The following is a 47,636-nucleotide window of genomic DNA, read 5'->3' on the forward strand; positions in this document are numbered from 1 at the left end:
CACAGCTTCGGGCGGCGGCGCCCGCGGGTTATCACGGGTCGGGCACCGGGGACGCGCCCGAGGGCGCCGCGGCCGGCTCCCCGCAGGCGCCGGCCTCGCAGTGCACGACCAGCGCGGCGATGTCGTCGTCGAGGGCGCCGCCGCTGAACCGCACGAGCTGCCGGTGCAGCAGTTCCAGCAGGCGGGGCGCGGGTACCGCGGTCTGCCGCGCGACCCACTCCTGCAACGGGAAGAAGCCGCCGGCCACGTCGCGGGTCTCGGTGACGCCGTCGGTGTAGAACAGCAGCCGGTCGCCGGGGCCGAGCCGCAGGGTGTCCACGGTGTACTCGCCGCCGATCAGCGCGGCCATGTTCAGCGGCGGGGACGGCGCCGACGGGTCCAGCACCCGGCTGCCGGGGCGCGTCGCCGCGCCGGCTCCCGTGCCGGTTGCGCCGGTTGCGCCGTCGGGGCCGCCGCTGAGCAGGATCGGCGGCGGGTGCCCGCAGTTGACCAGCGAGACCTCCCGCCGGCCGGGCCGCACCTCGGCGAGCACCGCCGTGGCGAAGCCCTCGCCGGCGTCCGGCGCGGTGACGGTGTCGCTGTAGCGCCGGATGCTCGTGTCCAGGCGGCGGGCGAGCCGGGCGAGGTCCGGCACGTCGTACGCGGCCTCGCGGAAGCCGTTGGTGATGGCGCTGGCCACCCCGACCGCCGACAGGCCCTTGCCGCGTACGTCGCCGAGCAGCACCCGCACGCCGTACGGGGTGTCGACCGCCTCGAAGAAGTCGCCGCCGATCCGCGCCTCCTCCGCGGCTGCCAGGTACAGCGTCTCGATCCCGACCCCGCCGAGCCGGTGCGGCACCGGCCGCAGCACCACCGCCTGCGCCGCGTCGGCCACCGACCGCACCTGCGACAGGGTGCGCTCGCGCTGCAACCGCACATGCGCGGCGTACGCGGCGGCGGCGGTGACGGCGGCCAGCGCGAACGCGGTGAAGGCCGTCGCGGGTTCGGCGAAGGCGATCTGGATGGCGAACATCGCGGCCAGCGTCAGGACGCCGAGCAGCAGCGTGGCGGACACCGACCACATGGACGCCGCCAGCGCGGGCGCCGCGGGCAGCAGCCGGCTGACCGCGAAGTCCTGGGGCGTGAGCACCGCGAGCACGCCGATGAGGAGCGTCAGCAGCGCCGGAGACCACCACGCCAGCCGGCTCTGCCGGGTGCCGGACGCCCGGGGGCGCCCCCGTCGGTGAGGGATCGTCACGTACAGGAGCGTATCGTCACGTTCGTCCCTTCTTACGGTAATACGGCCCCGGTCGGCGGGGCTGGGTGCGGGCCGGCGGGGCCGCGGCTGGGATGCTGTCGGGCGGACCGCCGCCCGGCGGGCGCGAGCGGAAGGCGGTGGGGCCCGTGCGGGCCGTGGTGTTCGAGGAGTTCGGGCGGCCCGGCGCCGTCCGCGAGGTCGCCGACCCCGAACCGCCGCCCGGCGGCGCGCTGGTGCGGGTCGCCGCGACGGGGCTGTGCCGCAGCGACTGGCACGCCTGGCAGGGCCACGACGACTCGGTGACGCTGCCGCACGTGCCGGGCCACGAGTTCGCCGGCGAGGTCGTCGCGGTCGGCGCCGGGGTGCACGGGCTGCGGCCGGGTGCGCGCGTGACGGCGCCGTTCGTCCACGCCTGCGGCCGCTGCGCGGTGTGCGCGCGCGGCGACCAGCAGGTGTGCGCGCGGCAGGAGCAGCCCGGTTTCACCTACTGGGGTTCGTACGCGGAGTTGGTGGTGGTGCGCCGCGCCGACGTCAACCTGGTGGAGTTGCCCGCGCGGTTGCCGTACACCACGGCCGCGGCGCTGGGGTGCCGGTTCGCGACGGCGTACCGGGCGGTGGTCGCGCAGGGGCGCCTGCGGCCGGGCGAGTGGCTGGCCGTGCACGGCTGCGGCGGGCTCGGCCTGTCGGCGGTGATGGTCGCGGTGGCCGGCGGGGCGCGGGTGGTGGCGGTCGACCCGTCGCCGCAGGCGCTGCGGCTGGCCGGGGAGTTCGGCGCGGCGGTGTGCCTGGCGCCGGAGCCGTCGGCGGCGGCCACCGCGGAGGCGGTGCGCGAGGCGACCGGCGGCGGCGCGCACCTGTCGCTGGACGCGCTGGGCTCCGCGGCCACTTGCGCGGCGTCGGTCGCCGGGCTGCGGGCGCGCGGGCGCCATGTGCAGGTGGGGCTGCTGGCCGGCGGCAGCGTCGAGGTGCCGATGGGCCGGGTGCTCGCCCTGGAACTGGAGTTGCTCGGCAGCCACGGGATGGCCGCGCACGCCTACCCGGAGATGCTGCGCCAGGTGTCGGCGGGCACCCTGCGCCCTGACCTGCTGGTCCGCTCGGTGATCGGGCTCGACCAGGCGCCTGCCGCGCTGGCCGCGATGAGCGAGGGGTCGCCGTCGGGCATCACCGTCATCACCCCCGGACCGTGATCGCCCCCGGCCGCACCGGCTGACCCGGCCGCTCCCGGTACCGTACGATCCCCCGCATGGGTGACGTGATCAGGGGCGTGCGGCTGCTCGCCGACGGTCAGCGGTGGGTGCTGCGGCACCGGCGCGACTGGCGGTTCGGCATGGTCCCGGCGCTGATCGCGCTGGTCGGCTACGTCGTCGCGCTGGTGGTGCTCGCCCTGTGGGCCGGGGACCTGGTCGACTGGGCGACGCCCTTCGCCGACCACTGGGCCTCGCCCTGGCCCGGCCTGTTCCGCGGTCTGCTCACCGCCCTGCTGTTCGGCGCCGGGCTGCTGCTGTCGGTGATCTCCTTCACCGCGGTGACGCTGCTGGTCGGCGACCCCTTCTACGAGGCGCTCTCGGCCCGGGTGGAGCGCGGCGAGGGCGACTGCCCGCAGGCTCCGGAGCGGCCGCTGTGGCGGGAGGTGTGGACCGCCGTCCGCGACAGCGCCCGGGTGCTGCTGTGGGCGGCCGTCTTCGGGGTCCTGCTGTTCGCGGCCGGTTTCGTCCCGGTCGCCGGGCAGACCGTCGTGCCCGTGGCCGGCTTCTGCGTCTCCGGCTTCTTCCTCGCCCTGGAGCTGACCACGGTCGCCTTCGAGCGGCGCGCGGTGGACCTGACCGCCCGCACCCGCCTGCTGCGCCACCGCCTGCCGCTGGTGCTGGGCTTCGGCGTCCCCCTGGCGGCGGCCTTCCTGGTGCCCTTCGTGGCGGTGGTCCTCATGCCCGGCGCGGTGGCGGGCGCCACGCTGCTGGTCCGCGAACTCCTTCCGCCGCCACCGCCCCCCGCCCAGCCCGACGCCCCCGCCGCCGCGTCGCCGCAGGAACCCGGCACCCCGGGCGCCGCCCCCTCCTAAGGCTCGCGCCCGGCGCTGTCAGCAGCCGCAGGCCGCCGCTCCGGCCGGGGCGGTGAGCGGGTCGGCCGGGCGCAGTTCGGTGCCGTCGGCGGTGCGCACCGGGAACCCCTCGCGGGTCCAGTACTCGATACCGCCGATCATCTCCCTGACCTCGTAGCCGAGCCGCGCCAGCGCCAGCGCCGCGCGGGTAGCGCCGTTGCAGCCCGGGCCCCAGCAGTAGGTGACGACCGGGACGGCCGGGTCGAGGAGGTCCGCGGCGCGCGCGGGGATCTCGGCGGTGGGCAGGTGCACCGCACCGGGCACGTGGCCCTGCGCCCAACCCGCGGCGGCGCGCGAGTCGACCAGGACGAACCCGGCTTCTCCGCCCGACAGCGACGCCCGGACGTCGGACACGTCGGTCTGGAACGCGAGGCGGTCGGCGAAGAAGGCGGCGGCCCTCTCAGGTGTGTATGTCATGCCCGAAAGGCTACGAAGCGCGCGCCGGCGCCGGAACCGACGATCCACGGTCCTCGGCGCCACGCACCGGGGAAAGCGTGGTACTACTCGGCCATGACCGCTGATCCCCCGCTCCTGGACCGGACCGACCTGCGCATCCTGGAGGCCCTGCAGCACGACGGCCGCGCCAGCTACGCGGAGTTGGCGCGCAGTGTCGCCATGTCCGCCAGTGCCGTCACCGAGCGGGTGCGGCGCCTGGAGGAGAGCGGGGTGATCCGCGGGTACTCCGCCGTGGTCGACCCGGAGCGCCTCGGGCTCGGCATCCTGGCCTTCGTCCGCCTGCGCTACCCGACCGGCAACTACAAGCCCTTCCACGACGTCCTGGCGACCACCCCCGAGATCACCGAGGCCCACCACGTCACGGGCGAGGACTGCTTCGTCCTCAAGGTCCTCGCCCGCTCGATGCGCCATCTGGAGACGACCACCGGCCGCATAGCCGCCCTCGGCCCGGTCACCACCACCGTCGTCTACTCCAGCCCCCTCCCCGACCGCCCCGTCACCTCGGCCCTCGCCTGAGCTGCCGGAGCCCCGCGGCTCAGACCTCGCCGTCCAGCACCTGCCGCTGCGCCGCCGTCAACTCCCCGGCCTCGGCGCGCCGCAGCACCGACACGTGCCGCCCCGCCTTGCACCACCCGATCCGCCGCGGGCCCAGCCGGACCGTCGTCAAGGACACCCCTGCGATCCAAGTGCCGCGGAACACATGGCCCTTGGCGCACATCACCACGGTGTCGCCCATCTCTCCCCCTTCGGAAACGCGTCACACACCTGTCCCCTACCCCTTTGCGGACGCCTTCGCCCCTCCGGTCCGGCGCCGGCTGTCAGCCGCGACCCGGCGCGGCCAGGTGGGACAGGACCGCCCGGGCGGCCGTGGTGACGGCGTGCCGGGCCTCGTCGGTCGCCTCGCCGGTGTCGAACCCGTGCTCCGCCGAGGGCGCGTCGACCACCTGGACGCCCACCCCCGCCTCGCGCGCCGCCAGGAGGAACTCCTCGACGGTCGCGGCGAACTCGGGCCGCTCGCGGCCCACCCGGGACAGCACCACCGGCAGGCCGCCCGCGCCGCGCACCGCCCGCGCGGGCCGGAAGCGCGGCTCCACCCCCCACCCCGGCAGCGGCGCCAGCACCGGATACGACAGTGCGACGCACCGCAGCCAGTCCGCCGGCTCGGCCAGCCAGTCCGCCGCGAGCAGCCCGCCGACCGACAGGAACCACAGCGCGACCCGCCCGCCGTCCACCCGCGGATGCGAGCGCGCGCGGGCGACCGCGTCACGTACGTCCTGCGCCGCCGTCCGGAAACCGGCCAGGTCGTGCAGCCGGTGGTCCACCACGACGCCGACCGCGCCGAGTCGCGCCACCAGCCGGGCGTGGCCGGCCAGCCCCGGCCAGTCGCGCGGGGTGGGACGCGCGCCCGCCGGCACGGGCCCGCCGTGCACGAACACCACGGCGGGGCAGGGCCCGTCGCCGTCGGGCAGATGGAAGTCCACCCGGCCGGTCCGCTCGCGCGGCCGCGCCGGCACATCGACCACGAACGGCCGCAGGTACCCCGGCCGCCGCTCAGCCGACGGCCCGCGGGCGGCGGTCCCCTCGCCCGCCGCGGCGCGCAGCAGCACCTCGGCCGTCGCGCCCGGGGCGGACAGCATCGGCCAGTGCCCGGTCGCCATCTCCAGATACGTCAGGTGCGGGGCGCCGAGATAGCGCAGGCTCGGGTCGCCCAGCGCGAGCGCCTGCTCGACCATCGCCAGACTCGCCCCGTTCGCCGTGCACAGCACCCCCGTGGTGGGCACGGTGCCGGCCACGCCCGCCGCACCGGTCAGCCGCAGCGGCTGCGCCAGCGCCGCCCACGGCTGCGGCACCGCCCGCCCCGCCAGCCGCTCGGCCCCGGCCTCGCCGAGCCCGTGGAGGCTGCCGTACTCCCGCCACCCCTCCCGCGACGGCGGCGCCACGTCCCCGTGCGTGCGCACGCCCTCCGCTTCGTCGGCGCACCTGCGCAGCAGTTCCGTACGCAGGGCGTGCGGCGGTACGAGCGCGGCCGGCGGGTCCCCGTCCCGCGGCATCGGCGTGTCGACCAGCACCACGCGCGCCACCCGGTCCGGCCGCCGGTCCGCCGCGCCGACCACCGGGTGGACGCCGTAGCAGTGGCCGACCAGCACCACCCGGCGGGCGTCCGCGCGCTCCACCGCGCGCAGCACGTCCGCGATGTGCGCCTCCAGGCCGGCGCCCTCCGGCCCGGCCTCCTCGCCCACGCCGCTCAGCGTCAGCGCGACGGCTTCGGCTCCCGCGGCCCGCAGCCGCTCCGCCACGTCCTGCCAGATCCATCCGCCGGTGTGCAGCCCCGGCACCAGGACGAACGCCGTGTTCTGGGCCATCGCCCGCCTCCTCACCTGTCCTGTGCGCGCGGGTGCGCGCCGGCCGGGACGGCGGCCTGCCGCCCGGTCCGCCGGTACCGTAGGAACTCCCCCTGAGGGAGGTTCAAGCCATGCCACCGGGCGAGTTGTGGACCATCGGCGAGCTGGCCGGTCGCGCCGGCGTCACCGTCAAGACCGTGCGGTTCTACTCCGACCGGGGCCTGCTGCCCGCCGCGCACCGCAGCGCCGGCGGCCACCGCCGCTACGGGCCCGGCGCGCTGGACCGGCTGCACACGATCCGCTCGCTGCGGGCGTTCGGGCTGGGCGTCGCGGAGATCGCGCGCGTGCTGCGCGAGGACGGCGGCGGGCCGGACACGCTGCCGGCCGGCGGTGCGCTGGAGGCGGCGGTCGCGGGCCGTCTGCGCGAGGTCGGCTCGCGGCTGGCCGCGCTGCGCTGGCAGCAGACGGCGCTGCGGCTGCTGCACGACTGCGACCCCGCCGAGCGGGCCGAGCGGCTGCGGCTGCTCGGCGCGGTGTGCGCGACGCAGGCGCCGCCCGGCACGGCCGCGATGGCCCGCTTCTGGCGGCGCTGGCTGCCGCCGCGGATGCCGGCGCCGGTGGCCGCGCGCGTCGTCGACATCGCCGTCCCGCAGCCCCCGGACGACCCGACGCCCGAGCAGGCGCTCGCCTTCGCCCGGCTGCACGCCTTCGTCTCGGCCGAGTGCACCGGCGGCGGCAGCGGCCAGCCGGCCGCGCACCGGGCCGGGTCCGGACACCGGCCCGCGGTGCTCTACCAGGGCCTGGAGGAGGCGTACGACCTGGCGGCGCCGCACCTGCGGGCCGGGCGCGCACCGCACGCGGGCGAGGCACTGGACTGCTTCGTCGCCGCCTACGCCGCCTCCCTGCGAGTCGCGGACACCGGGGCCTTCCGCCGCGGGCTGCACGGCGTGCTCGCCGCCGACCCCCGCATCGACCGCTACTGGGACCTGGTGGCCCTCGTCGCCGGCCCGGACCGGCCCACGCCGGGGGCGGCGCACGCCTGGCTCACCGCCGCACTCGCCTGACCCGCCGCCGCCGGTCCTACACGACGCGTTGGAGGGCGACCATGGCGATGTCGTCGGCCAGGCCTGCGGCGGAGTGGCGCAGGAGGTCGGCGCGGATGTCGGTGAGGAGGGCGCCGGGGGCGTCGCGGGTCCAGCGGGTGAGGCGGTCGGCCAGCGGGTAGAAGGCGCCGGCCGCGTCGCGGGTCTCGATGACGCCGTCGGTGTAGAGCAGCAGGATGTCGCCGACGGTCAGGTCGTGGCGGTCGACGTGCTGGTCGGAGCGGGTGAGGTCGCCCAGGCCGAGCGGCAGGTCGGGGACGGCGGGGAAGAGCTGGTGGACGGTGTCGCCGCGGATGAGCAGCGGCGGCGGGTGGCCGCGGTTCGCGATCCGCACGGCGCTGCCGTCGGCGTCGATGTCCACGACGACGGCGGTGACGAACCGCTCCAGGAAGTCGTCGCCGACCGCGTCGCCGGGTTCGCAGGGGTCGCCGCCGCGCTCCAGGTCCACCAGTTCCGCGTGCAGCGCGCGGTCGAGGTAGCCGGGCAGCGCCCCGAGCGGGACCCTGGACCGTACCGCCCGGCGGAAGGCGCTCATCAGCAGGCCCGCGACCTCGACCGCGGCCAGGCCCTTGCCCTGCACGTCGCCGACGAGGACGCGGGGGCCGCCGCGGTCGTTCGTGCCCGCCGCGTACAGGTCGCCGCCGATCGCCGCCTCCTCGTCGGCCGCGAGGTACATCGAAGAGATCGTGACCGGGCCGAGCCGGTCCGGCAGCGGGCGCAGCAGCGCCTGCTGGGTGACCTCCGCGACCTTCCTGGCCTGGGCGAGCTGCCGTTCCCGGCGGCGCCGGACCCGGGCGGCCAGCACCGAGCCGGCGCCGACCAGGACCGCGGTGGTCATGATGACGGGGAAGTTCGCGGCGGTGAGGCTGGACCCGTTGTCGTCCGCCGCCCAGCCGACGGCGCCGAGCGTCAGGAGCGCGATCACCAGGACCTCGACCGGCCCGAGGAACACCGCCGAGAGCGCCGGTACGGCCACGAACACGCCGCTGATCCGGATCTCCTGGCCGCCCAGGATGTCGACGGCGAGCAGGGCCGCGAGCGTGGCGAGCGCGACGGCGAAGAGGATCGGTGGCGGCCTCAGCGCCCGCCGACCGACCGGCTGCCCGTCGGCGCCGCTCGACTCCATGCCTCCAACCTACTGCCGGGCGCGCCGTACTTCCCGTCCAGGCACGGCCCCGCCGTCATCGGGCGGTGAGCACCAGCAGCGCCTGGTCGTCGTCGGTGGGCACCCCCGCGGTGTGCCGGGCGACGGCGCTGGTCACGGTGGAGACCACGTCGGGCGCGGTGACCGGCTGGACGCGCGCCAGCGCCCGGGTGATGCCGGCTTCGCCGAACTCCCGCCCGCCGCGGTCGCGGGACTCGGTGATGCCGTCGGTGGCCAGCACCAGCGACTCGCCGGCGCGCAGCCGCAGCGCGGCCGGCTCGGGCACGGCGTCGGGGAACGCCCCGAGCAGCATCCCCTCGCTGCGGACCGGCTCGGGCGGGCGGCCGGGCCGGTGGTGCACCGGCATCAGGTGCCCGGCCCGGACCAGGTCGATGTCGAGCCGGTCCGGGCGGGGCAGCAGATGCCCGTAGACGAGGGTGACGAAGTCGCCGCCGCTGTCGGGGGCGCGTTCCAGCAGCGCGGTGTTGATCGCGCCGGCCACGGCGACGGGGTCGCCGAGCAGCGGGGCGACGGCGCGGGCGGTGTGCCGGACGAGCGCGGTGATGGTGGCGGCGGGGGCGCCGCGCCCGCACACGTCGCCGATCATGAACGCCCACCGGTCGCCGGGCAGCGCGAACACGTCGTAGAAGTCGCCGCCGATGTCCAGGCCCTCGCCGGCGGGCCGGTAGTACGCGGCCAGTTCGCCGCCGGGCAGTTCGGGCATGTCGGCCAGCAGCAGTCCGGCCTGGAGGTCGTGGGCGAGCCGGGCCCGGTCGCGGTACTGGCGGGCGTGGCGTGCCACGGTGGAGGCGCGGTGGGCCAGTTCCTCGGCCAGGGCGACCCGGCGCCAGTCGAGCGGGTCGTCGCCGGTGGTGAGCAGGGTGAGCGTGCCGTAGCCGCGGCCGCGCTCGCGCAGCGGGATACGGACGTGGCCGGTGACGTCGAGGGCCGCCCAGGGGCCGGGCAGGTCGGGCGCGCCGCGGGCGATGCGGGTGCTGCCGGGCGGTTCGGGCGCGGGTGCGGCCCCGTCGGCGTGGACGTCGAGCAGGTGCTGCGCGCGCGGCTCGGCGGCCAGTGCGGCGATCCGGCGCATCCGCCCGTCGGCGACCGCGTCGACCACGCAGACCGGCGCGAGGTCGGGCACGCACAGCTCGGCGAGGTGCCGGAGGGTCTGCTCGTAGTCCAGGTCGCGGCCGAGCGCGGTGCCGGCCTGGAGCAGGAACGCCAGGTCCTCCCGGGCGGCCTTCTCCTTGGCCTCGGCGATGGCGCGGGCCTCCTCGGCGCGGTGCCGTTCCACGGCGAGCGCGGCGATCCGGGCGAACGCGGAGCTCAGCGCGAGGTCGGAGGGCTGCGGGGCGCGCGGGGTGCGGTGGTACATCGCGAAGGTGCCGAGCAGGCGGCCGGTGGAGGAGATGATCGGGGTGGACCAGCAGGCGGCGAGCCCGGCGCGGTGGGCGAGGTCGCGGTAGTCGACCCAGGAGGGGTCGGTGGCGATGTCGGTGGCGACGACGGGCCGGCGCCGGTGCGCGGCCGTGCCGCACGAGCCCATGCCCTCGCCGGTGGGCAGGCCGTCGATGGCCTCGTTGTAGAAGTCGGGCAGGCCGGGCGCGGCACCGTGCCGCAGGTGCAGGCCGTCGGGGTCGGCGAGCAGCACGGAGGCGATCACCCCGGGTGACAGCTCCTCGATGGTGCGGGTCATGCCGGCCAGGACCTCGTGCACGGGGGCGTCGCGGGCGATCTGCTCCAGCAGGGCGCGCTGTTCGGCGGCGAGCGCCTGGGCGTGCCGGACGGGCGTGATGTCCACGCCGAGCAGCCGTACGCCGCACACCTGCCGGCTGCCGTGGCGGTGGCGGGGTTCGACAGTGAGGTCGAAGTACGCCTCGTGGCTGTGGCCGCCCGCGTCGAGGCGGACCAGGATGTCCTGGCCGGAGTAGGGGCGGCCGGTGCGGTAGACGTCGTCCAGGAGCGCGGTCAGGCCCTGCTCGGCGAGTTCGGGCACGCTGTGGGCGAGCGGGCGGCCGAGGGCGGCGGCGTCGGTGCCCAGGATGTCGTGGAAGGCGGGGTTAGCGCTGCGCAGGAGGTGCGCGGGGCCGTCGAACTGCGCGAAGACGGCGGTGGAGCGGCCGAACGGGTGGTCCGGTTCGGCGGTGTGGTCGTCGGCCGCTGCGGCGGCGCGGGCGCCGGGGGCTTTCATCGGCGTCGGCTCCCCTCGCTGAGGCGCACGCGCGGGAGGGCCGCGCGCTGGTTCTTACTGTCGCATGAATGTCGTATTGCCGTAAATGTCTGGTTCATGGCGGCCGGGTGCGCCGCGGCGCGGCTGCGCGCGGGAAACCGGCGACCCCGCGCGGAAAACGGGCGGCGCCGGGCGGACCGGCGCTGTTACCGTCGGGGCATGAAGGTCACGCCGCTCACCACCACCGCGACCGCGCGAGCGACCAGCTCGCCGGTTGCCGCCGCCTGACCTCACCCCTCTCCCCCGGCGACCGGAAAACGGTCCGCCGGTGCGCGCGGCGCGCGCTCCTTTCCCGCTTCGGCACTCCTGCCCAGGGCCTCCGGCGGCCGTTCGACCGGCCACCCGAGCCCGAAAGGCGCACCGCCATGGACAGCGAGCAGACCGTCCGCACCTTCCTCGACTTCTTCCGCGACCGCGGCCACCACATCCTGCCCGGCGCCGGCCTGGTGCGGCCGCCCGGCGACCCGGTGCTCTTCACCACCTCCGGCATGCACCCGCTCACCGACTACCTCACCGGCCGCCCGCACCCGGCCGGCCGCCGGCTGGCCGACGTGCAGCGCTGCCTGCGCACCACCGACCTCGACGAGGTCGGCGACCCCACCCACCTCACCGCCTTCCAGATGCTCGGCTCCTGGTCGCTGGGCGACTACGACAGCACCCGCAGCGTCACCTGGGCCTACGAACTGCTGGTCGACGGCTACGGCATCCCACCCGCCCGCCTGCACGCCACCGTCTTCGGCGGCGACACCGGCCGCCCCGGCGACGCCCTCGGGCCCGACACCGCCACCGAGCGCGCCTGGGGCGGGCTGGGGGTGCCGGTGGAGCGCCTGGGCCCGGACAACTGGTGGACCAACGGCCCCACCGGGCCCTGCGGCCCGGACTCGGAGATCTTCGTGTGGACCGGCGGCGGCGATCCGGCCGGCACCCCCGGCACCGACCCGCGCTGGGTGGAGGTGTGGAACCACGTCTCCATGTGCTGGCAGCGCCGCGCCGACGGCTCCCTCCACCGGCTGCCGCGCGGCAGCGTGGACACCGGCATGGGCCTGGAGCGGCTGGTGACCATCCTCCAGGGCAAGCCCTCGGTCTACGACTCGGACGTCTTCGACGCCTGGCGCGAGGTGCTGCCCGGGCTGTGGGAGGGCGACCCGGCCACCCACCGAGTCACCGCCGACCACCTGCGCTCGGCCGCCGTCCTGGTCGCCGACGGGGTACGGCCGGCCGCCACCGGGCACGGCTACGTCCTGCGGCGGCTGGTCCGCCGGGTGCTGGCCGTGCTGTGGCGCGAGGACCCGGACCGTACGCTCGCCGACCTCCCGCCGGAGCCGGTCGAGGTCTCGCTGCGCCACTTCGGGCTGCGCTCGGACCGGGTGCGCGAGGTGCTCCTCGACGAGGAGCGGCGGTTCGCCGCGCAGCTGGTGCGGGGCCGGCGGGTGCTGTCGCAGGGCCGCTTCACCGGCCGGCTCGGCGAGGACGACTACGCCTACCTGCACGACACGCACGGCCTGCCGCGGGACCTGGTCGACGCACTGCGCGCCGAGCGCTGAGCGGGCTCGCCGGAGCCCGGGGCCGCCGGGTCGCGGCAGCACGGCGCCCCCGCCGCGGAGGTCTCCGCTGCGGGGGCGCCGTATGCCTGGAGGTCAGGCGGAGGTCGGTGCCACAGGGTGCGCCGGTGTCACGCGGCGGCCGGGACGGTGCCCGACTCGGTGATGACGACCTTCGCGCTGGGGGCGCCGCTGCCCGAGCCCTTGCTCTCGATCTTCTTGACCAGGTCCTGGCCCTCGACGACCTCGCCGAACACGACGTGCTTGCCGTCCAGCCACGAGGTCACCACGGTGGTCACGAAGAACTGCGACCCGTTGGTGTTCGGGCCGGCGTTCGCCATGGAGAGCAGGAACGGGCGGTCGTGGCGGAGCTGGAAGCTCTCGTCCTCGAACTTGTTGCCGTAGATGCTCTTGCCACCGCGGCCGTCACCGCTGGTGAAGTCACCGCCCTGGAGCATGAAGTCGGGGATGACGCGGTGGAAGGCGGAGCCCGCGTAGCCGAAGCCGTGCTCGCCGGTGGCCAGCTCACGGAAGTTGCGGGCGGTCTTCGGCACCACGTCGTCGAACAGGCGGAAGACGATGCGCCCGGCGGGCGCGCCGTCGATGGAGATGTCGAAGTAGACGTTGTCCTTGTTGTCCATGGGCTCCATCCTGACATCCCTGACCGGCGCCCGAGCACAGGGGGCGGTCGAACGCCGGGGCGTTTCCGTCACCTTCCGGACGATCCCGGCCGGTCCCCCGCCGGCGGTGCGCCTCACGCCAGCGCGGTCGACTCCCGCGGCACGAGGTGGCAGTCGATGCGGTGGATTCCCGGCGGCACGTCCTCCTCGATGGAGGCCAGCAGCAGTTGGGCCGCGGTCCGGCCGACCTCCGTGAGGCTCATGTCCACCGACGACAGCTGCGGGCGGCTCGCCTCGACCATGACGTCCCAGTTGTCGAAGCCCACCACCCCGACGTCCTGCGGGACGCGCACCTCGTTCTCCCGCAGGACGTCGAGCACGCCGCGGGCGATCTGGTCGCTGCCGCACGCGATGCCGTCGAACTCCTCACCCGCGCGCAGCAGCTGGATCGCGGCCTGCCGGCCCCAGCCCTCGGTCCAGTGCCCGAGCAGCGGTTCGTGCACCAGCCGCCCGCCCGCGCCGGCCAGCACCTCCTGGGTACCGGCCAGCCGGACCTTCGTGGCGACGTCCCGGCCCGGACCCGAGATGAACGCGATCCGCCGGCGGCCGGTGGCGACGAGGTGCCGGGCCGCGCTCCGCGCGCCCTCCGCGTCGTCGGGGACGACCGAGACGTCCTTGCCGCGGGTCGACCACTCCAACGCGTAGACCACCGGGACCGGCAGGTCCGCGCCGATCGGCTCGCGCGGCGAGGCGCCGCTGCCGACGACCAGGATGCCGTCCACCCGGCGGCGCAGCAGCGACTCGGCGAAGAACTGCTCCCGGATCGGGTCCCCGCGCCCGTCGCACAGCAGCAGGGCGACCTCCCGCTCGGCCAGCGCCTCGATCACGCCCAGCAGCACCGGCACCGCCAGCCGCCCGAAGGTGTCGCCGGCGATCACCCCGACCATGTCGGTCCTGCCGGTGTACAGGCTCGTCGCCAACTGGCTGCTCTGGTACTTCAGCGCCTCGGCGGCCTGGAGCACCCGCTGACGGGTCTCATGGCGCACGGCCCCCTTGCCGGAGAGGGCCTTGGAGACGGTGCTGATCGACACGCCGGCCCGCTCGGCGACGTCCCTGACCGTCGCCTTGCGCGGCCGCGCGCTCTCCTTGTTTTCCTCGCTCACGGATACACGGTACCTGACGGAGGAAAAGTTTTCCGCTCTCCCCGCGCCCGCCGACCGACGCCCTCCGGTGACACGATCTGGCACGAATACGGCTGATTTCAGGGGTGCTTGACGGCGTAGCGGCTGGTCACAGCAGCCGTTGGTGGACCTTCTCCTTCGAGTCTGCTTGCTGCCGACCAAGTCATTGCCAGCAAGTTTCGGGTGGGTTATGTTCAGAAACGGAAACCGGTTGCCGTCACGTGGCCGGCGCCACTTCTCCGCCTGCGGCCGCGCACTGGCTCCCCCAGCGCCTCCGCGCCTCCCCCCGCCCTTCCCATCTCCTGACCCCCGCCCCCGGCGCGGCGCCGGGCGCGCACCGCCGCGCCGGGGGGCTACTCACGACGAGGTTGGCCATGAACGGACACACAAGAACGGCAATGAGACTGGCGGCCGTCGCCGTCGCCGCGGTGCTCACCGCGACCGGGTGCGGCGCGAGTTCGGGCGGCGGCTCCCCGTCGCCGTCGTCGGTGAAGGCGAAGGACACCGGGGCGAAGCTCAAGCTCTGGGTCCGCCCGGGCAACGAGGCCGTGACCGACGCCGTGGTCAAGGCGTACAACGCCACCCACAAGAACCAGGTCGAGATCACCCATGTCCCGGCCGACCAGTACATGACGAAGTTCGCCGCGGCGGCGCAGTCCGGCGCACTGCCGGACATCCTGGCCACCGACGTGGTCTACATGCCGCAGGTGGTCAGCACCGGCGCCGTGCTCGACCTGTCCGGCCTGCTCAAGGCGGACGGCGCCGCCGGCCACCTCGCACCGGCGCACACCGAGGCGGCCACCAAGGACGGCAAGGTCTACGGCGTCCCCTATGTCGCCGACACCTCGCTCTACCTCTACAACAAGACCCTCTTCAAGCAGGCCGGGCTCGACCCGGACAAGCCGCCGACCACCTGGGCCGGCATCACCGCCGCCGCCGACGCGATCACCCGGCTCGGCCACGGCGACAAGGGCTTCTACCTCTCGGGCAACGCCCCGAGCACGCTCGCCTACGACGTCTCACCGCTCATCTGGGCCCAGCAGGGCGAAGTCGTGGGTTCTAATGAATCGTTTCAGTTCAACAACGCCCCCACCCGGAACGCGCTGAAGTTCCTCCAGACGCTCTACCAGCACGGCGACATCCCCCAGACCGCCAAGACCGACACCGGCGACGGCTTCTTCTCGGTCTTCGCCTCCGGCAAGATCGGCATCGACTTCGCGGGCGGCAACGGCGTCAACACCACCGCCATCGACGCGAAGTCCAAGGGCTTCACCTTCGGCCTCGCGCCGATACCCGGCCCGACCGCAGGCCAGCTCGGCACGTTCTCCGGCGGCGACGCCGCGTCCATCTCCGCGTCGTCCAAGCACGTCGACGAGGCATGGGACTTCATCGACTGGCTGGTGTCGAAGAAGACCCAGCAGGACGTCTACCTCAAGCTGCCCGCCCTGCCGGTCCGCACCGACGTGCAGGTGCCCGGCTCACTCGGGGAGCAGTTCGCCGTGCCCGCGTCACTGGTCCCGCACGGCCGGGTGGTCGCGTCGCCGTACTACAACGACGTCGTCGCCGACCCGCAGGGGCCCTGGCTGACGATGATCCGCTCGGTGGTCTTCGACGGGGCCGATCCCGCGGCCGCCGCCAGGACCGCGCAGTCCGCCGCCGACGCGCTGACCCACCAGTAGCGGGAGGCAGTCGCCATGGCCACCACCGCCACCCTCCCGCGCCCCGCGCGCCTTGCACGCCTTTCGCGAAAGCCCGGCGCACAGCCGCCCGGACGCCGGCGCGGGGAGAACCTGCAGGGCTGGGCGCTCGCCGCACCGAGCGCCGTGATCATCGGCCTATTCTTCGTGCTGCCGTTCGGCCTGATGATCTGGATGTCGTTCTTCCACTGGCCCGCGTTCGGGGCGCACACCCCGGCGGGCACGTCCAACTACAGCCAGGCGCTGTCCTCCGGGCAGTTCTGGCACGCGGTCCGGTTCACCGCCGAGTACACCGCCGTCACCTCGGTGATCGGCATCGCGGTGTCGCTGGCGCTGGCGCTGCTGGTCCGGCCGAGGTTCCCCGGGCGCACCGCGGTGCGGGCCCTGCTGTTCGCGCCGGTCACCATCGGCTTCGCGCCGGCCGGCCTGCTGTGGCTGTCGATGAGCAACGCGCGCACCGGCGTGCTGCCGTACCTCGCGCAGCACCTCGGGCTGTCCGCCGGCGGTTCCGACTGGTACGCACACCCGTCCACGACGCTCGCCGTGGTGGTCGTCATGACGGTGTGGAAGACGGTCGGCCTGGCCATGCTGGTGCTGCTGATGGGCATGGACTCGATCCCCGACGAGATCTACGAGGCGGCCCGGCTGGACGGCGCGGGCCCGGTCCGCGTGCTGAAGGACATCACGCTGCCGCTGATCAGGAAGCCGCTGTCGCTGGTCGTGCTGCTCACCGTCACCACGACGTTCCTCGGCTTCGACCAGTTCTACACGATGACCAAGGGCGGCCCCGACGGCTCGACCCTGACGGTCGTCTACTACCTCTACAAGTCCGCCTTCCTGAGCTTCCAGCGCGGCTACGCCGCCGCGGTGGCCGTGGTGGTGGTCGCGGTGATGGCCGGGATCTCCGTGCTCCAGGTCCGGCTGCAACGCGGAAAGGGCTGACCGCCATGGTGATGTCCGAGGCGGCGCGAGCGCGCCGCTCCCCCGTCGCGGTGCGCGAGCGCAGCCGCAACCCGGTACGGATCGTGCTCGCGGCGGTGCTGGCGCTGCTCTTCGCGTTCCCGATCGTGTGGACCACGGTGGGCGGGTTCAAGTCCGCCGCGGAGGCGAACGCCTGGCCGCCGAAGTGGTGGCCGGCACACTGGACGGTGGCGAACTTCGCCAAGCTGGACAGCTCCGGCACGTCGCTGGGCACGTACGTGCTCAACTCGCTCACGGTGACGCTGATGACGGTGCTGATCACCACGGCTGTCGCGGTGCCGGCCGGCTACGCCTTCGCCCGCTACCGCTTCCGGGGCAAGAAGGCGCTGTTCGGGCTCACCGTCGGCATGCTGCTGGTGCCCTACCCGGCGCTGCTGGTCTCGCTGTTCACCGTGATGATCTGGCTGGGGCTGACCAACTCGCTGCTGGGCCTGGCGCTGGTGTACGCCACCTTCCAGATGCCGTTCGCCGTCTACATGATGCGCAACTCCTTCGAGAGCGTGCCGGAGGAGATCGGCGACGCGGCCGAGATCGACGGCTGCTCGAAGCTGAGCGCGCTGCCCCGGGTGATGCTGCCGCTGGTCAGGCCGGGCGTGGTGACGGTCGCGCTGTTCGCCTTCCTGGCCGGCTGGAACGAGTTCCTGGCCGCGCTGGTGCTGCTGAACGACAACTCCAGCTTCACGCTGCCGGTGGCCCTGGTGAACGCGCAGAACGGCCCGCTCAACACCATCGACTGGGGGGCGCTGCAAGCCGGGATCACGGTGACCATGCTGCCCTGCGTCGTGTTGTTCATGCTGCTCCAGCGCTACTACGTCTCCGGCCTGATGGCCGGGACCGGGAAGTGAGCCCGGCCGCCGGTCCGGGCGCGGAACCGCCCGCCGGCGCGCCGTATGAACGCTCACATCGATGCCCGGGCAGGCGCCCGCCCCAGGCGGCGCCCGGCCCGGTGCGCCCGCAGAGAGAATCGGGAACCCCCATGTCCACGCAGTCCGCCGAATATCCCATCGACCGCATCGCCACCCCGTGCCGCGACGAACGCCTGGTCGTCGCCCCCTCGTTCACCGAGGGCACCTTCGACAGCCACGCCGTGGACTGCCCGTTCGTGTTCTCCCGGGACGGGCGGCAGGGCATGACCTACGTCGGCTGGGACGGTGTCGGCTACCAGACCGCGCTGGCCTGGAACGACGCCGAGCACGGCTGGGGCCCCGGCCGGGTGGTGCTGGCCCGCGACGCGTCGGACCCGCTGCGCCGCTACAACGCGGCCCTGACGTCGATCGCCCGCGACAACGACCTGTGGTCGGCCGGAGAACTGCGCGACTTCGACGGGTGGCACTACGGCACCTTCCACGCCTACCCGGCGGCCGGCTACGAGGCCGGCCCCGCCTCGATCGGCTTCGTCCGCAGCCGCGACCTGCTGCACTGGGAGCAGACCGGCGCCGTACTGGACCCCCGCGACGGCGGCGCCTGGGAGCGCGGCGGGCTGTACAAGTCCTGGCTGCTGGAGCACGAGGGGCTCTTCTACACCTTCTACAACGCCAAGGACCGCGACCAGTGGCCGTGGACCGAGCAGACCGGCCTGGCGGTCTCGAGCGACCTGGCGCACTGGACCCGCCATGACGCGAACCCCGTGCTGAGCGTGGGCGGTCCGGGATCGTTCGACGAGCTCTTCGCCTCGGACCCTTGCGTGCTGCGCGACGGGGACTTCTGGATCATGTTCTACTTCGGCCTGGCCGAGGACGGGCACGCCCGCGAGGGCTTCGCCACCTCGCGCGACCTGCGGACCTGGGTGAAGTCCAAGGAGATCCTGCTCGACGTCGGCCCGGCCGGCTCCATCGACTCCCTGCACACCCACAAGCCCGCCGTCATGAGCTGGAACGGACGGCTGGAGCACTACTACTGCGCCGTCACCCACCGCGACCCGGTCCGGCTGGGCGGCTACGCGCAGCGCGAGATGCGCGGCATCACCCGCGCCACCGGCGCCGGCACCCCGCCGCCGAACACCGACAGGAGCCCCGCATGAGAAGGACCGCACGCACCCCACGCACCGAACGGGCCCCACGCGCCCCACGAGGCGCGGCCACCGCGGAGGACCGGAGAACCGGAAGAGCGGGGCCCCGGGCCGAAGGGGCCTGGCGCACCGCGGCCGGCCGAGTGGTGCTGACCTTCGGGCTGCTCGTCGGCTCCCTGCTGAGCGGCCTGCTGGCCGCACCGCAGCACGCCGCCGCGGCCCAGGCGTCCGTCGTCGTCGACAAGGCGGCCCGGACCGTCACCATGACCGACGGCGGTTTCCGCATGGTGTACTCCTACGGCGGCAGGTCGGTCGTCACCTCCTTCACCATGGGCGGCACGCAGTTGCTGGACGCCGGCATCTACAGCTCGGTCCGGCTCGGCGCCGACGGCTCCGAACTGACCAGCACGGCGCTGGCCGCCGACCCGTCGGTCACGGTGCACGGCCGCAGCGTCACCGCGTCCTTCACCATGGCGAACGCGCGGGTCGCGCTGGAGGAGACCTGGCGGTTCGACCTGACCGGGGCCGGGATCGAGCTCAGCTCCAGCCGCGGCTACGACTGGCTGGACACCTCCGACCGGTCCGTGCGCCACAACGGCCAGCTCACCTTCGGCTGGGCCCGGGTGTGGGACAACATCCGGCGGCCCCAGGATGGCGGCGACCTGCCCCTCGGCAACGCCTACACCGGGCAGAACTCGTTCTTCCTCTCCCAGAACCTGGACCGCTACGGCGTCGAGGAGTCCGACTTCACGATGCTGCGCGGCTCCACCCGGCAGGCGCTGAGCGTGACGGCGACCGGCAACCGCAACATCGCCACCGAGTTCTCCTACACCGGCGACGGCAACACCTACCAGGAGACGGAGCTGTCCACCTCACCCACCTGGAACTACACCGCGGGCAGCGCGGCCAGCGGCCTGGTCTACGGCGGCCACAGCTCCAACGGCACCGACGCGTACGTCTTCGCGCCCGTCACCACCTCCCCGTCGCAGCGCGACACCGTCAGCTACACCTTCGCCGCGGACGACTACGCCCGCTACTACTCGCTGGGCGGCACCATCAAGGGCGTCGCCGACACCGCCGCCCTGACCTCGCTGCTCAACGACTTCGGCCGCTCCGGCGTGATCGACAAGAACTTCGGCATGTCCACCGTCGGGCTGCGCAATCCCGGTGTGGGGCCGTACGACATGGTGTACGCCGACCGGACCGTGCAGGGCTACTACGACCCGGCCATGACCGCCTCGCAGCAGCGCCTGCTGACGTACTTCCGCGACACCGCGCAGTCCTCCTCCGGCCACATGGCCGGCCGCACCTACCACCTGGACCACCCGTGGGGCGACGGCAGCCTGTACGACGCGGACCCGTCGTACGCCTCGGCCGTCGCGGACATGTACCAGTACTCGCCGGACCGGACGTGGCTCACCTCGATGCGCTCGTCGGTGGAGCGGTCCCTGGCCTTCATGGTCGACCAGCAGTACGACCCGGTAGACGGCCTCTTCCACAACGACCTGACCAGCAGCGCGTCGAAGAAGGGCATCCGCGAGTGGAACGACGCGCAGTACGTGTCGTACGAGAGCGGCTACGTCAACGAGTTGATGTACCAGGCCCTGGTGCAGTGGTCCGGGCTGGAGAAGGACGTCTTCCACGACACCGCGCAGGCGGATGAGTACGCCTCGATCGCCGCGAAGCTGAAGTCCCGGTTCAACCGGGACGACACCGACGGCGGCCTGTGGGACCCCGGGACGGGCATGTTCGCGTACTGGCGCAACGCCGACGGCACCGTGCAGGGCAAGGTGCAGCAGACCCAGATCAACCTCCAGGCGGTCTACTTCGGGCTGGTCGACCTCCAGCGCGGCCGGCAGATCCTCGACGGCATCGACACCCAGATGCGCCGCTACGGCCTGACCATGCTGCCGGAGAACTTCATCGCGCTGAACCGCGACACCGAGAGCTCGCACGGCAACGGGTTCGAGACCGGGCTGGAGAACGGCGCGATCTACCCGATGATGACCGAGGAGTACATGCGCGCCGCCGCCGTGCTCGGCGAGCGCTCGCGGTCGCTGACGTACCTCGACAACACGCTGGAGCGCTACACGCAGGACGGCTTCGACGGATGGAGCCGGCTGACGTGGTTCCTCACCGCGCGGGCCGGCGGGCAGGAGGCGTGGTTCCCGGCGAACGCCAACGGCGCCACCGGCCTGTACAGCGACGTGCTCGGCATCCAGCCGACCGCCGCGGGCGTCACCGTGGCACCGAACATCCCGTCCGCGATGAACGGCACCACGGTCTCCCGGACCATCCACAGCGCCGACCGGCTCTCGGTCACCTACCACGACGAGTTGAGCGAGACCGTCGACTACAGCGCCGCCCGGCAGCCGGTCACCCTCCAGTGGTCCGGGCAGACCCCGCACGCCACCTACACGGTCACCGACAACCACGGCAGCCACCGCGCGACCGCCGACGACCTCGGCACGGTGCGCTACACCTACACCGGCGCCGGCGCGCACACCGTGACCCTGACCCGCGGCAGCGCCGCCGGCTACGTGCTGACCACCCCGCCGACCCCTGACGACCTGGCAGCCCACCAGCCCGTCACCGCCACCAGCAGCATCGAGGACGGCAACTACGGCGCGGCGACCGCGGTGGACGCGCAGCCGTTCAGCGTCGCCGGCTCCTTCGGCTGGGCGAGCGACTCCGACCAGGCGGAGAACCACACCGAGTCGCTGACCGTGGACCTGGGCAGGACGACGTCCGTCGGCAGCGTCACCCTGTGGCCGAAGAACTTCGACCAGACACTGGTGGGCAGCGACTTCCCGATCGACTTCACGATCGACGTCTCGACGGACGGCACGCACTGGACCACGGCGGTGGCGAAGACCGGTTACCCGAAGCCGGTCGACGGCTCCCCGCAGGCGTTCGCCTTCGGCCCGCAGAGCGCGCGCTACGTCCGCGTGCAGGGCACCGACCTGCGGGCGGACGAGAGCGGCGCGTACCAGATGCAGCTGGCAGAGGTCCAGGTCTACGCACCCTGACCCCTTCGCACCCTGACGCCGGACCGGCCCGCGTCCTCCCCCGAGGTGCCCCGCACACCGGGTGAGGACGCGGGGCCGCGCCCGTCGCGTCACCCGCACGGACATCCCCGCGGCACGCCCCACCGGGCTCCGCGCGCGGCGTAAATGAAACGATTCACACCAGAAGGAGAACGCCATGCCCGGACCCGAGTCCGACCCGCGGCGCCACACGCCAGGAGAGGTCCGCGACGACACCCGGCAGGACGCCGGGGCCGCCGGTACCAGCCGCCGGCAGTTCCTGCTGCTGGGCGGCGGGACGATCGGCGCCCTCGGCCTGAGCGCGGCGGGCGTGTCGAGCGCCGCCGCGGACGCCGCCAAGGGGGCGCCCGCGGCCGCCGCCCGAGGCGTCACCCCCCTCGGCCTGCGGGCCGCGGCGATGACCGATCCGCTCGGCATCGACGTCGAACGCCCCACCCTCAGCTGGCGGTTGGGCCTGCCGGCCGGCGCCGCGCCCACCGCGGCCGCGGTGCGGCAGAAGGCGTACCAGGTACAGGTCGCCACCAGCGCCGCCGCGCTCGGCCGGGGGCGCCCGGACCTGTGGGACAGCGGCCGGGTGAGCGGCGCGCGCACCTTCTCGGTCCCCTACGGCGGCAAGCCGGTCCCGGCCCGTACCCAGGCGTTCTGGCGGGTGCGGGTGTGGGACGAGCAGGGCGGCGCGACGGCGTGGAGCGCGCCCGCGGTGTGGGAGACCGGCCTGCTCGACGCCGGCGACTGGGCGGCGCGGTGGATCGGCAACACCGAGTGGGAGCAGCCCTACGGCGTCACCGCGCAGCTGGCGGCACCCCGGACCGCGCGCTATGTCCGGGTGACCGTCACCGACCTGGGCCGTCCCGCGTCGGCGCTCGACGACACCGCCCACTGGAAGCCGCAGTTGCAGATATCCGAGATCGCCGTGCGGGACTCCGCCCGCCCCGGCGTGGACCTGGCGCACGGCGCGCCCGTCACCGCGTCCGACACCCTGACCGTGCCCGGGCAGTGGGCTCCGGAGTACCTCACCGACGGCAAGCTCACCTCGACGCAGGCGCCGTACGGCTACCAGAGCAGTGTCCGGTCCGACACCGATATCTCCGACGACCCGGTGGTGCTCACGCTCGACCTGGGCTCGGCCGTCACGTTCGACTCGGTGGTGGTCTACCAGCGCTGGGACGCGCCCAGCCAGTGGGGCATGACCCCGGACTACCCCAGGACGTTCAGCGTCTCGGCCGCCGACGACCCGGCCGGGCCCTTCACCGGCGTCGCCGACGTGAAGAAGGACGACAAGCCCTACCCGCCCTCCAGCATGCACGACGCGCCGGCCGCACTGCCGCTGTTCGCCAAGGACTTCACCGTCTCCGGCGAGGTGGCAAGGGCCCGGCTGTACATCTCCGCGGCCGGCATCCACGCCGCCACCGTCAACGGCCGCGCCGCGGGCACCGCGGTCCTCGAACCGCCGAACACCAACGTCCTGGCCGAGGTGCCGTACGCCACGTACGACGTCACGAAGCTGCTGGCGAGCGGCCGCAACACCGTGGGCGTGGAGATCGGCAACGGCATGTGGGACGTCTTCAACACCCTCGACAACCCCAGCCGCTACATCAAGGCCACCGCCGGTTTCGGGCCGCCGCGGCTGATCGCCCAGCTGGAGATCCGCTACACCGACGGCCGCAGCCACACCGTGGCCACCGACGGCAGCTGGCTGACCGCGCTCGGCCCGACCACGTTCAGCAACTGGTACGGCGGCGAGGACTTCGACGCCCGCCGCGTGCAGCCCCGCTGGGACCACCCCGAAGGCGACCGCCGCGCCTGGCAGCAGGCGGCCGTCACCGCCCCGCCCGCGCCGGGCACCGCCCTGGTGGGACGGCTCGCCCCGCCCGTCGAGATCGTCGACGTGCACCCCGCCGTCGCGATCACCTCGCCCTCCGAGGGCGTGTACGTCATCGACTTCGCGACCAACAGCGCGGGCTGGCAGCAACTGCGGATGAGCGGCCCGGCCGGGACCACGGTGACGATGCTGCCCGGCGAGAAGCTGACCGCGGCCGGCACGGTCGACCAGTCGACCACCGGCAAACCGATCTACGACACCTACGTGACGGCCGGCGCGGGCGAGGAGATCTGGCAGCCGCGCTTCGTCTACCACGGTTTCCGCTACCTGGAGGTGCGGGGCCTGCCCCGGGCCCCCTCGCTCGGTGACGCCAAGACCCTCGTCCTGCGCACCGCCAACCCCGAGGCGGGCTCCTTCACCTGCTCCGACGACCTGCTCAACAGCATCCACACCATCATCGACCGGTCCGTGCAGAGCAACATGTACTCGGTGTTCACCGACTGCCCGCACCGCGAGAAGCTCGGCTGGCTGGACCAGACCGGCCTGGCCCTCGGCGCCGCCACCCGCAACTACGACATCGAGGCGTACGGCCGCAAGCTCGTGCGCGACATGATCGAGGCGCAGGCCCCCGACGGGATGGTGCCCACCACCGCACCGGAGATCGCCCTGTTCGCCGGCGCCTACCGCTACGACGCCAACTGGGGCGGCTCCATCGTCCTGGTGCCGTGGCAGCTGTACCGCGCCTACGGCGACACCTCGACCCTGCGCTCCACCTACCCGGCGATGAAGCGCTACCTGGACTACCTCGGCGGACTCGCCTCGGGAGACCTGCTCGACGGCGGCCTCGGCGACTGGGAGTCGGTGGAGACCACCACCCCGACCAAGGTGGTGCAGACCTACGCCTACAAGCGGCTGGCCACGACGCTGGCCCACATCGCCGGCGTCCTGGGCGAGAGAAGCGACGCGAAGCGGTACGACGCGCTGGCCGCCCGGATCACCGCCGCCTTCAACGCCGCCTACCTCGACGCGGCCGGCGCCACCTACGCGTCGGGCAGCCAGGCCTGCAACGCGCTGGCGCTCGACGCCGGCTTCGTGCCGGCGGCGCGGTCGGCGGCGGTGCTGGCCACGCTGATCGCCGCCATCCGCGCCGCGGGCAACCACCTGGAGGTCGGCGAGGTCGGCCTGCCCGCGGCCCTGCGGGTGCTGGCCGGCGCCGGCCGGCACGACGTCATCTGGGACATCGCCACCCAGACCACCTACCCCAGCTACGGGCACATGGTGGCCACCGGCTCGACGTCACTGGCCGAGTCGTGGGGCGGCATGGGCACCAGCGCCTCGCAGAACCACTGGATGCTCGGCGCGCTGGAGGAGTGGTTCACCGCGGGGCTCGGCGGCATCACCCAGACCGCCGACTCGGTGGCCTTCTCCGAACTCGCACTGGCCCCGGCGGTCGTCGGCAACCTCACCACGGTCGACGCCACCTACGACACTCCGCACGGCCGCGTCGCCAGCTCCTGGCGGCGCTCGGGCACGTCCCTGTCGCTGGCGGTGTCCGTGCCGCCCAACACCAGCGCCACCGTGGCGGTGCCGCTCGCCCCGGCCGGCGGGGCGAAGGCCGTCGTGACGCCGTCGCGCGGCGCGGTGCTGGTGCGCCGCGACGCCGACACGGCGGTGTACCGCGTCGGCACGGGCGCGTGGTCCTTCCGGGCCGCACGGCCGTGAACTGACGCCCCCGCCCGGCGCCCCCGCGGCCCGCGAAAGGCGCCGGTGACGCGGCCGGGGGGGCGGCGGTGGGCAGCGCGGCGGGTCCGGGGCCTGTCGCGCACACGGGAACACTCCTGCGGCGGACGGGTCGGCAGGCGCTCCGGCCCCGCGGTGACGACCGGCGCCAGGGGCGGCGGCCGTGCTCAGCGGTTGACGGCGTCGACCTCTGCCCGCGCGGCCGCCACGATCTCCGGGTCGGTGACGAAGTGGGTGTCGGTGCCGGCCGAGCCGCTCGCCGGACCCATCGGCACCCACGTCCCACCCCGCCGGGCGGGCGCGGCCCGCTTCGCCGACAGGTGGACCGCCGCCGCACCGGTGGCCGCCAGCGCTGCCACGTCACCGGGTCCGACGCCCGCGCCGGCCATCACCTCGGTGGCGGGGACGGCCGCGGCGATCGCGGCGATCGTCCCGGCCCCGGCCGGCGCGGTCACCGCCCCGCCCGAGGTCAGGATGCGGGTGGCGCCCAGCGAGGCCGCCAGGACGGCCGTGGCCACCGGGTCGGCCGCCTGGTCGATCGCCCGGTGCACGGTCACCCCGACCGGGCGGCCGGCCGCGCTCCCCGCTTCGGCTGCCGCGTCCAGCAGCCTTCGCATCGCCCCGGTGTCCAGGGCACCGGCCGAGGTCAGCGCGCCGACCACCACGCCCGCCGCACCCGCGGCCACCGCCTCGCGCACCTCGGCGGCCATGAGCGCCACCTCCTCCGCGTCGTACACGAAGTCGCCCGGGCGGCAGCGGACCAGGACGTGCACCGGGGGGCCGACCGCGCACGCCGCCGCGACCAGCGCGCCCGACGGAGTCACTCCGCCCAGTTCCAGGGCCGAGCACAGCTCCACCCGATCGGCCCCCGCCTGCCTCGCGACCCGGGCGCCGGCGGGGCTCGCCACGGCGATCTCCAGTTGCAGACGCCGCGCCGAGCTCACTCGTCGCCCCCGGTCAGCGGCTCGTCCGAGGGCGCGATCAGGCGGGCGGTGAGGTCCGGCGCGGCCATGTCCGGGTCGAAGGGGAACATCGGACGGCGGATGCGGTGGTGGCCCAACCGCACCAGGTCCTGGTCGACACCGCCGGGGGTGAGCGCCATCTTCCAGTCCGCGGCCATCGCGAACAGCTCGGGTTCGAGGTAGCCGATCTTGACGATGACGATGTCCGCGCCGCGCGGGTCGAGCGCCAGGTCGGTGAAGTCGTGCTCGTGGTGGTAGGGCTTGCGCAGTTCCGTGAGGATCACGAAGACGCTGCCGACCCGCAGCACCACCTCGGTCCGCGCGTCCCGGTCGCCGTCCCGCACGGCGTGCACGACGCCCGTCATCGTCAGCGGTCCCTCGTGCCGGTCGTCGACCTCGGCGCCCGCCGTCACCGTCACGGTCGCGCCGACTCCTGCCTGCCGGGCCCGCGCCACCGCCGCCGGGCCGGGCACGGAGGCGTACAGGACCGTCGGGCCGCCGGCGTCGCGGAACTCCGGCCGGGCCAGCACCCGGGCCAGTCCCCAGGTCACGTCGCCCGCCCCGCCGGCCGTGGGGTTGTCGCCGGTGTCGCTGACGAAGTACGGCCGCCGTGCCGAGAACAGCGCCTGGTCCAGGCACTCGTCCAGCGTTCCGGTCGGCGCGACGAACCCGAACTCCCTGCGGCGGTCCCAGAACCCCCGGGCCAGGCGCTCCGCGCCCGCGGCGACGGCGTCCCGCGAGGGACCGGTGACGACCACCGCCGCGCGGTTGCGGGGCTCGTCGGCCCACGCGTAGCCGACCCAGATCGCCGCGTCGGTGACGCCGTCGAGCGCCTCCACCTCGGCGACCGCGGCGTAGACGCTTCTGGCCGGCTCGATCCGGGTCGAGGTCTGCTCGCCGGCCAGCAGCACCGGCACCGGCACCCACGCCTTGAACGGCCTGGGCGCGCCCGTCACCAGCAGGTCCACCAGGTTGCGGACCGCGCGCTCCTTGGTCTCCATGTGGTCCTCGTGCGGTGCCATCCGGTAGCACGTGATCAGGTCGCTGCGGTGGGCCAGCTCGCGGGAGACGTTGCCGTGCAGGTCCATCGAGGTGGACACGATGACGTCCGGACCGACAGTGGCCCGGATTCGGTCCAGCAGCACCGCCTCGGCGTCGTCGACACCCTCGACGGTCATCGCGCCGTGGATGTCGTACCAGAGGCCGTCCAGCGGCGGCAGGTCCGCGAGGCGGGCGATGAGTTCGTCCGACAGTTCGGCGAAGGCCGCCGCGGTGACGGTGCCGCCCGGCAGCGACTTGCCGACGAGCGCGCCGTGCCATGCGGCCGCCTCCCGCAGCGGCTCGCCCGGTGCGAGGAACGGGTAGCGCTCCAGCACCTGCTCGCCGCGCGACGGGTGGAAGGCGGGGGCCTGGGTGCGGGCGGGCGAGAACGTCGAGGACTCGATGCCGATCCCGGCGATGGCGATGACCGGGCGGGCTACGGGAGTTCGGGAACGCGGCATGGGCTGCTCCTGCGGTGGTCGGGGTCGGGGGTTACGTCGGCGTGGCGGCAGTGGCGGCCGCGCGGCACGCGCGGCCGCCGGTCAGCCGTCGAGGCGCGCCGGGCCGCGCGGGTGGGTCCTGGGCAGAGCACCTGCGCCGGCGGGGACGGCCTCGGTCGCGTCGTGCAGCGCCCGGGCCATGGCGCGTTGCAGGGCGAACAGGCCGGCGCCGAACAGCCCGGCGTCCGCGCCGAGGCTGGCCCGGGCGATGGTCAGGTGCTCGGTGACGAGCGGGTGGCAGCCCTCGTAGAGGCGGCTGCGGACCGCGGCGACGAACGGCTCGAGGGTGGACAGGATGCCGCCGAGGTACACGGCGTCGGGGTTGAAGAAGTTCACGTTCGCGGCGAGGACGGTGCCCAGGTAGCTGCCGGCCTGGCGCACGGCGCCGGTGGCCAGCGGGTCAGAGTCGGACGCCAGCCGCACCACGTCCGCCAGGGACGCGACCGCCGCGCCGCGCTCGCGCAGGATGCGGACCAGGGCCGCTCCGGAGGCGACCGTCTCCAGGCAGCCGGTGTTGCCGCAGGAGCACGGGGTGTCGCCGGCCGCGTCGATCCGGACGTGGGTGATGTCGCCGGCCGCGCCGGTGGCGCCCCGGTAGAGCTTGCCGTCGACGATGATGCCGGTGCCGATCGCGGAGCCGATCTTCACCATGATCGACTGGCGCCGCTCCACGGGCTGGACGGCGTGCTCGCCGACCGCCATGCAGTTGGCGTCGTTCTCCACGGCGGCCGGCACGCCGAACCGGTCCTGCAGCCAGTCGGCGACCGGGAACCTGTTCCAGCCCGGCATCCGTGAGGGCAGCGTGGCGGCCCCGGACTGCACGTCCACCGGCCCGGGCAGCGAGACACCGACACCCCGCAGCCTCCTGCGCCCGTGCCCCTCGGCCAGTGCTTCCAGGGTCTCTGCCAGTTCCGGCAGGGCGACCTCGGGCCCGTCGGCGATGGCGAACGGCACCGTGGAGACGTCCGTCAGCTCCCCGCCGGGCAGCACCACGCCGATGCGTGCGTGCCGTCCGCCGAGGTCGGCGGCGACCGCGAACTCGTCGGTGGCGCCGATCCGCAGGATCTTGCGGGGACGGCCGCCGGTGGACGCGCTGGTGCCGTGCTCGGCGACCAGTCCGCGGCTGACCAACTGGCCGACGGTCAGCGAGATCGTGGACGCCGACGCGCCCAGCCGCTCGGCGAGTTCGGCGCGCGAGGTGCCCTGCCCGGAGGCGATGAGTTCCAGGACGCGCTCGGCGAGCGACGGTGTGCCGGAGGCGCTGTTCCTGTGCGGCGGACTTACGTCGGGCATGGAGAAACTTACTTCCGATTTGACGGTGGACGGCGCCGACAGTACGCCCGGAAGGCTTCCGGAGGAAGGGGCGTCCGCCCTCCGGAGAATCCCGGCCACCGGACCGGAAACCCCGCCACTGCCGGGAAATCGGGCCTCTTCGGTCGATGCGGCGGACCTTTTTTCGAAACAGCAGAAACATACTTGTTATCAACAGGGGTTTGTTTTTTCGACCGGAGACGTCGTTGACTGTTCCGCACCCGCCGGTCCCAGAAGTTTCCGGTATATCCGGTTCCAGCGGTCGTCCACCTGAGGAGAATCATGTTTCCTGTCCGCACGACGGAACGCCGCCGCTGGGCCCTGGTGGCGGGCGCCGCGCTCGCCGCCGGCTCGCTGCTCGCAGGCTGCAACGGAGCGAACGGCTCGTCGTCGTCCGCGTCGTCCGGTTCCATCAACTACGCGCTGCCCGCGAACTTCACGCCGAACTGGATACTGCCGATCGGCACTCCGGCCCACCTCAACACCAACAACGTCTCGATAGCCGCCTCGTTGTGGGAGCCGCTGGTCGCCTACGACGGCTCCACGGGCACCATCAACTGGAACAAGAAGGCGTCGATAGCTTCCGCGGCGGACTTCGCTGCGGACGGCAGGAGCGTCACCGTGACACTCGGGGACCGGCACTGGAGCGACGGCAAACCGATCACCTCCCGGGACGTCCAGTTCTGGTTCAACGTCATCAAGGCGAACAAAGCGCAGTGGGCCGGCTACAGCACCGGAAAGGCGCCCGACAACTGGACCGGCCTGAAGGTCCTGGACGACCACCGCTTCACCCTGACGTTCGACCGGTCCTACAACGACCAGTGGATGCTGGCGAACGAGCTGAGCCAGATCACGCCGCTGCCGCAGCACCTGTGGGACCGCACCTCCGCCTCCGCCGCCGTCAGTGACGCCGACACGACCACGGCCGGTGCCAAGCAGGTGTGGACGTTCCTGAACTCGGCGGCGAAGAACATCTCCAAGTACGCCTCGGACCCGCTGTGGAAGACCGTCAGCGGGCCGTACACGGTCCGCTCGTTCTCCACCGCGGGCAAGGTCGTGCTCACGGCGAACAAGAAGTACGACGGCGGCGAGAAGGCGCACATCCCGACGGTGAACCTGCTGCCGTTCACCACGACCGCCGCCGAGGAGAACGCGCTGCGATCCGGGCAGGTCGACTACGGCTACATCAACGCCACCGACCTGGACCAGAAGGCGTCCTTCACCGGTCAGGGCTACACCGTCAAGCCGTGGACCGGCTGGGCGGTCACGTACATGCCCTACAACTTCGACAACCCCGCGATGGGGGCGGTGTTCAAGCAGCTGTACGCGCGGCAGGCCGTGCAGGAGTCCATCGACCAGGACAGCCTGGCCAAGGTCATCTTCAACGGCACCGCCGTCCCCGGCTACGGGCCGGTCCCGCAGGCGCAGAGCTCCGACTTCGTCTCGGCGGCGCAGAAGGACAACCCGTACCCGTTCTCCACCGCCAAGGCCAGGGCGCTGCTGACCGCGCACGGCTGGGCCGACCAGGGCGGCACGATGACCTGCGTGCGGCCCGGCTCCGCCGCGAGCCAGTGCGGCACGGGTGTCGCCAAGGGCACCGAGTTCCGCATGCAGGTGCTCTCCCAGTCCGGATCGACCGTCACCGACAACATGATGAGCGCCATCCAGTCGTCGCTCGCCAAGACCGGCATCGGCTTCTCGATCAAGACCGCGCCGGTCAACTCGGTGCTCGCCCAGACCCCGCAGTGCACCTCCGACCAGGCGTCCTGCAAGTGGCAGCTGTCCTTCTTCGGCACCGCCGGCAGCTGGTACTTCCCCGCCTTCCCCACCGGCGACTCGCTCTTCCAGACCAAGGGCGGCTCGAACTTCGGCAGTTACTCCAACCCGCAGGTCGACAAGCTGATCGCGCAGTCGACCACGTCGACGTCCGACACCGCGGTCCAGCAGTACAGCGCGGCCCTGGCCAAGGACCTGCCGGTGGTCTGGCTGCCCGAGCCCGACTACCAGATCTCGGTCATCAGGAACGGCCTCGGCGGCTTCGCCCAGGACTCGCTGGCCGACTTCCACCCCGCCCAGTGGCAGTGGACCGGCAAGTGAGCCCGGTCCGGGTCCCACGACGGCACTGATCGAACCGTTCGGAAGTCGATGAACACTTACCTGTACCTGGCCAGACGCGTCCTGCAGGCCATCGCGGTGATCCTCATCGTGACGGTGGCGACGTTCTGCCTGCTGCACGCCCTGCCCGGGGGCCCCGCGCGCGGAATCCTCGGCCCGCAGGCCACCCCCCAGCAGATCGCGCAGTTCGACCACGCCCAGCACCTCGACCAGCCGCTGCCCGTGCAGTACGGCGCCTACCTCGGCCGCCTGCTGCACGGGGACCTCGGCACCTCCTACACGCTCAACGAGCCGGTCTCCCAGCTCATCGTGCAGCGCCTGCCCAAGACGCTGGTCCTCACGGTGCTGTCCGCGCTCGTCGGGCTGCTGCTGGCGGTGCCGCTGGGCATGTGGCAGGCCGTCCGGCGCAACAAGCCGGTCGACTACGTCATCACCACGCTGAGTTTCGTCGCCTACTCCACGCCGGTGTACTTCCTCGGCCTGATCCTGGTGCTGGTCTTCAGCCACGTTCTGCCCTGGTTCCCCGCGCAGGCCCCGCAGGGCGACTCCCTCGCGCAGGTCTTCGCCGATCCGGCCGGGCTGGTCCTGCCCGTGGTCGCCGGCGCCGCCTCCGTCGTGGCGGTCTTCAGCCGGTACATGCGAGCGGCCACGCTGGAAAACCTCTCCGAGGACTACGTCAGGACCGCCCGGGCCGGCGGCTCGCGGCGCGGCGCGATCCTGCGGCGCCACGTGTTCCGCAACTCGCTCACCCCGGTCGTGGCGATGCTCGGCTACTACGTACCGGTGCTCTTCGGCGGCGCCCTCGTCGTCGAGCAGCTGTTCAACTACCCCGGCATGGGGCTGCTGTTCTGGACCGCCGCGCAGTCGTCGGACTACCCGGTGCTGCTCGGCTGCGTGCTGGTGATCGCCGTCGCCACCGTCGTGGGCACCCTCCTCGCCGACATCGTCCAGCGGATCATCGATCCCCGAGTGAAGGAGGACCGCGCATGAGTGCCGTACTCCAGCCGGGCCGGCTGCCCGGCGACGGGCCGGCGGCCGAGCCGGCCGACCCGGTCGCCGCCGCGGGACTGCGCCTGGCGTTGCGCAGGTTCGCCCGCAACCGGCTGGCCGTGGTCGGTCTCGCCGTGGTCGTGCTGTTCTTCCTGTTCTGCTTCGCCGGCCCGCTGCTGTACTCCACCGACCAGATCCACACCACGCTCACCGAGGTGAACCTCGCACCGAGCGGGAGCCATCTGCTGGGCACCGACGCGGTCGGCCACGACGAACTGGGCCGGCTCATGTACGGCGGCAAGGTCTCCCTCGTGGTGGGTCTGGCCGCGGGCGTCCTGGCCACCGTCATCGGCACCCTGTGGGGCGCGGCCGCGGGATACGCCGGCGGCTGGGTCGACGCGGCCATGATGCGCGTCGTCGACGCCGGCATCGCGATCCCCGCGCTGTTCATCCTCCTGGTGGTCTCGGCCATCTCCACCCCGGGCGTCCTCGGACTGATCGTGATCCTCGGCCTGGTCTCCTGGCTGGTCCCCTCCCGCCTGGTGCGGGCCGAGACCCTCACCCTGAAGAACCGCGACTACGTGCACACCCTGCGCGCCATCGGCGGCACCCACACCCGGGCCGTCGGGCGGCACATCCTGCCCAACTCCGTCTCCACGATCGTGGTGGCGGCCACCTTCCAGGTCGCCGACGCCATCCTGCTCGTGGCGTACGTGTCCTACCTGGGGCTCGGCCTCCAGCCGCCGAAGACCGACTGGGGCGGCATGCTCTCCGCGGGCCTGACCGCCACGTACTCCGGCCGCTGGTGGCTGATCCTTCCGCCGGGCCTTGCCGTCATCCTCGTGGTGTGCGCCTTCAACGCCATCGGCGACGGGCTCCGTGACGCCTTCGACGTGAGAGGACGCCGATGAACGCCGCCGAACACCCCACCGCGGCCGCGGGGGACGCCATCCTCGACTTGGACGACCTCGGCGTGGTCTTCTCCACCGAGACCGGGGACGTGCCCGCCGTACGCGGGGTGTCACTGCACGTCCGGCCCGGCGAGACCCTCGCCCTGGTCGGCGAGTCCGGGTCCGGCAAGTCCACCGTCGCGCTCGCCTCCATCGGCCTGCTGCCGGACAACGCCCACGCCACCGGACGGGCCCGGCTGGGCGCCACCGACGTGGTGGCCACCGGCGAGAACCAACTGGCCCGGCTGCGGGGCCGCACCGTCTCCATGGTCTTCCAGGAGCCGGCCACCGCCCTGGACCCGCTCACCCGGATCGGCGACCAGATCGCCGAGGTGATCCGCAACCACCGCCCGCTGTCCGCCCGCGAGGCACGGCAGGCCGCCGTCGAACTGCTGCGCCGCGTCGGCATTCCCGAACCGGCCCGGCGGGCGTCCGCGTTCCCCTTCGAACTGTCCGGCGGCCAGCGCCAGCGCGTGGTCATCGCCATGGCGATCGCCAACGACCCGGTGCTGCTCATCGCCGACGAGCCCACCACGGCCCTCGACGTCACCGTGCAGGCCGAGATCCTCGACCTGCTGCGCCGCCTCACCGCCGAGACCGGCACCGGAGTGCTGCTGGTCACCCACAACATGGGCGTGGTGGCCGACTTCGCCGACCGTGTCGCCGTCATGCTCCAGGGCGAGATCGTCGAGACCGGACCCGTCGAGGACGTCCTGCTGCGCCCGCGCCACGACTACACCAAACGGCTGCTGGCGGCGGTGCCGCGCCTGACGGTGGCGGAACCCGAAGAGGCGGCGCCCCGGGGCGTGGCGGCGGGCACGGGCACGAAGTCCGGCGCCTCCGCGACGTCCGGATCTGCCCGGTCCGGATCTGCCCGGTCCGGATCTGCCCGGTCCGCGGGAGCCGCCGGGTCCGCCGAGTCCGTGGTCGACCTGCGGGCGGTGACCGTGGCCTTCGGCCGCGGGCGCGGCGCGGTACGCGCCCTGGACGACGTGTCCTTGAGCGTGCGGCCCGGCGAGACCGTCGGCCTGGTCGGCGAGTCGGGATCGGGCAAGTCCACCGCGGCCCGCGTCGCGCTCGGGCTGGTGCGCCCCACCGCCGGCACCGTCACCCTCTTCGGCGCCGACCTGCGGAAGGTCTCCGCGCGGGCCCGCCGCTCCCTGCGGTCCGGCGTCGGTGTCGTCCTTCAGGACCCGGTGGCCTCGCTCGACGCCCGTATGTCGGTGGGTGAGTGCGTCGCGGAGCCGTTGCGCGTCCACCGCCGCCGGATGTCGTCGAAGGAGCGCCAGGACCGCGTCGCGGACATCCTGGACCGGGTCCGGCTGCCGCGCGGTTTCGCCCGGCGCACCCCCCGCGAGCTGTCCGGCGGCCAGCGCCAGCGGGTCAGCCTCGCCCGGGCGCTCGTGCTCGATCCGCGGCTGCTGGTGGCCGACGAGCCGACCAGCGCGCTCGACGTCAGCGTGCAGGAAGCGGTCCTTCAAGTGATCACCGAACTCCAGGACGACCTCGGCTTCGCGTGCCTGTTCGTCTCCCACGACCTCGCCGTGGTGCAGGACTTCGCCGCACGCGTCGTCGTCATGCGGGCCGGCCGGATCGAGGAGCAGGGCCCCAGCGAGGTGACCCTGCTGCATCCGGCTACGGACTACACCCGCCGCCTGCTGGCGGCCGTCCCCGTCCCCGACCCGGTGCTCCAGCGCCGTCGGCGCGCCGAACGGCAGACCGGGGCCGAGGGGCCCGGCAGGGACGGATCGGCCGCCGGCGGATCGGGCGTGACCGCGTGACGACGACACCCGCACCACCGCGGCCCACGCGCGCGGTCTTCGCCGGGGTGGACATCGGCGGCACCACCACACAGGTCATCCTGTGCACCGAGTCCCTGGAGGTCCTGGACCGCGTCGAACTCGCCACGCCCGCCACCGAGGGCGGAGGCGCCATGGTCGGGACGGTGCTGGACGGGCTGCGGCTGCTGCTCGACCGCGTGCCGTCACGACTGGCCGGGGTCGGCGTCGGGGCGGCCGGCATCGTCGACACGCGTACCGGCCATGTGCTCGTCGCCAGTGACTCGTTCACGGACTGGGCCGGGTTCGCGGTGACCGGCACCATCGAGGCGGCACTCCACGTGCCCGCCTTCCTCGACAACGACGTCAACGCCTTCCTGCGCGGTGAAGTCGCCCGCGGCGCCGTCGCGGGCGAGTCGCACGCGCTGGGCATGACGCTCGGCACCGGCGTCGGCGGCGCCCTGTGGGTGGACGGCGCCCTCATGGACGGACCGCACGGCGCGGCCGGGGAGATCGGCCACATCCCCGGTTTCGGCGAGCTCCTGTGCTCCTGCGGCGGCCGGGGCCACCTGGAGACCCTCGCCTCGGGCCGCGCGCTGGCGGCCCGGTACGCCGAGCGCACCGGACGGGACACCGACGCGCGCGGGGTCGCCGCCGCGGCCGCCGCCGGCGACCGGGACGCGCTCGCGGTGTTCGAGGCGGCAGGGGCGGCCCTCGCGCGCGCGATCCTGATCACGGCCGGCATGGTCGACGTCACCACGGTCGTGATCGGCGGCGGCGTCAGCCGCGCCTGGCCGCTGCTGGAACCGATGGTGCTCGCCGCCCTGGCCGCCGAACCACCGGTCAGCGGCTGTCCGATCCGGCTGGTCCCGGCACTGCTGGGCAGCGACGCCGTCGCGATCGGGGCGGCGTCCCGGGCGCGCGCGGAACTGCGCGCGGGGTCGCCGGCCGGCGCCGCACCGGCCGCCGACGCTGCGCCGGTCAGTGGGTACGGGCCGCGCGCTCCGCGTTCTTCTCCTTGATCCGCACCACTTCCCTGCGGAACTCGGCCTGCACGGCGCGCTCCTGGACCAGCCACTCCGGCCGGTCCTGCTTGAGCGCCTCGATCTGCTCGGTGGTGAGCGCCTCGGTGACGCCGCCGCGCGCCAGGCCCGTGATGGACACGCCGAGCTTGGCGGCGACCACCGGCCGCGGGTGCGGTCCGCGGCGCCGCAGTTCCACCAGCCACTCGGGAGGATCGGTCTGGAGTGCCTTCAGCTCGGCGCGGGAGACGACACCCTCCTGGAACCCGGCGGGCGTGGCCGGGAGGTACACGCCCAGCTTCTTCGCCGCCGTCGCGGGCTTCATGGTCTGGGTGGTCTGCTGCGACGTCATGCCGTCAAGGATAACGAGCGTGCGTGCCGCCTTTGACCAGCAGCGGATAGCCTGGTGACGTGACAGGCTCGGAAGCACCCTCCTCGTTCCGGCTCGCATACGTTCCGGGCGTGACACCGAGCAAGTGGGTGCGGATCTGGAACGAGCGCTTGCCGGAGATCCCGCTCACCCTGGTGCAGGTGACCGCCGCGGAGGCGTTCGGCGTGCTGCGGGACCGCGGGTCCGGCGCGGACGCCGGATTCGTCCGGCTTCCGGTGGACGGGCCGGACCTCAGCGCGATCCCGCTCTACACGGAGACGACGGTGGTCGTCGTCCCCAAGGACCACCTGTTCGCGGCGGTCGACGAGGTGACCGTGGACGACCTCGCCGACGAGATCGTGCTGGACCCGCTGGACTCCACCCTCACCTGGGAGAAGCTGCCGGGGCAGCCCGCGAGAGAGCGCCCCGCCACCACCGCGGACGCCGTGGAACTGGTCGCGGCGGGCGTGGGCCTGCTGCTGGTCCCGCAGTCCCTGGCCCGGTTGCACCACCGCAGGGACCTCACCTACCGGCCGGTCCCGGGCGCCCCCGAGTCCCGCGTCGCCCTGTCCTGGTCGCAGGACGGGACGACCGACCTGGTGGAGCACCTCATCGGCATCGTGCGCGGGCGCACCGTCAACAGCACCCGCGGCCGTCCCCTTCCGGGCCGGACCGCACAGGGCGGCCGGACCGCGCAGACCGCACAGGGCACCCAGGGCAAGAGCCCGGGCAAGGCGGCGGACGGGCGCCGGCAGCCCGCACGCGGCGGGTCCGGCTCCAGCGCGAAACCCACCCGCAGGAGCGGCAGTACGGGCGGCGGGCGCGGCAAACCCCGCCGCCGCTCGTAGCCCACCGGACAAGGGGCCCCGTCGGTTCGGGGCTGCCGACACGAGGAAGGACCAGGACCCCATGACGACGAAGCAGCCGTCCGCCGGCCGCTTTGGGCCCGGCAGGTCCGATCGGACGGCAGGTTCGTTCGCGGAGCTGGACCTCCCGGACGCGCTGGTGCGGGTGCTGGAGGCGGGCGGGGTGCGGGAACCGTTCCCGATCCAGGCGGCCACCCTGCCGAGCGCGCTGGCCGGCCGGGACATCCTCGGCCGCGCGCGGACCGGCTCGGGCAAGACCCTGGCCTTCGGGCTCGCGCTCCTCGCGCGCACCGCGGGCCGCAGCGCCGCACCGAAGCACCCTCTCGCGCTGGTCCTGGTGCCGACGAGGGAACTCGCCCAGCAGGTGCACGAGGCGCTGGCCCCCTACGCGCAGGCGGTCGGGCTGCGCTCGGCGGCCGTGGTCGGCGGACTGTCGGTGAACCGGCAGGTCGCGGCCCTGCGGGCGGGTGCCGAGGTCGTGGTGGCGACGCCGGGACGGCTGGCCGATCTGGTGGCTCGGCGGGACTGCCACCTGGACCGGGTGCGGATCGCCGTGCTGGACGAGGCGGACCAGATGTGCGACCTGGGTTTCCTGCCGCAGGTCACGGAGATCCTGGACCGGATGCCGCCCGGAGGGCAGCGGATGCTGTTCTCCGCGACGCTCGACGGCAACGTCGACCAGCTGGTCCGGCAGTACCTGAGCGAGCCGGTGCACGCCGCGGTCGACCGGGCGGAGGGCTCCGTCGCGACGATGGAGCACCACGTACTCAACGTCCATCCCGCCGACAAGCTCGCGACGGCGACCGAGATCGCGGCCCGCGACGGGCGCGTGCTGATGTTCCTGGACACCCGGCACGGTGTGGACCAGTTCACCCGCCACCTGCGGAGCAGCGGTGTACGGGCGGGCGCCCTGCACAGCGGGAAGTCGCAGCCGCAGCGCACGCACACGCTGGCCCAGTTCAAGGACGGCGGGATCACCGTGCTGGTGGCCACCAACGTCGCCGCCCGCGGCATCCACATCGAGTACTTGGACCTCGTCGTCAACGTGGACCCGCCCGCCGACCCCAAGGACTACCTCCACCGCGGTGGGCGCACGGCGCGTGCCGGGGAGTCCGGCAGCGTGGTCACCCTGGTCACGCCCGGCCAGCGCCGGGACGTGAACCGGATGATGTCGGACGCCGGCATCCGGCCCACGGTCACCGGGGTCCGCTCCGGCGAGGCGGCACTGACCGGCATCACCGGCGCCCGGCGTCCACCGGTGCAGGACAGGGAGAAGACCGGCAAGGCACCGTTCCGGGGGCTGGGCACCGGTACGGGGCGCCCGAAGAAGGAGTCCCGCAAGGCCGCGGAGGCGCGCGCGATGGCCGAGGCCCGCAGGGCCGCGCGTGTACGCAAGGCCCGCTGACCGCCGGGCGCGGGCGGAGCGCCTGCGCCCGGCGGGTCCCCGGTGAGGGTTACAGCCCGCTGTTCCCGTCGCCCTTGGTGACGGTGAAGCCGGGTGATCCGTCGAGGTACAGGCCGCCGGAGGAGGCGCCGGTGACGGTGGTGTTGCTGATGGTCATGGCGCCGGTGACGTCGTAGATGTCGATGCCGTAGGTCCCGGCGCCGTTGATGGTGTCGTGGTCGAGCGTGATGTCGGCGATCTTGTGGTCGTAGCTGAGCAGGACGGCCTGGTAGGTGCTGTCGGTGATGGTGTTGCCGGTCACGGAGATCGGCTGGAGGATGTCGCCCTGGTCGGCGGCGTAGATCCACAGCGCGCCGATGTCGGTGCTCCAGTTCTTGTGGTAAGAGCCGGTGCGCTGGAGGAGGTTGTCGCGGACGGTGGTGGGTCCGGAGAAGTTCTGCCCGAAGTAGGTGGTGACGGTGATGCCGGAGCCGTTGACGACGGTGTCGCTGACGGCGTTGTTCTCCACGGTGTTGCTGCCGCCGCCGTAGACGCCGATGCCGTTGGCCAGCACCGGGAGCTGGACCGTGTTGTGGGAGACCGTGCAGTGGGTGACATCGCCGCCCTCGGTGTCCAGCGCGATGTTGTCGTCGCCGGTGTTGCGGACCGAGGACTGCTCGACGCGGCTGCCGTCGGAGCCGCCGTGGAGGTGGATGCCGTCGGCGAAGATGTCGCGGGCCCGCACGCCCGAGACGAGCAGGCCGGTGCCGGGGGCGGCCCAGATGCCGACCTTGGCGTGCTCGGTCCACACGTCGTAGATGAGCGATCCGGCGGTGAAGGTGCCCTCGATGGCGGCGGCGCCCTGGTTGTTGTTGCGCCAGGTCTGGTCGCCGGAGATGGTCAGGTCGGCGATCTGGTTGCGTCCACCGGTGGTGAACAGGCCGCCGTCGCCGTTGGGGGCGGTGGACTGGAGGGTGGTGTACCAGGGGCCGGCGCCGCGCAGCGACACGTTGGCCAGGTTGACGCGGCCGGAGATGCTGTAGGTGCCGGCGGGCAGCCACAGGCCCTTGCCGGCGGCGGCCGCCTGGCTCGCGGCGCTGGTCAGCGCGGAGGTGACGTCGCCGCTGCCGGGGGTGATGCCGTAGGTGCTCGCGGAGACGTAGCCGGCCGGCATCGTGTAGGCGGGGTCGACGAGTTCGGTGTCGATGACGTCGACGGTGTAGGAGGCGGCGGTGTCGGCGGCGTCCTTCTGCAGCTTCAGGACGGTGCCGGCCGGCCAGGTGGTGGCGTTGAGGTAGCGGACCTCGTCGTAGAAGTGGTGCCCGGTGGTGGAGTCGGGGGTGTTGGTGTCGTTGTAGCCGTCCCCGTACAGCCAGGAGAAGGCGTCGGTGGTCTGGAGGTCGGTGACCTTGGTGCTGCCGGCGTACAGCGACAGCGGCTTGGTGCCGGAGCCGTCGGGGATGCTGTAGCGCACCACCACGGAGTTGGCGGGCTTGCTGAGCGTGATCTGGACGTACTGCCCGGTGCTCTTCAGCTGCACCGCGCTGCGCGCGGTGGACTCGGCCGCCAGGCTCGGGTAGTTGCGGCCGGCCGGCAGGACGCTGCCGGTGGTCGAGGCGCTCGCGGCGCGGTACTCGGTCCAGGGCACGGTGGCGCCCTGGGCGGCGAGGGCGGTTCCGCCGTCGACGGAGACGCTGTCGATGGCCACGTCGCCGGTGTCGCCGCTGTCGTGCTGGAGTCCGACGAGGTTCAGGCCGCCGCGCAGGGGCAGTTGGCTCGTCACGTAGGCCCAGTCGTTCGCGGCGGGCAGGCTGAGCTGGGTGGTGCGCACGCCGTTGAGGTAGAGGGAGAGGGTCTGCGCCGAGCCGGTGGTGTTGCGGTAGGTGACCGCGACCGGGTACGTCCCGGCGGACGCGGCGAAGGTGTCGACGACGGTCTGCGCGCCGGTGGCGGTGAAGCCGGTCAGATAGCCGCTGCCGGTGTATCCGGACAGTGCGGTGGCCGTCGAGGGGCCGCCGGTGGAGAACGCGGTCTCGGCCTGGTACGCCTGGCCGGGGGCGCTGCCGCTGCCGCCGCCCGGGGACGTCGGCGGCGTGGTCGGCGGGGACGTGGTCGTGGTGCCGACGGTGATGTTGTCGAGGTTGACGTTGCCGTTGTCGGAGCTGTCGAAGCGGTAGGCGATCGAGTTGGCGCCCGCGGCCAGGGTGAGGTTCTCGGTGCGGGTGGCCCAGGTGTCCCAGTCGGCGGTGGCGGCCAGGGAGGTGGCGAGGGCCTTGGTGCCGTTGACGTAGACCGACAGGGTTCGGGTGGAGCCGGTGCCGTTGGCGTACCGCAGGGTCACCGGGGTGCTGCCGGCCGCGCTCGCGGTGACGGTGAACGTGGCGGCGGCGGAGCCCTTGTTGCCGTCGGTGAAACCGCCGACGAAGCCGCTGCCGGTGTACCCGGTGTGGTCGCTCTGCACACTGGCACCGCCGGACAGCGTCGCCGACTCCGCTTCGTACTGCCCGGCCGCGGGGGCGGCGGCCGGGGTGACGGTGATGTCGTCGAGGTTGACGTTGCCGTTGTCGGAGCTGTCGAAGCGGTAGGCGATCGAGTTGGCGCCCGCGGCCAGGGTCACCGGGGTGTCGGCGGTGGCCCAGGTGTTCCAGTCGGCTGTGGCCGGCAGGGACACGGTGGCCTTCTTCTGTCCCGCGACGTACACCGACAGGGTGCGGGTGGAGCCGGTGCCGTTGGCGTAGCGGACGGTGGAGACGTAGGAGCCGGCGGAGGCCGCGGTGACGGTGAAGGTGGCTGCGGCGGAGCCCTTGTTGCCGTCGGTGAAACCGCCGGCGAAGCCGCTGCCGGTGTACCCGGTGTGATCGCTCTGCACACTGGCGCCGCCGGACAGCGTCGCCGACTCCGCCTGGTAGGTCGTGCCGGTCGAGGCCGCGGACGCAGGTGTCCCGGGCCAGCCGAGCAGCGCGACGACGACGGCCAGCAGCGCGGCGACCGACAGCAGCGGTAGGACCGCCCGGCGGTGTACGGCGAAAGGATGGTGGGGCATGAGGGGTCTCCCGAATCGGGGAGGCGGAATGAGGTGACGCGCAACGTAGCGCGGCGTTAACCGCCGGGCAATACGTTCCACCGGAATTCGCGGACCGCCGCGCGCCATATTCCGGGCGTTTTCGGGTTTGCGCGGCGGGAGTTCCCAGCAGGGGCGGCGAATTCGGTGGAAGCGCGTGAAAACGGGGCGCGGCGGCAGCGCGGGTGCGGTGTCCGCTTCTTGCCGCGCGCTTGCGCGCCCTTCCGCGGGCGGGCCGTCGACCCGTCCGCTCCCCCGCCGGAACCCGTCCCGCCCGTGGGCAGCCGCCGCCTGCACGCCCCTGGGACCTGGGCGGAAGCCCCGGCGAAGCCCCGGCCGGACCGCCGCACCGCACGTCGTGGTTTTGCACGCCGTTTCGTAAGCTTTTTGCGCACCCGTTCCATCAAGCGGTCCCCGATTTGCGTCTTTGCATTTACGTATTGCCATGAGGTGAAGAGGCACGTAACTTGTGCGTCACCTCGGGGGAGGCAGAGCCCCTGCTTCCCCATTTCCACTTCAGGGACGATCCATGACCGGTTTCCCGGCGGGCAGCAGAGCCCGCATCGCCGTCGTCGTCGCCGCGGCGGCGGCATTGGCTCTCACCGCGAGCGGCTGCGGCAGCACCTCGAAAGGCTCCGCGTCCAAGGACGGTAGCGTCACCATCACGGTGAACGACATGCCGGCCAAGACCGACCCGGTGAACCGCAAGATCTTCCTGCAGGACGTGGCCGCCTTCGAGAAGGCGCACCCCAAGATCAAGGTGGTGCCGCACGAGGGCCAGATGGACCCGCAGACCTTCGCCACCAAGCTGGCGGGCGGGCAACTGGAGAACGCCTTCTACGTCTACTTCACCGACCCGGCCGGCCTCATCGCCAAGCACCAGGCCGCGGACATCACCGACTACCTGACGGACTATCCGGCGTCCGCGCAGGTCAAGCCGGCGCTGCGCAAGGTCTTCCAGGACGCGCAGGGCCACAGCTACGGCGTGCCCGAGGGCAACTACTCGATGGGCCTGGTCTACAACCGCAAGCTGTTCCAGCAGGCCGGCCTCGACCCCGACCAGCCGCCCACCACCTGGGACGAGGTCCGCGCGGACGCGAAGAAGATCGCCGCCCTCGGCCACGGCACCGTCGGCTACGGGGACTACAGCAAGTCCAACACCGGCGGCTGGCACTTCACCGCCGAGATGTACTCGCGCGGCGGTGACGTGGCCAAGCAGCAGGGCGACGGGAGTTGGAAGGCCGACTTCGACAACGCCACCGGCAAGGCCGTCCTCCAGCAGTTGCACGACATGCGCTGGACCGACGGCTCGATGGGGCAGCGGCAACTGCTGGAGTGGGCCGACCTGCTCCAGATGATGGGCTCGGGCAAGCTGGGCATGTACCTGGCCACCTCCGACAACATCCCCACCATCGCCTCGCAGTACAAGGGCGACCCGAACGACTACGGGCTGGGCCCGATGCCGGACGGCAAGGGCACGCTGGCCGGCGGCGGCGGGTTCATGTTCAACCCGAAGGACTCCCCCGCGCAGATCAAGGCCGCCCTGGCGTGGGTGATGTTCAAGTACGAGAACCCCGACCGGATCACCGCGGGCCAGCAGCGCGCCGCGGCCAACAAGCAGCCCGTCGGCCTGCCCGAGCCGAACATCTGGACCGGGGCGGCGGAGCGGACCAAGGCGGCGGCGGACAAGAAGTACGCCAACCAGCCGGTGGCCAACTACGCCCCGTTCGAGAAGGCGGCCGGCTCCGTCCCGCTGAACCTGGAGCCGCCCAAGGCCCAGCAGATCTACGCGGTGCTGGACACGGTGATGGCCAAGGTGCTCACGCAGAAGGACGCCGACATCGACGGTCTGCTGTCGTCCGCCTCCCGGCAGGTCGACTCCCTGCTCGCCGGGCAGTAGGCAGCCCCCGCCCACTCCGTCCCTTCGTCCGCGGGCCGCGCACAGCCCTGACCGCACGGCGCGGCCCGCGGACCGCCGCCACCAGGCCGCGGTGCCCGCCCGGCATGCCCGCCGCGGCCGTCGATCCCCGTCGCGGCGGCCGCGGGCCGGTACCCATCCAGCTTCGAGGAGAACCCCTATGGCGACGTCCCTGGCGCCGCACCGTCCCGACGCGCGTCCCCACGTACGCCCCGACCCGCGCACGGTGCGCGGCTCGCGGTTGCGGCGGCGGATCGCCGACAACGCGATGGCCTACGCCTTCCTCGCCGCCGGCATCCTGTGCTTCGCGTACTTCTCCTGGTACCCGCTGGTGCGCGGGGTGATCCTCAGCTTCCAGCAGGACAACCTGATCACCGACCCGCAGTGGGTGGGGCTGACCAACTACCGCCACCTGTTCGCCGACCCGCTGTTCTGGACGGCGTGGAAGAACACCGCCGAGTTCACCGGCCTGGCGCTGGTGCTGGGGTACGCGGTGCCGTTCGTGATCGCGGTCCTGCTCAACGAGCTGCGGCACTTCAAGGGCTTCTTCCGGGTGGCGGTCTACCTGCCGGTGATGCTGCCGCCGATCGTCAGCGTCATGCTGTGGCAGTACTTCTACGACCCGGGCCAGGGCCTGTTCAACACCGTCCTGCGCGGGGCGCACCTGCCCACCTCGCAGTGGGTGCAGTCCCCGCACACCGCGATGATCTCCCTGGTGCTGGTCTCGACCTGGGCCAACATGGGCGGGGCCACGCTGATGTACCTGGCCGCTCTGCAGTCGATCCCCGGGGAGCTGTTCGAGGCGGCCGAACTGGACGGCGCCGGCATCTGGGCCCGGCTGCGGTTCGTCACGCTGCCGCAGATGCGGTTCATCATGCTGGTCCTGCTCCTCCTGCAGATCATCGCCACGATGCAGGTGTTCATCGAGCCGTTCCAGATGACCGGCTTCACCGACCCGTCCACGATCACCGTGATGACGCTGATCTACCGCTACGCCTTCGCCGTCAACAACGACTTCGGCCTGGCCGCGGCCATGAGCGTGCTGCTCTTCGCCGTCCTCGGGGTCTTCGCCGCGCTCTATCTGCGGCTGACCCGCGACGCCGACTGACACCCGGGGAAGGAACCCACCCCATGTCCACGACCACGCCTTCCTCGCCGGCGACCCGCAGCCTGCTCTCCGACCAGGAGCTCGCCCGCCCCCGCAACCGGCGCGTGTACTTCGCCGTGCTGACCGTGACCGTGCTGGTCTTCTGCGCGGCCTTCCTGTTCCCGCTGTACTGGATGGCCTCGTCCGCACTGGAGACCCCCAAGCAGTTCGCCACCCAGACCCCCACCCTGCTGCCGAAGTCCGTCCACCTCGCCGCCTACCACGACGCCTGGACGCAGATGGACATCGCGCACTTCTTCCTCAACACCGTCTACTACGCGGTCGGCGGCTGGTTCATCCAGATCGCGGTCGACGTCTGCGCCGCCTACGCCCTGTCCAAGCTGCGCCCGGCCTTCGGGAAGGTGGTCTTCGCGGGGATGCTGGCCAGCCTGATGCTGCCGGCCGCGGCGCTCCTGGTGCCCGCGTACCTGACGGTGACCGACCTGCCGATCCTGCACGTCAGCCTCCTCAACTCGCCCTGGGGGCTGTGGCTGCCGGGCGCGGCCAACGCCTTCAACATCTACGTGCTGCGGCGCTTCTTCGACCAGATCCCCGGCGACATCCTCGACGCCGCCGCCATCGACGGCGCCGGCCGGCTCCAGGTGCTGCTGCGCGTGGTGCTGCCGCTGTCCCGCCCGGTCCTCGCGGTGATCTCCATCTTCTCGGTCGTCGGGATGTGGAAGGACTTCCTGTGGCCGCTGCTGGTGCTCCAGGACCCGGACAAGCAGACGCTCTCCGTCGCCCTGCACCGGCTGTCGACCTCCACCACGCAGGTCCCGCCGACCGAGATGATCGCCGGGCTGGCCATCGCGGCCGTCCCCATGATCGTGCTCTTCCTCTTCTTCCAACGGCACATCCTCGGCGGCCTGTCCGCCGGCGCCCTCAAGGGCTGAGACCCGCCGGACGGTACGACCCGCCGCCGACGTACCGGCCCCCAGCCGAACCGACACGCCCGGCGCCCAGCCGACCCCGCCAGGCCCGGCCGCCGCGGCCGGGCCCGCCCCGCCGCGCCCGCGAACGGCGCACGTCCTCTCAACCAAGGAGCCAGCCCCCGTGGCCACAGCGAACGACACCGCCGCCCAGCAGTCCCCGTGGTGGCGGGACGCCGTCATCTACCAGGTCTACCCCCGCTCCTTCGCCGACTCCGACGGCGACGGCGTCGGCGACCTGACCGGTGTGCGCGAGCGCCTGCCCTACCTGGCCGGCCTGGGTGTGGACGCCCTGTGGTTCAGCCCCTGGTACGCCTCCCCGCAGGCGGACGCCGGCTACGACGTCGCCGACTACCGCCGGATCGACCCCGCGTTCGGCACCCTGGCCGACGCCGAGGCCCTGATCGCCGAGGCCCACGCCCTCGGCCTGAAGATCGTCGTGGACATCGTGCCCAACCACGTCTCCGACCGGCACCCCTGGTTCCGCGAGGCGCTGGCCTGCGGTCCCGGCGCCGAGGCCCGCGACCTGTTCTGGTTCCGGCCCGGCCGCGGCCCGGCGGGCGAGCTGCCGCCCAACGACTGGCAGTCGGTCTTCGGCGGCCCGGCCTGGACCCGCACCACCAACCCCGACGGCACCCCCGGCGAGTGGTACCTGCACCTGTTCGCCCCCGAGCAGCCGGACCTGAACTGGAACAACACCAAGGTGCGCGAGGAGCACGAGAGCGTCCTGCGGTTCTGGTTCGACCGCGGCGCCGACGGCGTGCGCATCGACTCCGCCACCATGCCCGCCAAGGACCCGGCCCTGCCCGACTTCGACTCGGCCGCCCCGCCGCTGCCGCACCCCTACATCGACCGGGACGACGTCCACGGCATCTACCGCTCCTGGCGCGCCCTGGCCGAGGCCTACTCCCCGCCGCGCGCGCTGATCGGCGAGGTCTGGCTCGCCGACCCGGTCCGCTTCGCCCACTACCTGCGGCCCGACGAGATGCACACCGCGTTCAACTTCGACTACCTCAACAGCCCCTGGGACCCGGCCGCCCTGCGCACCGTCATCGACGCCACGCTCAGCTCCCACGCCTCGGTCGGCGCCAGTCCCACCTGGGTGCTGTCCAACCACGACGTCACCCGGCACGTCACCCGCTACGGCCGGGCCGACTCCTCCTTCGGCCACGCCCTGCGCCAGCACCGCACCCCCACCGACCTCGCGCTCGGCACCCGGCGCGCCCGCGCGGCCCTCCTGCTCGCGCTCGCGCTGCCCGGCGGCCACTACATCTACCAGGGCGAGGAACTCGGCCTGTGGGAGGTCGAGGACATCCCCGACGACCTGCGGCAGGACCCGATCTTCCACCGCACCGGCGGCACCGACGTCGGCCGTGACGGCTGCCGCGTCCCGCTGCCGTGGTCCGGCGACCTGCCCCCGTTCGGCTTCAGCCCCGACACCGCCCAGGCCGCACCCTGGCTGCCCCAGCCCGCGCAGTGGGCCTCCTGCACCGCCGAGGCCCAGGACGGCCGGCCCGGGTCCATGCTCACCTTCTACCGCACCGCCCTCGCACTGCGCCGCGGCGAACCGGGCCTGCGCACCCTCGACTTCCGGTGGCTCCCCGTCGACGATCCCGCCGTCCTCGCCTTCACCCGCGCCGACGGCTTCGTCTGCCTCGCCAACCTCTCCCCCGCCCCCGCGCCGCTGCCGCGGGACGCCCACCTGCTCCTGGCCAGCGACGTGGACTTCGACCCGGCGACCGGCCACCTGCCGCCCGACACGACCGTCTGGCTGCGCCGGCCCTGACCGCATTTCCGCCATTTCCGCCGCGCATTCCCCGCGAAGCGGCCGCCCGGCCCCGAACGCCCCGCACCGGGCGGCCCCTTCGTCCCGGCCCACGACCCACGACCCACGACCGACACACACGGAGTGATGCCCCATGGCTCGTAGACTTTCCGAGGTGGCCCGTCGGGTGGGCGTCAGCCAGGCGACGGTCAGCCGCGTCCTCAACGGCAAACCCGGGGTGTCGGATGCGACCCGGCAGGCGGTCCTCACCGCCGTC

The 47,636-nt window shown here is 73.3% G+C and carries 36 protein-coding genes; 23 read left to right on the forward strand and 13 right to left on the reverse strand.

Features of this window, described 5'->3' with window-relative positions:
* Positions 1-31 precede the first annotated feature (31 nt).
* Positions 32-1,237: a PP2C family protein-serine/threonine phosphatase gene (locus tag AC3EVP_RS34360; RefSeq protein ID WP_435137034.1), complete on the reverse strand. Its 1,206-nt coding sequence runs from the start codon at positions 1,235-1,237 to the stop codon at positions 32-34.
* A 146-nt stretch (positions 1,238-1,383) separates the two neighbouring features.
* Between AC3EVP_RS34360 and AC3EVP_RS34365 the strand changes: the two genes are divergently transcribed.
* Entirely contained in the window at positions 1,384-2,424 is a 1,041-nt protein-coding gene (locus tag AC3EVP_RS34365; protein WP_435137037.1) for a zinc-dependent alcohol dehydrogenase family protein, read from the forward strand.
* Positions 2,425-2,480: 56 nt separating this feature from the next.
* Entirely contained in the window at positions 2,481-3,296 is an 816-nt protein-coding gene (locus AC3EVP_RS34370; protein WP_435137040.1) for an EI24 domain-containing protein, read from the forward strand.
* Between the two features lie 18 nt (positions 3,297-3,314).
* On the opposite strand, the gene AC3EVP_RS34375 is transcribed toward AC3EVP_RS34370, so the two are convergent.
* Positions 3,315-3,752, reverse strand: coding sequence for a rhodanese-like domain-containing protein (locus AC3EVP_RS34375; RefSeq protein WP_435137043.1), 438 nt, complete (start codon positions 3,750-3,752; stop codon positions 3,315-3,317).
* A 93-nt stretch (positions 3,753-3,845) separates the two neighbouring features.
* Between AC3EVP_RS34375 and AC3EVP_RS34380 the strand changes: the two genes are divergently transcribed.
* On the forward strand, positions 3,846-4,307 hold the full coding sequence (locus AC3EVP_RS34380) for an Lrp/AsnC family transcriptional regulator (protein WP_435137046.1): 462 nt from the start codon (positions 3,846-3,848) through the stop codon (positions 4,305-4,307).
* A 19-nt stretch (positions 4,308-4,326) separates the two neighbouring features.
* Here the strand turns inward: AC3EVP_RS34380 and AC3EVP_RS34385 are convergent, their stop codons facing one another.
* Together AC3EVP_RS34385 and AC3EVP_RS34390 are read right to left on the reverse strand one after the other, a co-directional pair.
* A complete protein-coding gene (locus AC3EVP_RS34385) occupies positions 4,327-4,527 on the reverse strand; it encodes a hypothetical protein (protein WP_435137049.1) in 201 nt (66 codons plus the stop codon).
* 82 nt (positions 4,528-4,609) lie between these two features.
* Positions 4,610-6,154, reverse strand: coding sequence for an alpha/beta fold hydrolase (locus AC3EVP_RS34390; protein ID WP_435137052.1), 1,545 nt, complete (start codon positions 6,152-6,154; stop codon positions 4,610-4,612).
* A gap of 110 nt (positions 6,155-6,264) precedes the next feature.
* Here AC3EVP_RS34390 and AC3EVP_RS34395 point away from each other — a divergent pair, with 110 nt between their 5' ends.
* The gene (locus AC3EVP_RS34395) at positions 6,265-7,197 is read left to right on the forward strand and encodes a MerR family transcriptional regulator (protein WP_435137055.1); all 933 of its coding nucleotides are present in this window, start codon (positions 6,265-6,267) and stop codon (positions 7,195-7,197) included.
* A gap of 16 nt (positions 7,198-7,213) precedes the next feature.
* Here AC3EVP_RS34395 and AC3EVP_RS34400 read toward each other — a convergent pair whose 3' ends face one another.
* Positions 7,214-8,362, reverse strand: a complete 1,149-nt coding sequence (locus tag AC3EVP_RS34400) for a PP2C family protein-serine/threonine phosphatase (RefSeq protein WP_435137058.1) — start codon at positions 8,360-8,362, stop codon at positions 7,214-7,216.
* A gap of 55 nt (positions 8,363-8,417) precedes the next feature.
* Positions 8,418-10,574, reverse strand: a complete 2,157-nt coding sequence (locus AC3EVP_RS34405) for a SpoIIE family protein phosphatase (protein WP_435137061.1) — start codon at positions 10,572-10,574, stop codon at positions 8,418-8,420.
* Between the two features lie 404 nt (positions 10,575-10,978).
* Between AC3EVP_RS34405 and AC3EVP_RS34410 the strand changes: the two genes are divergently transcribed.
* Positions 10,979-12,157 carry an alanine--tRNA ligase-related protein gene (locus AC3EVP_RS34410; RefSeq protein WP_435137064.1) on the forward strand — a complete coding sequence of 393 codons (1,179 nt, stop codon included), beginning with the start codon at positions 10,979-10,981 and terminating at the stop codon, positions 12,155-12,157.
* Between the two features lie 128 nt (positions 12,158-12,285).
* Here AC3EVP_RS34410 and AC3EVP_RS34415 read toward each other — a convergent pair whose 3' ends face one another.
* Together AC3EVP_RS34415 and AC3EVP_RS34420 are read right to left on the reverse strand one after the other, a co-directional pair.
* Entirely contained in the window at positions 12,286-12,795 is a 510-nt protein-coding gene (locus tag AC3EVP_RS34415; protein WP_335982514.1) for a peptidylprolyl isomerase, read from the reverse strand.
* A 113-nt stretch (positions 12,796-12,908) separates the two neighbouring features.
* Positions 12,909-13,937: a LacI family DNA-binding transcriptional regulator gene (locus AC3EVP_RS34420; RefSeq protein ID WP_435137069.1), complete on the reverse strand. Its 1,029-nt coding sequence runs from the start codon at positions 13,935-13,937 to the stop codon at positions 12,909-12,911.
* 416 nt (positions 13,938-14,353) lie between these two features.
* Here AC3EVP_RS34420 and AC3EVP_RS34425 point away from each other — a divergent pair, with 416 nt between their 5' ends.
* From AC3EVP_RS34425 to AC3EVP_RS34450, 6 genes are all read left to right on the forward strand, one after another.
* The gene (locus tag AC3EVP_RS34425; protein ID WP_435137072.1) at positions 14,354-15,634 is read left to right on the forward strand and encodes an ABC transporter substrate-binding protein; all 1,281 of its coding nucleotides are present in this window, start codon (positions 14,354-14,356) and stop codon (positions 15,632-15,634) included.
* A gap of 15 nt (positions 15,635-15,649) precedes the next feature.
* The gene (locus AC3EVP_RS34430) at positions 15,650-16,594 is read left to right on the forward strand and encodes a carbohydrate ABC transporter permease (protein ID WP_435137075.1); all 945 of its coding nucleotides are present in this window, start codon (positions 15,650-15,652) and stop codon (positions 16,592-16,594) included.
* A gap of 5 nt (positions 16,595-16,599) precedes the next feature.
* Positions 16,600-17,478, forward strand: a complete 879-nt coding sequence (locus AC3EVP_RS34435; protein ID WP_435137078.1) for a carbohydrate ABC transporter permease — start codon at positions 16,600-16,602, stop codon at positions 17,476-17,478.
* A gap of 131 nt (positions 17,479-17,609) precedes the next feature.
* On the forward strand, positions 17,610-18,653 hold the full coding sequence (locus tag AC3EVP_RS34440; RefSeq protein WP_435137081.1) for a glycoside hydrolase family 32 protein: 1,044 nt from the start codon (positions 17,610-17,612) through the stop codon (positions 18,651-18,653).
* A complete protein-coding gene (locus AC3EVP_RS34445; RefSeq protein ID WP_435137084.1) occupies positions 18,650-21,670 on the forward strand; it encodes a discoidin domain-containing protein in 3,021 nt (1,006 codons plus the stop codon). The genes AC3EVP_RS34440 and AC3EVP_RS34445 overlap by 4 nt, the downstream gene beginning before the upstream one ends.
* 175 nt (positions 21,671-21,845) lie before the next feature.
* Positions 21,846-25,232, forward strand: a complete 3,387-nt coding sequence (locus tag AC3EVP_RS34450; protein WP_435137087.1) for a family 78 glycoside hydrolase catalytic domain — start codon at positions 21,846-21,848, stop codon at positions 25,230-25,232.
* Between the two features lie 185 nt (positions 25,233-25,417).
* Here AC3EVP_RS34450 and AC3EVP_RS34455 read toward each other — a convergent pair whose 3' ends face one another.
* From AC3EVP_RS34455 to AC3EVP_RS34465, 3 genes are all read right to left on the reverse strand, one after another.
* The gene (locus tag AC3EVP_RS34455) at positions 25,418-26,158 is read right to left on the reverse strand and encodes a copper homeostasis protein CutC (RefSeq protein WP_435137090.1); all 741 of its coding nucleotides are present in this window, start codon (positions 26,156-26,158) and stop codon (positions 25,418-25,420) included.
* A 32-nt stretch (positions 26,159-26,190) separates the two neighbouring features.
* Positions 26,191-27,714 carry a M81 family metallopeptidase gene (locus AC3EVP_RS34460; protein WP_435137093.1) on the reverse strand — a complete coding sequence of 508 codons (1,524 nt, stop codon included), beginning with the start codon at positions 27,712-27,714 and terminating at the stop codon, positions 26,191-26,193.
* Between the two features lie 81 nt (positions 27,715-27,795).
* Positions 27,796-29,046, reverse strand: a complete 1,251-nt coding sequence (locus AC3EVP_RS34465; protein ID WP_435137096.1) for an ROK family protein — start codon at positions 29,044-29,046, stop codon at positions 27,796-27,798.
* Between the two features lie 300 nt (positions 29,047-29,346).
* Here AC3EVP_RS34465 and AC3EVP_RS34470 point away from each other — a divergent pair, with 300 nt between their 5' ends.
* The 5 genes from AC3EVP_RS34470 to AC3EVP_RS34490 are packed head-to-tail and all read left to right on the forward strand — an operon-like array spanning position 29,347 to position 35,919.
* Entirely contained in the window at positions 29,347-31,161 is a 1,815-nt protein-coding gene (locus AC3EVP_RS34470; protein ID WP_435137099.1) for a peptide ABC transporter substrate-binding protein, read from the forward strand.
* A 48-nt stretch (positions 31,162-31,209) separates the two neighbouring features.
* Positions 31,210-32,169 carry an ABC transporter permease gene (locus AC3EVP_RS34475; RefSeq protein ID WP_435137102.1) on the forward strand — a complete coding sequence of 320 codons (960 nt, stop codon included), beginning with the start codon at positions 31,210-31,212 and terminating at the stop codon, positions 32,167-32,169.
* On the forward strand, positions 32,166-33,080 hold the full coding sequence (locus AC3EVP_RS34480; protein WP_435137105.1) for an ABC transporter permease: 915 nt from the start codon (positions 32,166-32,168) through the stop codon (positions 33,078-33,080). Before AC3EVP_RS34475 ends, AC3EVP_RS34480 begins: the two co-directional genes overlap by 4 nt.
* A complete protein-coding gene (locus tag AC3EVP_RS34485; RefSeq protein ID WP_435137108.1) occupies positions 33,077-34,900 on the forward strand; it encodes a dipeptide ABC transporter ATP-binding protein in 1,824 nt (607 codons plus the stop codon). Before AC3EVP_RS34480 ends, AC3EVP_RS34485 begins: the two co-directional genes overlap by 4 nt.
* Positions 34,897-35,919 (forward strand): ROK family protein, encoded by a 1,023-nt coding sequence (locus AC3EVP_RS34490; RefSeq protein WP_435137111.1) that lies wholly within the window; start codon positions 34,897-34,899, stop codon positions 35,917-35,919. Before AC3EVP_RS34485 ends, AC3EVP_RS34490 begins: the two co-directional genes overlap by 4 nt.
* On the opposite strand, the gene AC3EVP_RS34495 is transcribed toward AC3EVP_RS34490, so the two are convergent.
* A complete protein-coding gene (locus tag AC3EVP_RS34495) occupies positions 35,879-36,271 on the reverse strand; it encodes a DUF5997 family protein (RefSeq protein WP_435137114.1) in 393 nt (130 codons plus the stop codon). The two genes, AC3EVP_RS34490 and AC3EVP_RS34495, sit on opposite strands and share 41 nt — an antisense overlap.
* Positions 36,272-36,330: 59 nt before the next feature.
* On the opposite strand from AC3EVP_RS34495, the gene AC3EVP_RS34500 reads away from it, so the two are divergent.
* Together AC3EVP_RS34500 and AC3EVP_RS34505 are read left to right on the forward strand one after the other, a co-directional pair.
* Positions 36,331-37,137: a LysR family substrate-binding domain-containing protein gene (locus AC3EVP_RS34500; RefSeq protein WP_435137117.1), complete on the forward strand. Its 807-nt coding sequence runs from the start codon at positions 36,331-36,333 to the stop codon at positions 37,135-37,137.
* Between the two features lie 61 nt (positions 37,138-37,198).
* Complete coding sequence (locus tag AC3EVP_RS34505; protein WP_435137120.1) at positions 37,199-38,560, forward strand: DEAD/DEAH box helicase; 1,362 nt, start codon at positions 37,199-37,201, stop codon at positions 38,558-38,560.
* 49 nt (positions 38,561-38,609) lie between these two features.
* On the opposite strand, the gene AC3EVP_RS34510 is transcribed toward AC3EVP_RS34505, so the two are convergent.
* A complete protein-coding gene (locus AC3EVP_RS34510; RefSeq protein WP_435137123.1) occupies positions 38,610-41,582 on the reverse strand; it encodes a carbohydrate-binding protein in 2,973 nt (990 codons plus the stop codon).
* 547 nt (positions 41,583-42,129) lie between these two features.
* Here AC3EVP_RS34510 and AC3EVP_RS34515 point away from each other — a divergent pair.
* From AC3EVP_RS34515 to AC3EVP_RS34535, 5 genes are all read left to right on the forward strand, one after another.
* Complete coding sequence (locus AC3EVP_RS34515; protein ID WP_335982550.1) at positions 42,130-43,500, forward strand: ABC transporter substrate-binding protein; 1,371 nt, start codon at positions 42,130-42,132, stop codon at positions 43,498-43,500.
* A gap of 178 nt (positions 43,501-43,678) precedes the next feature.
* Positions 43,679-44,626, forward strand: a complete 948-nt coding sequence (locus AC3EVP_RS34520; RefSeq protein WP_435137127.1) for a carbohydrate ABC transporter permease — start codon at positions 43,679-43,681, stop codon at positions 44,624-44,626.
* A 23-nt stretch (positions 44,627-44,649) separates the two neighbouring features.
* Positions 44,650-45,558 (forward strand): carbohydrate ABC transporter permease, encoded by a 909-nt coding sequence (locus AC3EVP_RS34525; protein WP_435137130.1) that lies wholly within the window; start codon positions 44,650-44,652, stop codon positions 45,556-45,558.
* A gap of 160 nt (positions 45,559-45,718) precedes the next feature.
* On the forward strand, positions 45,719-47,380 hold the full coding sequence (locus AC3EVP_RS34530) for a glycoside hydrolase family 13 protein (RefSeq protein WP_435137133.1): 1,662 nt from the start codon (positions 45,719-45,721) through the stop codon (positions 47,378-47,380).
* Between the two features lie 133 nt (positions 47,381-47,513).
* On the forward strand, positions 47,514-47,636 hold a 123-nt coding region (locus AC3EVP_RS34535), incomplete at its 3' end, for a LacI family DNA-binding transcriptional regulator (RefSeq protein WP_435137136.1).

Source organism: Actinacidiphila sp. bgisy144, assembly GCF_057708105.1.

What these genes read in the sequence shown, in the direction of transcription:
- AC3EVP_RS34425 (WP_435137072.1), top strand. Translation starts at nt 14,354, where the DNA reads ATGAGACTGGCGGCCGTCGCCGTCGCCGCGGTGCTCACCGCGACCGGG.
- AC3EVP_RS34370 (WP_435137040.1), top strand. Translation starts at nt 2,481, where the DNA reads ATGGGTGACGTGATCAGGGGCGTGCGGCTGCTCGCCGACGGTCAGCGG.
- AC3EVP_RS34385 (WP_435137049.1), bottom strand. Translation starts at nt 4,527, where the DNA reads ATGGGCGACACCGTGGTGATGTGCGCCAAGGGCCATGTGTTCCGCGGC.
- AC3EVP_RS34380 (WP_435137046.1), top strand. Translation starts at nt 3,846, where the DNA reads ATGACCGCTGATCCCCCGCTCCTGGACCGGACCGACCTGCGCATCCTG.
- AC3EVP_RS34390 (WP_435137052.1), bottom strand. Translation starts at nt 6,154, where the DNA reads ATGGCCCAGAACACGGCGTTCGTCCTGGTGCCGGGGCTGCACACCGGC.
- AC3EVP_RS34375 (WP_435137043.1), bottom strand. Translation starts at nt 3,752, where the DNA reads ATGACATACACACCTGAGAGGGCCGCCGCCTTCTTCGCCGACCGCCTC.
- AC3EVP_RS34460 (WP_435137093.1), bottom strand. Translation starts at nt 27,714, where the DNA reads ATGCCGCGTTCCCGAACTCCCGTAGCCCGCCCGGTCATCGCCATCGCC.
- AC3EVP_RS34465 (WP_435137096.1), bottom strand. Translation starts at nt 29,046, where the DNA reads ATGCCCGACGTAAGTCCGCCGCACAGGAACAGCGCCTCCGGCACACCG.
- AC3EVP_RS34395 (WP_435137055.1), top strand. Translation starts at nt 6,265, where the DNA reads ATGCCACCGGGCGAGTTGTGGACCATCGGCGAGCTGGCCGGTCGCGCC.
- AC3EVP_RS34480 (WP_435137105.1), top strand. Translation starts at nt 32,166, where the DNA reads ATGAGTGCCGTACTCCAGCCGGGCCGGCTGCCCGGCGACGGGCCGGCG.
- AC3EVP_RS34495 (WP_435137114.1), bottom strand. Translation starts at nt 36,271, where the DNA reads ATGACGTCGCAGCAGACCACCCAGACCATGAAGCCCGCGACGGCGGCG.
- AC3EVP_RS34440 (WP_435137081.1), top strand. Translation starts at nt 17,610, where the DNA reads ATGTCCACGCAGTCCGCCGAATATCCCATCGACCGCATCGCCACCCCG.
- AC3EVP_RS34515 (WP_335982550.1), top strand. Translation starts at nt 42,130, where the DNA reads ATGACCGGTTTCCCGGCGGGCAGCAGAGCCCGCATCGCCGTCGTCGTC.
- AC3EVP_RS34520 (WP_435137127.1), top strand. Translation starts at nt 43,679, where the DNA reads ATGGCGACGTCCCTGGCGCCGCACCGTCCCGACGCGCGTCCCCACGTA.
- AC3EVP_RS34415 (WP_335982514.1), bottom strand. Translation starts at nt 12,795, where the DNA reads ATGGACAACAAGGACAACGTCTACTTCGACATCTCCATCGACGGCGCG.
- AC3EVP_RS34510 (WP_435137123.1), bottom strand. Translation starts at nt 41,582, where the DNA reads ATGCCCCACCATCCTTTCGCCGTACACCGCCGGGCGGTCCTACCGCTG.
- AC3EVP_RS34475 (WP_435137102.1), top strand. Translation starts at nt 31,210, where the DNA reads ATGAACACTTACCTGTACCTGGCCAGACGCGTCCTGCAGGCCATCGCG.
- AC3EVP_RS34445 (WP_435137084.1), top strand. Translation starts at nt 18,650, where the DNA reads ATGAGAAGGACCGCACGCACCCCACGCACCGAACGGGCCCCACGCGCC.
- AC3EVP_RS34470 (WP_435137099.1), top strand. Translation starts at nt 29,347, where the DNA reads ATGTTTCCTGTCCGCACGACGGAACGCCGCCGCTGGGCCCTGGTGGCG.
- AC3EVP_RS34405 (WP_435137061.1), bottom strand. Translation starts at nt 10,574, where the DNA reads ATGAAAGCCCCCGGCGCCCGCGCCGCCGCAGCGGCCGACGACCACACC.
- AC3EVP_RS34525 (WP_435137130.1), top strand. Translation starts at nt 44,650, where the DNA reads ATGTCCACGACCACGCCTTCCTCGCCGGCGACCCGCAGCCTGCTCTCC.
- AC3EVP_RS34435 (WP_435137078.1), top strand. Translation starts at nt 16,600, where the DNA reads ATGGTGATGTCCGAGGCGGCGCGAGCGCGCCGCTCCCCCGTCGCGGTG.
- AC3EVP_RS34400 (WP_435137058.1), bottom strand. Translation starts at nt 8,362, where the DNA reads ATGGAGTCGAGCGGCGCCGACGGGCAGCCGGTCGGTCGGCGGGCGCTG.
- AC3EVP_RS34430 (WP_435137075.1), top strand. Translation starts at nt 15,650, where the DNA reads ATGGCCACCACCGCCACCCTCCCGCGCCCCGCGCGCCTTGCACGCCTT.
- AC3EVP_RS34410 (WP_435137064.1), top strand. Translation starts at nt 10,979, where the DNA reads ATGGACAGCGAGCAGACCGTCCGCACCTTCCTCGACTTCTTCCGCGAC.
- AC3EVP_RS34485 (WP_435137108.1), top strand. Translation starts at nt 33,077, where the DNA reads ATGAACGCCGCCGAACACCCCACCGCGGCCGCGGGGGACGCCATCCTC.
- AC3EVP_RS34450 (WP_435137087.1), top strand. Translation starts at nt 21,846, where the DNA reads ATGCCCGGACCCGAGTCCGACCCGCGGCGCCACACGCCAGGAGAGGTC.
- AC3EVP_RS34505 (WP_435137120.1), top strand. Translation starts at nt 37,199, where the DNA reads ATGACGACGAAGCAGCCGTCCGCCGGCCGCTTTGGGCCCGGCAGGTCC.